The following is a 56,796-nucleotide window of genomic DNA, read 5'->3' as shown; positions in this document are numbered from 1 at the left end:
CGGGCCGGCCTCGGCGAACTCGTTGGCCAGGGCCGAGGTGATCGAGTTGGCGGGCTCGAACAGGCTGAGCGACTGGAGCTGGTTCATATTGCCGATGACGAAGGTGACGGCCATGGTCTCGCCCAGCGCGCGGCCCAGGCCGAGCATGATGCCGCCGATGACGCCGGCCCGGGTGTAGGGCAGCACCACGCGCCAGACCACCTCCCAGGTGGTGGCGCCCAGGCCGTAGGCCGACTCCTTGAGCAGGGCCGGGGTGACCTCGAACACGTCGCGCATGACCGAGGCGATGAACGGGATGATCATGATGGCCAGGATGATGCCGGCCGAGAGGATGCCGATGCCCACCGGCGGACCGGAGAACAGCGCGCCCAGCAGCGGCACCTCGCCCAGCCAGCGCTGCATCGGCTGCTGCACCCAGGCCGACAGGATCGGCGCGAACACCAGCAGCCCCCACATGCCGTAGACGATGGACGGGATGGCGGCCAGCAGCTCGATCGCCGTGCCCAGCGGGCGCTTGAGCCAGGCCGGCGACAGCTCGGTCAGGAACAGGGCGATACCGAAGCTCACCGGCACCGCGATCAGCAGCGCGACGAGCGAGCTCATCAGCGTGCCGTAGATCATGACCAGGCCGCCGAACTGCTGCTGCACCGGGTCCCACACGGCGCTGGTCATGAAGCCCGGGCCGAAGGCGCGGATCGCGGGCCAGGCGCCCACCAGCAGCGAGGCCATGATGGCCACCAGCAGCGACAGCGTCAGCAGCGCGGCGCCGCGCGCGGTCCAGGCGAACAGGCGATCGGCGCCGGCACCGCTGCGCGCCCGGCGCGCGGGCGGGCGTGGGCTCGGGATGGCTTCGGCCTGCCGCGCCGGCACGGCCACGAGGGGGTCCAGGGAAGCGGCAATGGACATGCCTGGCGCCCTGCTTACTGGTCGGCGATGCGCTTGCCTTCGGCGTCCAGGATGGCGCCGAAGGCGCGCTCGCGGACCAGCGTCTTGACTGCCGCCGGCATGGGCACGTAGTCCAGCTCGGCCGCCGCGGTGTCGCCATGGGCATAGGCCCAGTCGAAGAACTTCAGCACCGTGCGCGCGTTCTCGGGCTTGTCCTGCCCGGCGTGCATCAGGATATAGGTGGCGGTGGTGATGGGCCAGGCGTCGGCGCCCGGCTTGTTGTTGAGCACCTGGTAGAACGATTTCGCCCAATCGGCACCGGCCGCGGCGGCCTTGAAGCTCACGTCGCCGGGGCTCACGAACCTGCCATCGGCGTTCTGCAGCTGCACGTAGCTCATCTTGTTCTGCTTGACGTAGGCGTACTCGACGTAGCCCACCGAGTTGGGCAGGCGACCCACGAAAGCGGCCACGCCCTCGTTGCCCTTGCCGCCGGCGCCGGTGGGCCAGTTCACGGCCGTGCCCTCGCCCACCTGGGCCTTCCACTCGGGATTCACCTGGCTCAGGTAGTTGGTGAAGGCATTGGTGGTGCCCGAGCCATCGGCGCGGCGCACCGGGGCGATGGCGGCGTCGGGCAGCTTCAGGTCGGGGTTGAGCGCGGTGATGGCCGGGTCGTTCCAGCGCGTCACCTTGCCCAGGTAGATGTCACCCAGCACGGGGCCCGAGAGCTTGAGCGCGCCCGGTGCGACGCCGGCGATGTTGACCACCGGGATCACGCCGCCCACCACGGTGGGGAACTGCACCAGGCCCTTGGCGGCCAGCTCGTCGTCGGTCAGCGGGGCGTCCGAGGCGCCGAAGTCGACCGTCCGGGCCTCGATCTGGCGCAGGCCGGCGCTCGAGCCGACCGACTGGTAGTTGATCTTGACGCCGGTGGCCCGGTGGTAGTCGGCCGCCCATTTGGCATACAGCGGCGCCGGGAAGCTGGCGCCGGCGCCGGTAGCCTGCTGCTGGGCCGAGGCCGGGGACAGGGCCGCCACCGACAGCAGGCCGGGCAGCAGTGCGCGCATCACGAACGATTTCATTGGAGTGAACCCGGATCGGGTCGGAGTGGAACAATGCCACCGACTCTAGAAATTGTTTGTGACACTGGCGTGACAGCCTGGGCCGGCGTGGCGGGCGATCCACGCCGGTCGTGCGCACGCGACGGAGGGCTGCCGGCGGGGCAGCGCTGGCCTGTGCCGGACGCCGCTCATACGAACTTGCGTTCGAAATGACAAATGACAAATGACCTCGCTGCGCTTCAATGACTGCAGCGTCGTGGTCCATGCCGGCATCGTCCGGCATCGTTTGTCATTTTTTGAATGCGAATCGGTATCAGATCAGCTTGGAGTAGGTCGCCGTGCGCGGCCGGCCCAGGTAGTCGTCGAACACCATGCCGACGGCGCGCACGAAGAAGCGCCCCTTGGGCAGCACGCGCAGGCCGGCATCATCCAGCGCGATCAGGCCGGCCTCGGCATACGAGTCGAGCTGCGCCAGCTCCTTGCCGAAGTGGGCCGCAAAGTCGATGCCGTGGCGCGCGCCGAAGGCGGCAAAATCGATCGGCACGCCGCACATGATGGCCATGATGAGCTCGCGCCGCATCACGTCGTCGTGGCTCAGATCGAACCCCTTGGAGATGGCGAACTGCCCGTCCATGATGGCCTCGGCCCAGGGCTTGCGCATGTGCTGGTTCTGCACGTAGCTGCCTGCGATCTTGCCGATGGCCGAAATGCCCAGGCCCACCAGGTCGGTGTCGGCGCAGGTGGTGTAGCCCTGGAAGTTGCGGTGCAGCGTGTGGTCCAGGCGCGCGCGGTTCAGCGCGTCGTCGGGCTTGGCGAAGTGGTCGAGGCCGATGTAGACGTAGCCCGCCTCCAGCAGGCGGCGCAGCGACATCAGGAAGATCTGCAGCTTGGTCTCGGCGCTGGGCAGGTCGGCGGCGCGAATCAGGCGCTGGCCCTTGAAGCGCTCGGGCAGGTGGGCGTAGTTGTAGAGCGCGATGCGGTCCGGCGCCAGCTCGATGATCTGGTCCAGCGTGTGGCTGAAGCTGTCTACCGTCTGCTTCGGCAGGCCGTAGATCAGGTCGGCGTTGATCGACTCGAAGCCGTTGTCGCGGCTGGCCTGCAACGCCGTGCGCACCATCTCGTAGGGCTGGATGCGGTTGACCGCCTGCTGCACCTCGGGGTTGAAGTCCTGCACGCCGAAGCTGGTGCGGTTGAAGCCCAGGCCGGCCAGCATGCGCAGCATGTCGGGCGTGACGGTGCGCGGATCGATCTCGATGCCCAGCTCGGCATCGGCCGTGAAGTGGAACTGCGCACGCAGGTGCTGCATCAGTTCGGTGAGCTCGGCCTCGCTCAGGAAGGTCGGCGTGCCCCCGCCCAGGTGCAGTTGCCGCGTCTCGCGGTGCGCGCCCAGTTCGGCGCCGACCAGGCCGATCTCGGTGTGCAGCACCTCCAGGTAGCTGGCGGCCGCGCCGTGGTCGCGCGTGATGATCTTGTTGCAGGCGCAGAAATAGCACAGCGATTCGCAGAACGGCAGGTGCACGTAGACCGAAAGCGGCAGCGGCGCCGGGTTGGCGGCGCGCTGGCGCAGCAGTTCCTGGTAGCGCGCGGCCGGAAAACCGGCCTGCAGGCGGTCCGCCGTGGGATACGAGGTGTAGCGCGGCCCGGTCTTGTCGAAGCGGCGAATCAGCGCCTCGGAGATTTCCAGCTCGGAATACAGATCCAGGTCGGAAGCACGCCCGGCGGCGGCTGTGGCAGCAGTCATGGGAATCGTCTGGTGTGGCTGTGGGGTGCCGGCGGCCCGGCATCGACCGGCGCAGCGTGTACCGGACTCTAGCCGGTTCGGATAACCGGTGCGAGGATGCAGTCTCGCTGCGTGGTCGGGTCGGCTTCAGGGCAGCAGCACGAATACCGTGATGAGGGCGAGCTGCGCCAGCGGGTACAGGCTGGCGCGATCGAACAGCCGCGCCGCGCGCCGCCCCTCGTGCGAGCGGAACAGGGCGAACCCCGGCACCAGCAGCAGGAAGAAGCCGATCAGGAAGGTGGCGACCGAGTAAGACAGGCCCAGCGCCAGCGGCGACATCACGGGCAGCGCCAGGCTCAGCGCCACGGTGGCGATCAGCGCCAGCAGCACCAGGGTGCCGGCGATGCGCGGGCCGAACACCAGCGGAATGGTGCGCGCGCCGACGCGCCGGTCTTCCTCGACGTCGTTCCAGTCGGCCGGGATGTTCTGCCCGCCCACTTCCCAGGCAAACACCCAGGCCACCATCAGCGCCAGCCAGGCCGGGTCCGGCCGCGGCACCACGGCCAGCACGGCGGCGATCGGGCCCAGCGACTTCACCAGGCCGCTCACCAGCACGCGCCAGTAGGTCACCTTGAACAGCAGGCAGTAGATGGTTTCGAGCACCGGCGCCGCCAGCACGACGACGACCAGGAAGGGATTGAGCCACCAGGCGCCGACCAGGGCGACGATGAACCAGCCGCTGAACCAAGCGATGCCCGCGGCCAGGCTGAGCTGGCCCTGGGCGATCGGGTAGCGCAAATCCGAGCCCTCGACCGAATAGCCCGGATTGGGGCCGGCGCCGGCAAACTTCTCGCGATCGACCTTCACGCCGATGAGGTCGTTGAGCGCATAGATCGCGGTGTAGCCGGCCAGTGCCGTGACGAGTGCCACGGCCAGCACATCCCAGCCTGGGAAGTGGCCCAGCCAGAGCAGCGCGGCAAAGCCGGCCATGGCGATGTCGAGCACGCCGTGGGTGGAACGCGAGAGGGCAAGAAACTTCTGCAGCATGATCACGCACGCTTGACGAAGCTGGCCATGTAGTTGACGTCCTCGCGCCCCGGCGCGACGCGGAAATTGCGCGTCAGCGGGTTGTACATGAGGCTGGCGCTCCGGATGAAGTCCAGGCCGGCGGCCTGGGCCCAGCCGCGCAGCTCGTCGGGGCGGATCAGCTTGGCGTATTCGTGCGTGCCGCGCGGCAGGATGCGCAGGATGTATTCGCCGCCGACGATGGCGAACAGCCAGGCCTTGAAGTTGCGGTTGATGGTCGAGAAGAAGGCGTGGCCGCCGGGCTTCAGCAGGCGCGTGCAGGCGGCGATCACCGCGGACGGGTCGGGCACGTGCTCGAGCATTTCCAGGCAGGTGACGACGTCGTAGCTGCCGGCCTCGAGCTCGGCCATCTGCTCCACCGTCTGCAGCCGGTAGTCGATGGCGAGGCCGCCCTGCTCGGCGTGCTGGCGCGCCACCTTGAGCGTCAGCTCCGACTGGTCGATGCCCACGGCCTGCGCGCCGGCCCGCGCCAGGGTCTCGGTCAGGATGCCGCCGCCGCAGCCGACGTCGACGGCACGCGCACCGCGGATGTCGACGTGGTCGAACACGAACCGGCTGCGCAGCGGGTTGATGACGTGCAGCATGCCCATCTTGCCGGTGGGGTTCCACCAGAGCTGGGCGACACGATCGAACTTGTCGATCTCCTGGCGGTCAACGTTCGAGGGCTGGTTCATGGCTGGACTGGATTCGGGCGCACAGCGCCGGCAGCGCGGCGTCGAGCTCGGCGCGCGTGATGTCGTTGAGAAAGACGCAGCGCCCCAGCCCGGCGGGCATGGGCACGCGCTGCAGGCCGTCGCGGTGCAGGGTGCGGTCGAGCAGCGACTCCCACATCAGCCCGGCGTCGAGCAGCGCGCAGTCGAGGCCGATCTCGAGCTGCTGCACCAGGGCGAAGATGCGCGCCGCGTCGGCCGCCGGCAGCAGGCCGCGGCGCTCGGCGATGAGGCAGGAGACCAGGATGTCGAGCAGCACCGCCTCGCCGTGCAGCAGGCGGTCGGCATGGCGGGCCTCCAGCCCATAGCTGAAGGTGTGCCCGAAGTCGACCTTGCGCTCCAGCTCGTCCTCGTGCAGGTTGGGCGCGAGCTCGTCCAGCATGCCGCCGATGGCGGCGTCGAGGATGGCCTCGCTGGCCACGTCCTGGAAGCGCGCGGCAACGCAGGCAGCACCATCGCGCTCCAGCGCCTCGAACAGGGCGCGGTCGCGGACGATGGCGAGCTTGATGATCTCGCACACGCCGTTCATCAGGTGGCGGCGCGGCAGCGTCGCCAGCAGCGTCGGGTCCAGCAGCACCGCCAGCGGCGGCTCGAAGCTGCCGAGCCGGTTCTTGTGCGCGTTGAAGTTGATGCCGGCCTTGATGCCGAGCGCCGCGTCGACGTAGCCCATCAGCGTGGTCGGCACCTTCAGGTGCGGCACGCCGCGCCGGTAGCTGGCGGCGACAAAGGCGACGACGTCGGTCAGCACCCCGCCGCCGATGACGATGATGGGTTCGTCGCGGCGGTGGATGGGGAAGGCGTCGAGCGCGCGCAGCAGGCCCTGCCAGACCTCGATGGTCTTGTTCTCCTCGCCGCCCGGCACGACCTGGATGCGCGCCTGCACGCCGCGCGCGTCAAACCAGGCGCGGATGGCCGCGCCGTGGTGGCGCGCGACCTCGGCGTCGACGACGACGAAGCGCCGGCCCTGCGGCCGGCCATGCGCCAGCAGCGCGTCGCAGGCCGGGTCGAACAGGCCCGGCGTCTTGATGACGTCGTAGGCAATGGGGCGCTGGGCGCGCACCTGCCAGCGCGTCGGCACACCGCTCATGCCGCTGCGTCCAGCCAGTCGGCGCGCCGCGCCAGGATCTCGCGCGCCACGCGCTGGGCGTCGGCCAGATTGTGGTTGCGCCAGTTGCCGCACTGCTCGATGCTGGCGTAGGGCACGGCCTCGGCCTGCTGCATCTCCTGCAGGATGCGCTCGAGCACGGGCAGCAGCACCTCGGTGTGGCCCTCGCCGCGGAACACCAGATAAAAGCCGGTCTGGCAGCCCATCAGGCCGACCGAGACGAAGTGCTCGGGCAGCAGGCGGCTGAAGCCTTCCAGCAGGAAGTGCTCGACCGAGTGCAGTTCGGTCGCCGTCAGGTATTCGTCCGCATTGGGTCGGCGCACGCGCAGGTCGACGCAGTAGATGGCGCAGTCGCCGCCGGCGTCCGTGCGCGCCGAGCGCAGCTTGACGCTGGGCGTCCTGAGCCGCCGGTGGTCGAGTTCGCCCACCAGGTGCGCGGGCCAGCCGAGGCGTTCCGGATCCGTCATCGCCCCCCCCTTCAGACCGCGGTCGCGAACGGCGCCAGGTGGCGGTAGCTATCCTGGAGCGCCTGCTGCCACGACGCCACGTGGTGATAGAGCTCGACCGAGCCGTAGCCCGAGAAGCCGCCACCCGCCAGGGCCTTGAAGCTGGCGGCGAAGTCCAGCGTGCCCTCGCCCGGAATCTCGTGGAAGTGCACGATGCCGGTGCGCGTGTTCGCGACCATGCCCTCCATCAGCGGCTTGCCGCGCACGCCGCGCAGGTGGGCCACGATGGGCCGTGCGCGCTCGAGCACGTCGAAGTCGACGCCCGGCACCGAGATCATCCAGGTGAAGATCTCGTCGTCCAGCGGCGAGGCCCCGGCATAGAGGCTGCGGTAGTCGACGCGCACCGGCTCCTGCGCGACACCGGCCTGCGCCAGCAGCGCCTCGATGCGGCGCGTGCGCGCGGCGGACGGCGGCGCCTCGCAGAAGTGCATCGGGTGCGCGCGATCGAGCAGCAGGAACTCGCTGGTGTCGCCGAAGTGCACCAGCAGGCTGGTGCGGTCGAGATTGGGCACCAGGGTCTCGCTGTCCTCCACCACCTTCAGGTTGCAGCCGGCGCGCGCGTCCGAGATGTGCAGGTAGCGCGCCTGCGACGCGGCCTGGCCCAGGGCGCCGATGTAGTCGGTCTCGGAGCAGTAGGCGTGGCAGATGTCGATGTGCAGCTTGAACCTGGGCGAGCCGACCTGGTCGACCAGCGCCAGGCCCTGCTCCAGCGTCTCGATGTACATGCCCGGCTCGGGCTCGACCAGCAGCGTGATGTCCTCGTCGTCGCGGATCTCGCGCAGGCATTCGTGGATGGAGTCGGCCAGCAGTTCGCCCGGATCGACGCCGGGGTTGGCGACGTGCTCGGCGCGCACGAAGCCGCTGCCGAAGGTCACCAGCGACACGCCCAGGCTGCGCGCCACTTCGATGCCGCGCCGCACCAGGTCGATGCGGCGCTGGCGGCCGGCGCGCGACAGGGTCATGAGCGAGGGCTCGTGCGGGCGCTGCGGGTCGAAGAAGTGCGAGGCCGTGGCCACGCAGGCGGCCTTGACGCGACGCGCATCCAGGCGCTTGCGCACCGCCGCCAGGTCGTCCTCGCTCAGGTCGAAGGGGTTGAACTGGTCGCGGTGGAAGGAGATCTCGATGCCGTCGTAGCCTGCGCGGTCCACCGCGTCGATGGCGTCGAGGAAGCCGAGCTGGGTGAGGCCGAAGGTGCTGTAGCTGAGCTGGATCGCGCCCATGGATGCCGGGGGGACAAAAATCGAATTTATAGCCGTCCGCCAGCAACCACGTCCTGATGCAGGTCAGGAGATGGCCAGATCGCGCGGCACGCTGGCCGCGCCTCGGGGTCGCTCAGAGTCCGTAGAACTGCCGGATCACGCCCCAGGCCTCCTCGGGCTCGTCGACCAGGTGGTAGAGCTGCAGGTCTTCCAGCGCGATCGCGCCCTCCTCGACCAGCAGTTCCAGGTTCAGCAGCCGGCTCCAGTAGTCGCGCCCGAACAGCACGATCGGCACGCGCCGCACCTTGCGCGTCTGCACCAGGGTCAGCACCTCGAACAGCTCGTCCAGCGTGCCGAAGCCGCCCGGAAACGCCACCAGCGCCTTGGCGCGCATCATGAAGTGCATCTTGCGCAGCGCGAAGTAGTGGAACTTGAAGGCCAGGTACGGCGTGACGTAGGGATTGGTTGCCTGCTCGTGCGGCAGCGTGATGTTGAGCCCGACCGAGGGGATGCCGACGTCGTGCGCACCGCGGTTGGCCGCCTCCATCACGCCGGGGCCGCCGCCGGTGCAGATGAAGAGCCGGTCCTCCGGGCGCTGCTGCTGGCTGTGGCTGGCCACCAGGCGCGCGAATTCGCGCGCCTTGGCGTAGTGGTGCGAGGTGCGCATGGCGCGCTCGGCGTCCGCCAGGGCCTGGGCGTCGCCATTCGCGCGGGCGGCCGCGAGCTGCTGCTCGGCCACGTCCGGCGCGACAAAGCGCGCGCCGCCATACACCACCACCGTGCTGTGGATGCCGGCGGCGGCCAGTTCGATGTCGGGCTTGAGCAGCTCGAGCTGGAAGCGGATGCCGCGCGTCTCCGGGCGCAGCAGGAACTCGGGATCGGCAAAGGCGAGCCGATAGGCGTCGGGCGTCAGCAGGCCGCCGTTGTCGGCGTGCGCCTGCAGCGTGGCCCAGGCGCGGATGACGGCGTCGCGCGACGATTCCTTGAGGTCTTCGGTAGTTTCCATCGCCGCCATCTTAGGGAACACTGTAACCATTCGTGTGCGATTGCGGTCCAATAAAAAAGCCCCGATCGGGGCTTTTTTCAGCTCGGGGCGCCGAATTTCCTCAGACGCGCTTGCGGTATTCGCCGGTACGGGTGTCGATCTCGATCTTGTCGCCCTGGTTGACGAACAGCGGCACCGCGACCTCGAAACCGGTGGCGATCTTGGCGGGCTTGAGCACCTTGCCCGAGGTGTCGCCCTTGACGCCCGGCTCGGTCCAGGTGATCTCGCGCACGACGCTGGTGGGCAGTTCGACCGAGATCGCCTTGCCGTCGTAGAACACCACCTCGCAGGCCATGCCGTCCTCGAGGTAGCTGAGCGCGTCGCCCATGTTCTCGGCCTCGACCTCGTACTGGTTGTACTCGCCGTCCATGAAGACGTACATCGGGTCGGCGAAGTAGGAGTAGGTGCACTCCTTGTGGTCGAGAATGATCTGGTCGAGCTTGTCGTCGGCCTTGAAGACGACTTCGGTGCCGGTGTTGGTGAGCAGGCCCTTGAGCTTCATGCGCACCGTGGCGGCGCCGCGGCCACCGCGGGCGTATTCGGTGCGCAGCACGATCATCGGGTCCTTGCCGTTCATGATGACGTTGCCGGCGCGGATTTCCTGGGCGAGTTTCATGGCTAGGGGTTCCAGTGAGTGGAGGAGCGCTGGACGCCGCGCGTGCCCGCGCGAGCGGGCCGGCCGTGCGCGAGCGGACCAGCCATGCGGCCGGACGGCCCGCGCGCCGGGCAACGGCGTGCGCTTGCAGCCGGACTGTTGCACTCGTCCAACCAGGCCGGCCGTTTCTGCAAAGCCTTTTATTTTACTATTTTTTCGTGCACGAAGCCAAGCAGTTGCGTGACCAGATCGGGCTCCGCGCACAGGCGCTCGCGTGCGGCCCGCGCCACCGCGCGCCAGGCGGACGGGTCGAGCGACGGGAGCGGCGCGGCCTCCAGGCCGGACCAGACCGCGTGCATGGCCCGCAGTGCTGGCGGCGCCGCCAGCCAGTCGAGGAAGGCCGCCAGCTTGGCCCGATGCGCTCCGTCGTGCTGGGGATAGGGCTGCCACACGAACCCCTGCCCGGCCCACAGCGCGCGCACCAGGGAATCCTCGCCGCGCACGAAGTTCAGGTCGCAGGCCCACAGCAGCTCGTCGTAGGCGGGTTGCGGCAGCAGCGGCAACCGGGTCAGCCTGAGCTGCCCGTGCCGCGCCTGCCCGGGCAGCTCGCCGCCGCCGAGGGCGGCCTGCACCGCCTGCGCCGCGCGTCCGGCGGTGACCAGCAGATGGCTGGGCGCGGGCGCCGACTGCAGCTGCTGCAGCAGGGCAGCCAGCGGCGGCGGCTCGTAGCAGAACAGCGAGAGCAGCATTTCGCCGTGCCAGGCCACACCCTGCACGGCCAGCCAGGCGGCGCGGTCGAAGGCGGCCTGGCGCGCGGGCAGCTCGGGCTCGCGCAGCAGGCCGCCGGTGCCGGCGCCGAAGCCGGGGTAGAAGAACCACTTGGTCCAGCCCGCAGCCGGACCGCGCTGCACGGGCGACGGCAGGCCGTGCATGCGCAAGGTCCAGGGCTCGGCGCTGAGGTATTCCAGGTTGAGCCAGACCGGTGGCGGCGCCGCCTGGCGCGCGCCCCAGGCAACGAAGGCGGGCGGCAGCTCGCAGCCAAAGGCCTCGATCCAGACATCGGCGCGCGCCAGCGTCGCCAGCCGGCGCGCATCCTGCGCCTGCTCCCAGGCCAGCACCTCGATGCCGGGCACGCCGCCCTCCAATGCGCCCGGCGCCATCCAGGCCAGCGCGCTGGCGTCGTCCACCCACAGGCGCACCTGCTGGCCGCGCGCCGCCAGGCCGCGCGCCAGGCGCCAGCTCACGCCCAGGTCGCCGTGGTTGTCGATGACGCGGCAGAACAGGTCCCAGGTGAGTGCCGGCGCGGGCATCGGCCGATTGTGCCTGCCCGGCCCGGGGGATGCCGCCGGCTCGTAAACTGGCCGTCATGAGCGACCCCGCCGCGCCGCCGCCCGCCGATCCGCCGGCACCGACCCCGCCCGCGCACGCGCCCGAGCTGCTGGCGCAGGTGGCGGCGCTGCCGGGCCTGCCGGGCGTCTACCGCTATTTCGACGCGGCGGGCCAGCTGCTCTACGTCGGCAAGGCACGCAACCTGAAGAAGCGCGTCGCCAGCTACTTCCAGAAGAACCACGGCGGCACGCGCATCGGTCACATGGTGAACCGCATCGCGCGCCTGGAGACCACGGTGGTGCGCTCCGAGGCCGAGGCGCTGATCCTGGAAAACAACCTGATCAAGCAGCTCGCGCCCAAGTACAACATCCTCTTTCGCGACGACAAGAGCTACCCCTACCTCAAGCTCAGCGGCACCGGCGCCGACCCCGTGGACACCGGCGAGGGCCACCCGCCTGCTGCGGGCTACGCGCGCATCGCCTACTACCGCGGCGCCACCGACAAGCACAACCGCTACTTCGGCCCCTACCCGAGCGCCTGGGCGGTGAAGGAGACCATCGAGCTGCTGCAGAAGGTGTTTCGCCTGCGCACCTGCGAGGACACGGTGTTCGCGCACCGCACGCGGCCCTGCCTGCTCTACCAGATCAAGCGCTGCACGGCGCCCTGCGTGCGCTACATCAGCCAGGCCGACTACGCCGCCGACGTGGCGCACGCCGAGCAGTTCCTGCGCGGCGAGACCCAGGACCTGCTGCAGGAGCTGGAGCGCCGCATGATGGCGCATTCCGACGCGCTGGAGTACGAGCAGGCCGCGGCGCTGCGCAACCAGATCCAGTCGCTCTCGCGCGTGCTGCACCAGCAGGCGGTGGACGTGGGCGGCGACGCCGATGTCGACATCGTCGCCGTCAAGGTGCAGGGCGGGCGCGCCTGCGTGAACCTGGCCATGGTGCGCGGCGGCCGCCACCTCGGCGACCACGCCCACTTCCCGAGCCAGATCGAGGACGCGCAGGCGCTGGCCGCGCACGATGAGGAGACCGCGCCGCGCAGCATCGAGACGCAGGTGCTGGACGCCTTCGTCGCCCAGCACTACCTGGGGCAGCCCGTGCCGGCGCAGCTCATCACCAGCGCGCCGGTATCGCCCGCGCTGCTGCAGGCGCTCGCGGACAAGGAAGAGCGGCGCATCAACGCCACCGACGCCCCGCGCGGCCAGCGCCGCGTCTGGCTCGAGATGGCCGAGCAGAACGCCGGCCTGCAACTCGCCCGGCTGCTCGCCGAGGAGGGCTCGCAGCAGGCGCGCACGCGCGCGCTGGCCGAGGCGCTGGACCTGCCGACCGAACGCCTGGACGAGCTGCGCATCGAGTGCTTCGACATCAGCCACACGGCGGGCGAGGCGACGCAGGCAAGCTGCGTCGTGTTCCAGCACCACCGCATGGCCAGCAGCGAGTACCGCCGCTACAAGATCGAGGGCATCACCCCGGGCGACGACTACGCCGCCATGCGCCAGGTGCTGCTGCGCCGCTACGGCAAGATCGCCGAGGCGCTGGCCGAGCAGGGCAACGCCGCCACCGTGCGCATGCCGGACCTGGTGCTGATCGACGGCGGCAAGGGCCAGGTCGGCGTGGCGCGCGAGGTGTTCGAGCAGCTCGCGCTCGACGTCGCGCTGATCGTCGGCGTCGAGAAGGGCGAAGGCCGCAAGGTCGGGCTGGAGGAACTGGTGTTTGCCGACGGCCGCCCCAAGGCGACCCTGGGCAAGGACTCGGCGGCGCTGATGCTGGTGGCGCAGATCCGCGACGAGGCGCACCGTTTTGCCATCACCGGCATGCGCGCGCAGCGCGCCCGCGTGCGCGTGGGCGGCAGCCGCATCGAGGAGATCCCGGGCGTCGGCCCGAAGAAGCGCGCGCGCCTGCTGCAGCGCTTCGGCGGCGTGCGCGGCGTCGAAGCCGCCAGCGTGGAAGACCTCGCCACCGTTGACGGCATCTCGCGCGCGCTGGCCGAGGCCATCTACCGCGCGCTGCACTGAGCGCGCGGAAGACTCGAACAGCCGAATGCGGGGGCGCCGGGAGCGCGCGGAAATCGCTGACGGGAATTCCAGGAGATTCGTCTTGCGTCCCGTGCGCCACCTCGGCGTTCTCCGCGCTCGGACGCCCGACTGGGGGCACCGGCAAGCCCTCGATTCCCGGGCCGCGGGCCGATCCCGGGTGCGGCGGCACCGATCCGGAGCGCCATGCCACAATGACTCCCCATGTTCTGGACGCTGCCCACGATCCTGACCTGGACGCGCATCGTCGCCATCCCGCTGATCGTCGGCGTGTTCTACCTGCCGCTCGCGACCGAGGTGCGCAATCTGGCGGCGACCCTGATGTTCATGGTGTTTGCCGCCACCGACTGGCTAGACGGCTTCCTGGCGCGCCGCCTGAACCAGACCTCGGCCTTCGGCGCCTTCCTCGATCCGGTGGCCGACAAGTTCCTGGTGTGCGCCGCGCTGCTGGTGCTGGTGCACCTGCAGCGCGTCGACGTGTTCGTGGCGCTGATCATCATCGGCCGCGAAATCGCGATCTCGGCGCTGCGCGAATGGATGGCCAAGATCGGAGCCAGCAAGAGCGTGGCCGTGCACATGCTGGGCAAGGTGAAGACGGCGGTGCAGATGGTGGCGATCCCGTTCCTGCTCTACGACGACACCCTGCTCGGCCTGAACACGCGGCTGTGGGGCCAGTGGCTGATCTGGCTGGCCGCGGTGCTGACGGTGTGGTCGATGGGCTACTACCTGCAGAAGGCGCTGCCCGAAATCCGCGCCCGGGTGCGCTGAACCACCCCGCTGCCGGCCGCGCCGCCCGATGAACGAAACCGACCGCCGGCGCCTGCTGCTGCGCTGGATGCCAGCGGTGTTCGTGCTGATCTGGGCCACCGGCTTCATCGTGGCGCGCTACGGCATGCCGCATGCGCCGCCGTTCACCTTCCTGCTGCTGCGCTACCTGCTGTCGATTGCCTGCTTCGGCCTGTGGATCGCCTGGGCGCGCGTGCGCTGGCCCCGCAGTGCGCGCCAGTGGCTGCACCTCGGCGTCACCGGCGTGCTGATGCACGGCGGCTACCTGGGCGGGGTCTGGGCCGCCGTCAAGGCCGGCATGGGCTCCGGGCTGTCGGCCCTGATCGTCAGCCTGCAGCCGGTGCTGACGGCGATCTGGCTGTCGGCCTTCGGCAGCCGCGCGCATCGGGTCGGCGGCCGGCAGTGGAGCGGGCTGCTGCTCGGCTTCGCCGGCCTGGTGCTGGTGGTCTGGCGCAAGCTGGGCGCGGGCAGCGCGGGCGACCAGGTGAGCGCGTCCAACATGGCCTGGGCCGTCCTGGCCCTGCTTTCGATCACTGCGGGCACGCTCTACCAGAAGCGCCACCTCGAACCCTGCGACGTGCGCAGCGCCAACACCGTGCAGTTGCTGGCGGCCGCGCTGGTGACCGCGCCCCTGGCCTGGCTGGAGCCGCAGCCTTTCGTCTGGAACGTGGAATCGGCTGGTGCCATGGCCTGGTCGGTGCTGGGCCTGACGCTGGGCGGCAGCTCGCTGCTGTTCCTGCTGATCCAGCGCGGTGCCGCCACCTCGGTGGCGAGCCTGATGTACCTGGTGCCCCCGGCCACGGCCCTGATGGCCTGGCTGCTGTTTGGCGAGGCGCTCACGCCGACCATCCTCGGCGGCATCGCCCTGACCGCCGCGGGGGTCGCCCTGGTGCTGCGCGGCAACGGTCCGGACACGAAAGCGTGAATGTTTCACCGGGCCGGCGATTCTTCGCGCGTGGGCCTTGCGCCGGCGCGACAACCCGGGGAAAACCGGGGGTGCGCGACCCGGGAAAGGGTCTAGAATGCGGCGCTCGCTGACCTGCTTTGCCCGCGCCGCGCCAACCCGCGTCGGCTGCGCAACACCGGTCGGCGCCCACGGGGCCGACGGTTGGCGCCAGGGAGGGGCGAACGCGGCGCGACTGGCAGCCGGTGCACCGCCCATGCCCGGCACGCGAGCCGCGGATTCCTGGATCATTCTTGCAAGAGGGGCACCTTCGTGAACAAAACCGAGCTGATTGAACACATCGCCAAGAACGCCGACATTTCCAAGGCCGCGGCCACGCGCGCGCTGGAAGCCACGATCGGCGCCGTCAAGACGACGCTGCGCAAGGGTGGCACGGTGTCGCTGGTGGGCTTTGGCACCTTTGCCGTCGGCAAGCGCGCAGCGCGCACCGGCCGCAATCCGCGCACCGGCGCAACGATTAAAATCAAGTCCGCCAAGGTACCGAAGTTCCGTCCGGGCAAGGCGCTGAAGGACGCCGTGAACTGACTGCACGTCGGTTCGGCGGGTGCTTAGCTCAGTTGGTAGAGCGGCGCCCTTACAAGGCGTAGGTCGGCGGTTCGACCCCGTCAGCACCCACCAATTGACGACAAGGCGAGCCACCGGTTCGCCTTTTTTCTTGTTCCACCGGCCACACCGGCCTGCCAAGAGTCTTCCGCATGTTCGACGCCATCCGCCAGCACAACAAGATCATGATGTGGATCCTGTTCCTGCTGGTCTTTCCCTCTTTCGTGTTCTTCGGCATCGAAGGCTACGGGCGCTTCAACGAAGGGGCCAGCAAGGTCGCCGAGGTGGGGGGCAGCGCCATCACCCAGACCGACTGGGACAACGCGCACCGCCAGGACGTCGACCAGGCGCGCACCGCCAACCCGAACGTCGACCTGAACCTGCTGGACTCGCCGGCCATGAAGTACGCATCGCTGGAGCGCCTGGTGCGCGACCGCGTGCTGGCGCTGGCAGCGCAGCAGGAGCACCTGCTGGTGAGCGACGCGCGCCTGGCCGGCGCGCTGCAGGCCGACCCCAGCATCGCCGCGCTGCGCGACGCCGAGGGCCGGCTCGACATGGAAGGCTACAAGCGCCTGCTGGCCACGCAGGGCCTGACGCCCGAGGGCTTCGAGGAACGCCTGCGCGCCAACCTGTCGGTGCAGCAGGTGCTGGGCGGCATTGCCGACTCCGACATCGTGGCCCAGGCCCAGGTCGACGCGACCATGGGCGCCTTCCTGGAGCGCCGCGAGGTACAGGTCGTGCCGTTCACGCCGGCCGCCCATGTGGCGGACCTGAAGCCGAGCGCGCAGGAACTGCAGGCCTACTACCAGGCCCACCTGGCGCAATACGAGGAGCCCGAGTCGGCGCGCGTCGAGTACATCGTGCTCGACCTGGACAGCGTGAAGAACAGCATCACGGTGAGCGACGCCGAGCTGAAGACCTACTACGAACAGAACGCCGCCACCCTGGGCACGCCCGAGGAGCGCCGCGCCAGCCACATCCTGATCGTGGCGCCCCGGGACGAGCCCCCGGCCGAACGCGAGAAGGCACGCGCCACCGCCGAGCAGTTGCTGCAGCAGGTGCGCGCCGACCCGGCCCGCTTTGCCGAGGTCGCGCGCAAGTCGTCGCAGGACGAGATCAGCGCGGCGAGCGGCGGCGACCTGGGCTTCTTCCAGCTCGCCCGCGGCACCGACCCCGCGATTGCCCAGGCCACCTTCAAGCTGGCCAAGGTGGGTGACATCAGCGACCTGGTGGAAAGCGACTTCGGCTACCACATCATCGAGCTCACCGCGATCAAGCCGGCCCAGGTGCCACCCTTCGACGAGCTGCGCGCCAGGCTGTCCGACCAGCTGCGCACGCAACAGGCACAGGCGCGCTTCAGCGAGATGGCCGAGGCCTTCACCAACGGCGTCTACGAGCAGTCGGACAGCCTCAAGCCGGTGGCCGAGCAGCTGCACCTGACGATCCACACGGCCGAGGTCACGCGCACGCCAGCGCCCGGCGCCAGCGGCGCGCTGGCCAGCGCCAAGTTCCTGAACGCGCTGTTCAGCGGTGACGTGGTCAACAACAAGATGAACACCGAGGCCACCGAAGTCGGCGCCAACCAGCTCGCCGCCGGCCGCGTGCTCGAACACACGGCGGCGCACGCGCGGCCATTCGAGCAGGTCGAGGACGAGGTGCGCGACGCCTGGTTGCAGGAACGCGGAGCCCAGGCCGCGCGCGCGGCGGGCGAGGCCCGGCTCAAGGCCTGGCAGGCCGATCCCGCCAGCGCCACCGACCTGCCGGCGACCATCACGATTTCGCGCGACGACCCGCGCCAGCAGCCGCAGGCGGTGGTCGAGGCCGTGCTGCGCGTGGATCCGGACAAGCTGCCGGCCTTCGTCGGCGTCGACCTGGGCGCGCAGGGCTACGCGATCGCACGCGTGGACAAGGTGCTGCCGCCGGCCCTGCGGGCCCCGGCCGAATCGGCCCAGCTGCGCGCCAGCTACGCCCAGCTGTGGAACAGCACCGAGGTGCGCAGCTACTACGACCTGCTGAAGGCCCGCTACAAGGCGAAGATCCTGGTGCCCCGCCCGGCGCCCGGCGAGCTGGCGCCAGCCACCGAATAAGTCCTGGCCACTGCCGGCGCGGGAACGCGAAAGCCGCCCTGCGGTGGCGTTTTCACGCGCTGCCGGGTGCCGAAGCCCGGTGCTCGGCGGTGGCCATCGCGGCCGCAAGCCGCGCCTGCTAACATGCTGCGCTGCAGCAAATCATGGACCTCGACGACCCTTACCGAGAACTTGGCCTGGCACCGGGCTGCAGCGATGCCGAGGTGAAGGCGGCCTGGCGCCGCCTGTCCGCGCGCTGGCACCCGGACCGCAACAAGAGCCCGCACGCCCTGCGCAAGATCCAGCGCATCAATCGGGCGCTGGAGGTGATCCGCCAGGCCCGGCGCGAACAGGGAGCTGGAACCGAAGACCCCACGTCAGGTGCGGAGGAGCCCATCGTCGAGCACTCCGTCAGCCTCTCGCTGGAGGAAGTGGTGACCGGCTGCGTCCGGGAGCTACGAGGCGAAGTGATCGAAGACTGCGCCGATTGCGAAGGCAGCGGCCTGCAACGGCAGCCGACCCCGTGCCGCGCCTGCCATGGCACCGGCCGCATCCGCCAGTACCTCTGGTTCGCCTGGGTTTCGCCCACGGTCGAATGCACGGCCTGCCATGGACACGGGCAGACGCACCGGGGCTGTACCACCTGCGCGGGCAGCGGCAAGGCGCCGCCAAGCAAATACCGCTGCCGGTTGCAGATCGCGCCGGGCGCGCGCGCCGGCGACCTGCTCGATGTCACCGCCCGCGTGCAAGGCAGGCCCCCGCACGAGCTGGCGCTGCGCGTGCGCGTGGCGCTGAAGCCGCACGAGTTCTTCACGGCCGAAGCCGACGGCACCTTGAAGTGCGAGGTGCCCGTCGACGGCTTTGCCTGGATGGCCAACCGCTGGATCGAAGTCCCGACCCCGCGCGGGCTGCAGCAGATGAGGCTAAGGCGCGGCCACCTGAACTACCGCATCCGGAACGCCGGCCTGCCGTGGGCCGACAATGCCCAGGCAGCCGACTGCATCGTCACCGTCGTGCCCCTGTTCCCGGACGAGTTGAACCCCGAGCAGGAGGCCGCGATCGATCGGCTGGTGGCGAGCAACTCCGGGACGGCCGGCACGCCAGCCGGCGATCGGATGGCGGCATGGGGTCGGTTGGTGGACAGCTGGCAGGGTCGGTCTGGGTGAGGCTCCGAGGACCATCAGCAGGGTGGACTGATGGTGGGTTGCTTTGGCCGAGATCGTCCGTGCTGAGCGGTTGTCGGTCGCGGGATGGTGGCCAGCCTGTTCAGGCAGGTCTCAGCCACGCGCAACCAGCAACCCGTCCAGGCGCTCCCGCGGCGCTTCGGGACCGGCGGCTTACATGTGGTCGATCATCACCTGCCCAAACCCCGAGCAGCTGACCTGGGTCGCGCCTTCCATCAGGCGCGCGAAGTCGTAGGTGACGCGCTTGCTCTGGATCGCCGCTTCCATCGAGCTGATGATCTTGTCGGCGGCCTCGGTCCAGCCCATGTGGCGCAGCATCATCTCGGCGCTGAGGATCTCGGAGCCGGGGTTGACGTAGTCCTTGCCGGCGTACTTGGGCGCGGTGCCGTGCGTGGCCTCGAAGCAGGCGACGGAGTCGCTCATGTTGGCGCCGGGGGCGATGCCGATGCCGCCGACCTGGGCCGCCAGCGCGTCGCTGATGTAGTCGCCGTTCAGGTTCAGCGTGGCGATGACCGAGTATTCGGCCGGACGCAGCAGGATCTGCTGCAGGAAGGCGTCGGCGATCGCATCCTTGATGATGATCTCGCCGCCGGTCTTCGGGTTGGTGAGCCGGCACCACGGGCCGCCGTCGATGGGCTCGGCGCCGAATTCGCGCTGGGCCAGCGCGTAGCCCCAGTCGCGAAAGCCCCCTTCGGTGTACTTCATGATGTTGCCCTTGTGCACCAGGGTGACGCTGGGCTTGTCGTTGTCGATGGCGTACTGGATCGCCTTGCGCACCAGGCGCTCGGTGCCTTCGATCGACACCGGCTTGATGCCGATGCCCGAACTCTCGGGGAAGCGGATCTTGCTGACGCCCATCTCCTCGACCAGGAACTTGATGAGCTTGCGCGCGTTGGCGCTCTTGGCCTCCCATTCGACGCCGGCGTAGATGTCCTCGCTGTTCTCGCGGAAGATCACCATGTTGACCTTCTCGGGCTCCTTCACCGGACTCGGCACGCCGCGGAAATACTGCACCGGGCGCAGGCAGACGTAGAGGTCGAGCTCCTGGCGCAGCGCCACGTTGAGCGAGCGGATGCCGCCGCCCACGGGCGTCGTGAGCGGCCCCTTGATCGAGATCACGTACTCGCGCAGCAGGTCCAGCGTCTCCTGCGGCAGCCAGACGTCGGGACCGTAGACGCGGGTGGATTTCTCGCCGGCGTAGACCTCCATCCAGTGGATGCGGCGCTTGCCGCCATAGCATTTCTCGACGGCGGCGTCGACCACCTTGATCATCACCGGCGTGATGTCGACGCCGGTGCCGTCGCCCTCGATGAACGGGATGATCGGCTGGTCGGGCACGTTCAGCGAGTAGTCGGGGTTGACGGTGATCTTCTGGCCGGCGGCGGGAACCTTGACGTGCTGATTCATGGCAATGCTGCTCCGATGACTGTGCGGAGTGATTCTAGTGTGGCGTCGCGGGCGAAACGCAGGGCCCCGTGGCGCGCCAGGTCGCGCACGGCACCGGCCCGATGAAACCGCGCGCGGCACGTCAACCGCGCCGCCCCGGCAGCCGTTGAGACGCCGCCACCCGGCCCGTCCGGGGGCTTTCATCACTTCATGCAAAGGATCATCCAGATGTCCAAGCTCATCGGCGCCCTGGTGGCCGGCCTGATCGCCACCACGGCCTACGCGCAAGCGCCGGCCGGTTCCGCCGCACCGGCAGCGCCTGCCGTGGCCGCAGCGCCCGCCGCGGCGCCAGCCCCAGCCGCGGCGCCGGCCAGCGCTGCGCCGACGCAGGCCGCGCCCCAGGTGCAGGCGAAGAAGCACAACAAGGCCCGCAAGACCGCCAGGCACACCCGGAAGGCGCGCAAGCACAAAGCCTGAAACCTGCGACCAGGTACGCGAAAATGCCCGCCTCGGCGGGCATTTCCCGTCCTGCGCCCGGCGTGATCGAATGGCTGCGCCACATCGGGCCCTTCTGGAGCGAGTCCCCATGCTGCTGCGCCTTGTCCTGCCCCTCGTCCTGCTTGCCACGACCGCGCTGAGCGCCCCTGCGAGCGCGGCGGCGCCAGCCGGCACGCCCCAGCTCGACCTGCCGCGCACCACGCTCGCCATCGGCATGTACCGCATCGATGCCCAGGTGGCGGCGAGCTTCGAGCAACGCCAGATCGGGCTGATGCATCGGCGCGAGATGCCGCAGCACGAGGGCATGCTGTTCGTGTTCGAGCAGGCCGGCGTCCAGTGCTTCTGGATGAAGAACACGCTGATCCCGCTCACCGCGGCCTTCGTCGCCGACGACGGCCGCATCGTCAACCTGGCCGACATGCAGCCGCTTGACGAGGCCAGCCATTGCTCGGCGGAGCCGGTGCGCTACGTGCTGGAGATGAACCAGGGCTGGTTTGCCAGCCGCCGCATCGCGCCTGGCCACCGGTTGCGTGGGCCGATGTTCAAGGCGCCCTGACAGGGCGATCGCCGACGATCATGAAAAAAGCCGCCTGAAGGCGGCTTTTTTGCTGCGGATCGATCGCGATCAGGCGAAATTGCTGGCGGCAAAGTCCCAGTTCACCAGGTTGTCGAAGAAGGACTCGACGAACTTGGGTCGCGCGTTGCGGTAGTCGATGTAGTAGGCGTGCTCCCACACGTCCACCGTCAGGATGGGCTTGTCGCCGGCCGTCAGCGGGGTGCCGGCATTGCTGGTGTTGACGATGTCGAGGCTGCCGTCAGCCTTCTTCACCAGCCAGGTCCAGCCGCTGCCGAAGTTGCCGCCGGCGCTGGCGACGAAGGCCTTGCGGAAGTCGGCGTAGCTGCCCCACTTCTTGTTGATGGCGTCGGCCAGCGCGCCGCTGGGTGCGCCGCCGCCGGCGGGCTTCATGCAGTTCCAGAAGAAGGTGTGGTTCCACACCTGGGCGGCCTGGTTGAAGATGCCGCCGCTGGCCTTCTTGATGATCGCCTCGAGCTCCATGTTCTCGAATTCGGTGCCCTTCTGCAGCTCGTTGAGCTTGTCGACGTAGGCCTTGTGGTGCTTGCCGTGGTGGTATTCCAGCGTCTCCTGGCTGTAGTGCGGCGCCAGTGCGTCGATGGCGTAGGGCAGTGGCGGCAGGGTGTGTTCCATGGCGTGTTCTCCTTGTCTCGTGAATCGGGAAGCGGCCCGCCTCGCAACAGGGCGGGCCAGCGACCGTCCATTGTAGGAACTCAGCGCAAATGCCGCCCACGCACGCTCAGATCAACCTTGCCATCGGCCAAGGTGGCCGTCAGCGCCGCGCCGACCCGGGCCTGCGCGGCCCGCGTCAGCGGCTGGCCCTGGGCGTCCTCCAGCCAGGCGTAGCCACGCTCCAGCACCAGGCGCGGATCAAGCAGGTCCAGCCGCAGGGCGGCGCGCTCGACGCGTTCGCGCGCGCTCTCGAGCCGGCCCCGCGCGGCGGCTGGCAGGCGCTCGGCCAGCCGCTGCAGACCCAGGCGCGCGGCCTGCAGTTGCGGCGCCGGTGCGCGTGGCAGCCGCTCGGCCAGCCGGTCCAGCCGGGCCTGCTCTTGCTGCAGGCGCCAGCGCGCGGCATGCTGCACGCGCTCGGCGGCGCGTGCCAGCCGCACCTGTTCGGCCGCCAGCACCCCGGACGGACGGCCCAGGCGCGCGGCCAGGCGGTCGACGCGCTGCGCCTCGTCATCGAGGCGTCGGCGCAGGGCACGCTGCAGGCGTTGCTCCCGCTCGGCCAGGATGTCCAGCCACTGCGCACGCGGCGCGCTGGCGAGTTCGGCCGCGGCAGTGGGCGTGGGGGCGCGCAGGTCGGCGACGAAGTCGGCGATCGTGAAGTCGGTCTCGTGGCCGACCCCCGAGATCACCGGCACCGGACTGGCAGCCAGGGTGCGCGCGAGCTGCTCGTCGTTGAAGGCCCAAAGATCCTCGATCGAGCCGCCGCCGCGCACCAGCAGGATCAGGTCGAGTGGCGCCAGGCCGACGGCCGGGGTGCGGGCAAGCGGATAGAGGCGCTCGAGCGCGGCCACCAGCTCGGCCGGCGCGTCGGCACCCTGCACCGCCGCCGGCGCCACCAGCAGCGGGATGTGCGGCACGCGCCGCACCAGGGTCGTCAGCACGTCGTGCAGCGCCGCCGCGCCGAGCGAGGTGACGATGCCGATGCCGCGCGGCATGGCGGGCAGCGCGCGCTTGCGCGCCGGGTCGAACAGGCCTTCGGCCTCGAGCCGGGCCTTGAGCCGCAGGAACTGCTCGAACAGCTCGCCCTGCCCGGCGCGCCGCATCGACTCGACCACCAGTTGCAGGTCGCCACGCGCCTCGTAGACCGACAGGCGCCCGCGCAATTCGACCTGGTCGCCTTCGCGCGGCACGAAGTCCAGCAAGCTGGCGGCGCGGCGGAACATGGCACAGCGCAACTGCCCGGCGGAGTCCTTCAGGGTGAAATAGCAGTGCCCGCTGGTGGCCCGCGCAAAGCCCGAAACCTCGCCACGCACCGCCACCGGGTTGAAGCGCGCCTCGAGCGCATCCGCCACCGCGCGGGTCAGCGCGCCAACCTCCCAGACACGTGGCGCAGAGCTTGGCTCCAGCGTGGAAAAGTGAGCATTCATGCGGCTTGGCGAGGTGTTTCGTGCGCTGCGCGGGGCGCAATCTTCCACAGCGCGTAACGAATCGTGAACTCCTTCACACAGGGCACGCGCAGGCCCCATGTTTGCGTGTAACTTATTGATTTACAATAGATTTTTATTGCACAACAATTCAGCAAAAGGCCACAACCCGCATGAATCCTGGGCTGCCGGCGCCTGCACCGGCGGTTGCCCACAAAGTTATCCACAGAAAGCGTGCATCACCCCGGCACGCGGTGGGCGGAGCGGCGCAGCGGCTGGTGGATAATCGCCCCTCTGCATCCGACCGCTTCGGCACGCCCCTGCGCGTGGCCCGAGAATCTCCCTGGAGACCCGCTTTTGCTGTCGATCATACAAGCCGCCGGCTGGCCGATCTGGCCCCTGATCCTGTGTTCCGTCCTGGCGCTGGCCTTCGTGGTCGAACGCTTCGTCTCGCTCAAGACCTCGCGCGTGCTGACACCCGGCCTGCTGGACGAAGCCATCGAAGTCTCGCGCACCGCCGTGCCCGGACCGGACGTGGTGGCGCAGCTCGAGCAGCACTCCACGCTCGGCCAGGTGCTGGCGGCCGGCTGGCGCGCCATCAATGCCACGCCGGGCTGCACCGCGGCCGACATGCGCGCTGCCCTGGAGGCGGCGGGACGCACCGCCGCGCACCAGCTCGAACGCTACCTGCCGGCGCTCGGCACCATTGCCTCGGGCGCGCCGCTGCTCGGCCTGTTCGGCACCGTGATCGGCATGATCGAGATCTTCGGCTCGCAGGCGCCCACCGGCGCGCTCTCGGGCGGCAATCCGGCGCAGCTCGCGCATGGCATCTCGGTGGCGCTCTACAACACCGCGTTCGGCCTGATCATCGCGATCCCGGCGCTATTCTTCTGGCAGTACTTTCGCGCGCGCGTGAATGGCTACGTGATGGAACTGGAACTGGCAGCCGAACGCTTTGCCCGCCACCTGGAGCCGCTGTGCCCCGGCGAGCGGGCCGCATGACGTGAAGGCAACGCTGGGCAAGCCCCCGTGTCGCTGCGTGCCAGCCCCCCTGGAATGGAGATGCACGGGGCCCCATCGAGGCGGCGGGCGCGGCGGCATGGACCATGGAACCCGAATCCGGCAATTGACTGCTCGCGAACTTGTTGAAAGCCGCATGAACAATGGGCTTGACCGCTTCGATCAGGCGCACCGGCTGGGCGAGCGCGCCATGCACCCGCCCGCAGTGCCCTCGCCGCGCCATGCGGCGTTGCGCGTCGCGCGGCATGCCCGGGCGCGGTGCGGCCAGGGGCCGCACCCGTTCGCGCTGCCTCCAGGCGCGCAGGGGCCCTTGGAGCCGCAGCACGCACCCTTGCCTGGCACGCCGATAACAGCACTGGCGGGCGCATCGAACGGCCGGATCGGGGTTGAAGCGACACCCCCCTGTCGCGCCACGCGCTTCGGGATCCCGCGCCTCCCCCCTCAAGGGAACGCAGGCGTGGCCCGCGAAACCCGGGGCCCTGCATGGCCGACCGGCTGCGCTGCCCTTGGGGCCGTGCCACCCGGTGCTTCGCGAACCGCACACCGCCGGATGGAGCCCCGGAAGCGATGAACTTCCACGCGCGCAAGCCCGAAGAGCCCCGCATCGACCTGGTGCCGTTCATCGACGTGCTGCTGGTGATCCTGATCTTCCTGATGCTGACCACCACCTACAGCCGCTTCACGGAGCTGCAGCTGACCCTGCCGGTGGCCAACGCCGATGCACAAAAGGAGCGGCCGAAGGAAGTCGTCATCGCGGTCGCCGCCGACGGACGCTATGCGGTGGACCACCAGCCGCTGGCCGACCGCAGCGCCGAGGCCATCGCCGACGCCCTGCGCGCCGCCGAGGCGCAGCCCGACGGCGTGCTCATCATCAGCGCCGACGCCGCCGCAACGCACCAGGCGGTGGTGACGGCGATGGAAGCGGCACGCCGGCTGGGTTTGACGCACATCACCTTCGCCGCCCAGACCGGCTCCTGACCAGGGCGCCGCGTGGCGCGATGACAGAATGGTGGCGCCCGGCCGCGCCGGGCCTTCGCCCTGCCGACCCGCCATGCCCGCCCCCGCACCCGAACACCGCCTGCGCCGCGCCTGGACCCGGCGCGGGCCGCTGGCGTGCCTGCTGTGGCCGCTGTCGCTGGCCTACGGCGCGCTGGCGGCGCTGCACCGCGGCCTGTATCGCCTCGGCTGGCGGCGCGCCACGCGCCTGCCGGTGCCGGTGATCGTGGTCGGCAACGTGGTCGCCGGCGGCGCCGGCAAGACCCCGACCACGCTGGCGCTGGCCGCGCAGCTGCGTGCGCGCGGCTGGCACCCGGGCATCGTCTCGCGCGGCCACGGCCGGCGCAGCACCGACACGCGCGCGGTCGAGTCTGGCGCCGACCCGCGCGACGTGGGCGACGAGCCGCTGCTGCTGCGCCGCCGCGCCGACGTTCCGGTATTCGTCGCGCGGCGCCGCGCCGATGCCGGCCGCGCCCTGCTGGCACGGCATCCCGAGGTCGACCTCCTGCTGTGTGACGACGGCCTGCAGCACCTGGCGCTGGCGCGCGACGTCGAGCTCTGCGTGTTCGACGCGCGCGGTGTCGGCAACGGCTGGTTGCTGCCGGCGGGTCCGCTGCGCGAGCCCTGGCCGCGCGCGGTGGACCTGGTGTTGTGGACCGAACCCGCCCCGGCCGCGCAGCTTGTTCGCACGCAGGCCGCGCCCGACGACCGCCGCGTCTTTGCCAGCGTGCGCCGCCTGGCCACGCACGCGCTGCGCGCCGACGGCACGCGCGTGGCGCTCGCCAGCCTGCGCGGGCAGCGCGTCACCGCGCTGGCTGCGATCGCCCGGCCGGAGGCCTTCTTCGACATGCTGCGCGACGCCGGCCTGGTGCTGGCGGCGAAGCTCGCGCTGCCCGACCACGATCCGCTCGACGCAATCACGCCCGCGCCCGACCCCCTGCTGCCCCTGGTCTGCACCGAGAAGGACGCCGCCAAGCTCTGGCGCCGCCACCCCGAGGCATGGGCGGTCCCGCTCGAGCTGGACCTGCCGGCGGGCCTGGTCGAGGCGCTGGTCGCCCGGCTGCAGTCACGGCAAGATCCGGCCACGACGCTAAACTGCGACCGAACATGACCGTCCCGTCCAGCCCCCCAACGGCCCGCGCCCGGCGCCGGCCCGCATCGCCGTGAATCCCTGGCTGCTGCTGACCGGCGCCATCGTCTGCGAAGTCGTCGCCACCAGCGCGCTCAAGGCCAGCGACGGCTTCACGCGCCTGGCCCCCTCGCTGCTGGTCGCCAGCGGCTACAGCCTGGCATTCTGGCTGCTGGCCCTGACCCTGCGCAGCATCCCGGTCGGAGTCGCCTATGCGATCTGGTCGGGCCTGGGCACGGTGCTGATTGCGCTGGCCGGCTGGTGGCTCTACGGCCAGCGACTGGACGCGGCGGCCGTGGCCGGCATGGCCCTGATCGTTGCCGGCGTGCTGGTGCTGAACCTGCTGTCGAAATCATCCACCCACTGAACACGTGAAGCCCATGGACCCGAAGCTGCTCGAACTGCTGGTCTGTCCGGTCACCAAGGGACCGCTGGACTACGATCGCGCGAAGCAGGAGCTGGTCTCGCGCTCGGCGCGCCTGGCCTACCCGATCCGCGACGGCATCCCGATCATGCTGGAAGACGAGGCACGCACCCTCGGCGACGAGGAACTGGAGGCGCTGCCGCCGCGCACGCCGCTGGTGGAATGACAACCGCCCGCGATGGGGTGGCGCGGGCAGCCCGCCCCGCGACGCCCCGCCAGCCCCAAGCCAGGGCATCGACCACACCATGAACCCCTTGCTCAGGAACACCCGGTACGGCCAGATCGAAGGCGCGGACGATCGCGCGCGTTCGGGCACCTGGTCCTGGAAGGGCATCCCGTTTGCCAAGGCTCCCGAAGGCGCGTTGCGCTGGAAGGCCCCCCGTCCGCCCGACCCCTGGAGCGGCATCCTGCCGACCACGCAGTTCGGTGCCTCCTGCATCCAGAACCCGCGCCTGTACAGCCCCGGCAACGCCAACACCTTCGACGCCACGGTGGGCGACAACCTGGCGAGCGGCCACACGCCCGGCAGCGAGGACTGCCTGTCGCTCAACATCTGGCGCCCGGCCAGCGCCGACACCGGCCTGCCGGTGATCGTGTTCATCCATGGCGGCAGCAACATCACCGGCTACAGCGGCGACCCGATGTACGACGGCGCGGCGCTGGCGCACGGCGCCAACGCGGTGGTGGTATCGGCCAACTACCGGCTCGGGCAGCTCGGCTTCTTCCGCCACCCGGCATTGCGCGACACCGCGGTCGACCCCACGCTCACCGAAGACGACCAGTCGGGCAACTACGCCGTGCTCGACATCCTCGCCGCGCTGCGCTTCGTGCAGGACAACATCGAGGCCTTCGGCGGCGACCGGAACAACGTGACGCTGTCGGGCCAGTCCGCCGGCGCCATCAACATCCTGGCGGTGGCAACGGCGCCGGGCCGGCGCAGCGCCGGCCTGTTCCACAAGCTGGTGCCGTTGTCGGGCGGCATCTCGGTGGCCACCAGCCCGGGCTTTCCGCAGCCCGCGAACGATCTCAAGGGCAATCACGGCTACATCCCGGCGCTGAACCCGCCGGCCTTCTACGAACAGATGTCCGGCCTGCTGCTGGCCAAGTTGCTGATCGACGACGGCTCCGTCGCCGACGCCGAGGCCGCCCTGGCCTGGGCGCAGGCGCATTCGAACGCCGAGATCGCCGCCTACCTGCGCGCCAAGCCGGCACGCACCATCCTGCAGGTCGGGCTGAAAAGCGTGGCCGGCATCGGCAACACCACGGCCTCGGGACCGATCCCCGAAGGCACCGTGGTGGCCCAGGACCCGATTGCCGCCATCCTGGCCGACGAGGGACCCGAGGTGCCGGTGCTGGCCGGCATGACCGCCAGCGAATCCAGGCTGCTTTCGTCCTACCTGCCCCTGGTCGGTCATGCACCGGGCATCCGGCTGACGGACGCGCAGCTGTTTCCGATCCTGTTCGACCCGGCGCGGGCCCGGGCCGCGCGCTTCGGCGACATCATCGATCCGGCCTACCCGGACGGCGCGGCCTACGACTCCGCGATCGCGGCCCTGGACGCCCGGTTCTTCACCGCCCTGCGCGACAACCTGCTGGACGCGCTGGTCACGCGCCAGCCGGGCCAGGTGTGGAGCTATCGCTTCGACTGGCGCCAGGAAGCCGCCCCCTGGAACGAGATCTACGGTGCCGCGCACGCCTTCGACCTGGCCTTCGTGCTGGGCAATTTCGGCCCTTCGCTGTATGCCAACGTGATTGCAAGCGACGCCAACCGGGCCGGCCGCCTGGCACTCTCCGAAGCCATGATGGCGTGCCTGGCCCGCTTCGCGCGCACGGGCGACCCCAACCATGCCGCCCTCGGCACGTCCTGGCCCAACTGGCCGCGGGTGCTGGTGTTCGACGCCGACGACACGCAGGCGCGGATCGCGGTCGAATGAGCGACTTCACCGTCCTGATCCCGGCGCGGCTGGCCTCCACCCGGCTGCCGGACAAGCCGCTGGCCGACATCGCGGGCAAGCCGATGGTGGTGCGCGTGGCCGAACGCGCCGCGCGCTCGGGCGCGGCGCGCGTGGTGGTGGCCGCCGACGCGCCCCGGATCCTGGACGCCTGCGCCGCGCACGGCGTGCAGGCCATCGCCACGCGCGCCGACCACGCCAGCGGCAGCGACCGCCTGGCCGAGGCCTGCGAGACACTGGGCCTGGACGGCGACGCGGTGGTGGTCAACGTGCAGGGCGACGAGCCGCTGATCGAGCCAGCGCTGATCGACGCCGTGGCCGGCCTGCTGGCGGGGCACGCTCAGGCCGAGATGGGCACGGCGGCGCACCCGATCGAGCGTGTCGAGGACTTCGTCAACCCCAACGTGGTGAAGGTGGTCACCGACGCGCAGGGCCTGGCACTGACCTTCTCGCGCGCGCCCCTGCCTTGGTGGCGCGACGGCTTCGCCGGCGGCATCCAGGCCCTGCCCAGCGCCCCGGCGCCGCTGCGCCACATCGGCCTCTACAGCTACCGCGCGCGCTTCCTGCGCGCCTTTGCCCGGCTGGCGCCGGCGCCGCTGGAGCAGTGCGAGGCGCTGGAGCAGCTGCGCGCGCTCTGGCACGGCCACCGCATCGCGGTGCACGTGACGCACGCGGCGCCCAGCCCGGGCGTCGACACGCCCGAGGACCTGGCGCGCGTGCGCGCGCTCTGGCCGGCCTGAGCCCCGCGCCGCGCATGCTATTCTTGGTTGCCGACCCATCCCAAGCACGCCGGCAGCCCATCTGGCGCGAGCCGCTGCCGCGGGACCGCATCTCTGGAGGAGCACGATGAAACTGATACTTCTGGGCCCGCCGGGGGCCGGCAAGGGCACGCAGGCCGCCTTCATCTGCCAGCACTACGGCATTCCGCAGATTTCCACCGGCGACATGCTGCGTGCCGCAGTCAAGGCCGGCACGCCGCTGGGCCTGCAGGCCAAGAGCGTGATGGACGCGGGCGGCCTGGTGAGCGACGAGCTCATCATCAACCTGGTCAAGGAGCGCATCGCCCAGCCCGACTGCGCGCAGGGCTTCCTGTTCGACGGCTTTCCGCGCACCATCCCGCAGGCCGAGGCGATGAAGGAGGCCGGCGTCAAGCTCGACTACGTGCTGGAGATCGACGTGCCCTTCGACGCCATCATCGAGCGCATGAGCGGCCGGCGCAGCCACCCGGCCTCGGGCCGCACCTACCACGTCAAGTTCAACCCGCCCAAGGTGGCCGGCCAGGACGACGTCACCGGCGAGCCGCTGGTGCAGCGCGACGACGACAAGGAAGAAACCGTGCGCAAGCGCCTGGAGGTCTACAGCCAGCAGACGCGCCCGTTGGTCGACTACTACAGCAACTGGGCCCAGGCCGACGCGGCGGCGGCGCCGAAATACCGTGCCATCGACGGCACCGGGGCGGTGGAAGAAATCACCGCGCGCGCGCTGGCGGCGCTGGCGAGCTGAGCCGCGGCTGCAAGCCGGCGCCGCGCGCTGGTCGCGCGGCCTGAGTCTCGATTCGCCGGCCGTCAGCGCGTTGAACGCCCGAAGTCCGTGGTCCAGTAGCTGCCGTAGGTCGTCGCGCTTCGATAGACGCAGCTGGCGCCGAAGTCGGCGTAATTGGCCAACATGATGTTCTTGCAGTGGCCGGGGCTGGCGAGCCAGCCTGCCACTACCTTGTCGACCGTTCCGTAGCCAGCCGCGATATTCTCGCCCCAGGCCGTCGCGCTGTAGCCGGCGTCCCGGATGCGCTCGTCCACCGTGCTGCCATCGGAGCCGGTGTGGTCAAAACGGTTGTTCAGCGCCATGTCGATCGAATGGCGCTGGGCCGCCGTGGCCAGCGCCGGGCTCCAGTTCAGTGCCGCCATGTCGCCGCAAGCCTGTATTCCGGCGGGCAGCGATGGATCCGGCGGAGATGGGTCCGGCGGAGGCGGGTTCGGCAGCGTCGGCCCGGGCAAGGGATCGCCAGGTGACGGAGCGTCGCCGTCGCCGCCACCCCCGCAGGCCGCGATCAGGGCGCACAGGAGGGCACACAGCAGGGCGCCGGAGCTGCGGTGCTGGTCATCGGGAATCATCTGGCCTGGGTCCGTCTGGGCGGATGGAACCGTGCGCGCGAGGGAGAATCCCGGCACTCCCTTCTACAACGCGAAGGAATCGTGACGTTGGCGCGTCAACCTTCATTAGGAGGGGGAGTGTCGTCCTGGGGCGGCGTCACGGATGTGGTCGTCGACTTGCGCCGGGTGTTCGCGTAGCCGGCACCGATGAAGAACTTGTCCTGCAGGAAGTCATAGCCGGCGAGTCCGGCCACGTGGTTGCCCTGATAGCCGATGCCGACCGGGATGCCGACTTTCAGGTCCGTCGAGGTCGGGTAGAAGGCCACGCCCACAGCGCCGATCGCCCGGTTCCTGCGCCTGGAGGTGGTGGCCATCAGGTTGATGGCAGGGCCGCTGTTGCCCCCCGCGCCGAACGCGTAGCTGACGCCGACAAACACGCCAACCCCGGCGTGTTACGGGCTGCTGATTCCAGCCAGCGCCAAGGCAATGGCAATCATGGATTTTCGCATTGCAGGTCTCCTCGATGAAGATCGTCCCGGACCAACCACATGTCGAGCCGGCACCCAGGCTCAGGTCCGCCAGCATTGCACGCCCGCAAGCTCGGCGTGCGCCGCCCCTTCCCCTCGCCCGGCGGTCGACGCAGTGATTCTGGAGCAAACGCCCTGGCGGCACAAGGCATCCGCCAGGCTTCAATCCGGGATCGCGCGCAGGCTCAGGATGCCGACGCAAGCCGAACCGGGGCACGAAATCGCCGAGCGGGGAACACAAAACCAAATGGATATCAGGGTTAACCCTGATATCCATTTGGTTGCACCTCGGTGATACTTCGTGCTTCCAGGATTGCGCCTGCAATCCGGATCCACCCCCCCCCCCCCCCCCCCCCCCCCCCCCCACTTCGGCTCCACCCCATGTCCACCACCATCGGCATCAAGGTCGACCAGGCCCTGCGCGAGCGCATCCGCGGCGCCGCAGAGGAAATCGGCCGTACCCCCCACTGGCTCGTCAAGCAGGCGGCCCTGCTCTATGTCGACGCGATCGAGCGCGGCCACAGCATCATCCACCTCGCCCGGCCGGGCGCCGACGACGGCAGCCCGACCGAAGAGGTGCAACCTGAGGCCGGACATGAGGTACAACCATTCCTTGCCTTCGCCCAGTCCGTGCTGCCCCAGACCCCGCTGCGCGCCGCCATCACCGCGGCCTGGCATCGGCCGGAGCCGGATTGCCTGCCGGCCCTGCTGCCGCTGGCGCGAGCCGACGACGCGGCCCAGGCGAGCCAGGTGCGCGAGCTCGCGACGCGCCTGGTGCAGGGCCTGCGCGATGCGCCGATCACCAGCGGCGTGGCCGCCCTGGTGCAGGAGTTCTCCCTTTCCAGCCAGGAGGGCGTGGCCCTGATGTGCCTGGCCGAGGCGCTGCTGCGCATCCCCGACAAGGCCACGCGCGACGCGCTGATCCGCGACAAGATCAGCCATGGCGACTGGCGCGCCCACGTCGGCCGCTCGCCGTCCCTGTTCGTCAACGCCGCCGCCTGGGGCCTGGTGCTGACCGGCAAGCTGACGGCGACCAGCAGCGAAAAGACGCTGTCGGCCGCGCTCACGCGCGTCATCGGCAAGGGCGGCGAGCCGCTCATCCGCCAGGGTGTGCACCGCGCCATGAAGCTGATGGGCGAGCAGTTCGTCACCGGCCAGAACATCGCGGAGGCGCTGGCCAACAGTCGCACGCACGAAAAGCAGGGCTTTCGCTATTCCTACGACATGCTGGGCGAGGCCGCCGTCACCGACGCCGACGCGCAGCGCTACCTGCAGGCCTACGAGCAGGCCATCCACGCGATCGGCGCCGCCTCCAACGGGCGCGGCATCTACGACGGGCCGGGCATCTCGGTCAAGCTCTCGGCGCTGCACCCGCGCTACAGCCGCGCCCAGTACGAGCGCGTGATGGGCGAGCTGCTGCCGCGCCTCACGCACCTGGCCGAGCTGGCGCGCCAGTACGACATCGGCATGAACATCGACGCCGAGGAGGCGGATCGGCTGGAGCTGTCGCTCGACTTGCTGGAAGCCCTGTGCGCCGCGCCCTCGCTCAAGGGCTGGAGCGGCATCGGCTTCGTGGTGCAGGCCTACCAGAAGCGCTGCCCGCAGGTCATCGATCACCTCGTGGACCTGGCGCGACGCAGCCGCCGGCGCCTGATGGTGCGCCTGGTCAAGGGCGCCTACTGGGACAGCGAGATCAAGCGCGCCCAGCTGGACGGCCTGCCCGGCTACCCGGTCTACACGCGCAAGGCCTACACCGACGTGAGCTACCTGGCCTGCGCGCGCAAGCTGCTGGAGGCGCCGGATGCCATCTACCCGCAGTTCGCCACGCACAACGCGCAGACGCTGGCCAGCATCGTCCACATGGCGCAGGCGGTGGGCGGCAACTACTACAGCGGCCAGTACGAGTTCCAGTGCCTGCACGGCATGGGCGAGCCGCTCTACGCCCAGGTCACCGGCCCCGCCGCCGAGGGCAAGCTGGGCCGGCCCTGCCGCATCTACGCGCCGGTGGGCAACCACGAGACGCTGCTCGCCTACCTGGTGCGCCGCCTGCTGGAGAACGGCGCCAACACCTCGTTCGTCAACCGCATCGGCGACCCCGACGTGCCGGTGGCCGAACTGGTGGCGGACCCGGTGGAGGAGGTCCTGGAGATCGCGCGCACCGAAGGCCGCCTGGGCGCGCCGCACCCGCGCATCCCGCTGCCGTCCGAACTCTTTGCCGGACTCGGCGCCGAGGCACGCGCCAACTCGCAGGGCCTGAACCTGGCGCACGAGCAGCAGCTCGCCTCGCTCGCCGCGGCGCTGCTGCACAGCACCAGCGAAACGCACCTGGCGGCGCCGGCCGGCGTTGCCGCGCCCGCGCAGCCGGCGCAGGATGCGCGCTGGCAGCCGCTGGCCAACCCGGCCGAGCACGGCGACATCGTGGGCTGGGTGTGCGAGGCCAGCGACGCCGACATCGACGCCGCCGCCGCGCGCGCCACGCAGGTGGCACCGATCTGGGCCGGCACGCCGCCGGCGGCCCGCGCCGACGTGCTGGCGCGCGCGGCCGACCTGCTGGAGCAGCGCAGCCAGCCGCTCATGGGCCTGATCATGCGCGAGGCCGGCAAGACCCTGGCCAACGCCGTGGGCGAGATCCGCGAGGCCGCCGACTTCCTGCGCTATTACGGCGCCCAGGTGGCGGCGCACTTCGACAACGCACGCGAGCGCCCGCTCGGCGTGGCGCTGGCGATCAGCCCCTGGAATTTCCCGCTCGCCATCTTCACCGGCCAGGTGGCCGCCGCGCTGGCCGCCGGCAACACCGTGCTGGCCAAGCCGGCCGAGCAGACGCCGCTCACCGCCGCCGCCATGGTCGCCATCCTGCACGAGGCCGGCGTGCCGCAGGACGCGCTGCAGCTGCTGCCGGGCCAGGGCGAGACCGTGGGCGCGACCCTGGTCGCGCACCCGCAGGTCGCCGGCGTGATGTTCACCGGCTCGACCGAGGTGGCCCGCGCCATCGCGCGCCAGCTGGCGCAGCGCCTGTCGCCCGACGGCCAGGCGATCCCGCTGATCGCCGAGACCGGCGGCCAGAACGCCATGGTGGTGGATTCCTCGGCGCTGGCCGAGCAGGTGGTGGTGGACGTGCTGGCCTCGGCCTTCGACTCGGCCGGCCAGCGCTGCTCGGCGCTGCGCCTGCTGTGCCTGCAGGAGGACGTGGCCGAGCGCCAGCTCGCCATGCTCAAGGACGCGCTGCAGGAGTGGCAGCTCGGCAACCCGGACCGCCTGTCGACCGACGTCGGTCCGGTGATCGACGCCGAGGCGCGCGCCCAGATCGAGGCCCACATCCGCCAGATGGCGGAAGCCGGCCAGAAGGTGACGCGGGTCGAGCGCAAGAGCGGCACGCTCAATGGCCACTTCGTGGCGCCGGCCATCATCGAGATCGACGCCGTCTCGCGCCTGAAGCGCGAGGTGTTCGGCCCCGTGCTGCACGTGATCCGCTACCGGCGCGAGCAGCTGGACGCGCTGATCGAGGCCGTCAACGCCAGCGGCTACGGCCTGACCTTCGGCGTGCACAGCCGCATCGACGAGACCATCGACCACCTGACGCAGCGCGTGCAGGCCGGCAACATCTACGTCAACCGCAACATCATCGGCGCCGTGGTCGGCGTGCAGCCCTTCGGCGGCATGGGCCTGTCGGGCACCGGGCCCAAGGCCGGCGGCCCGCTCTACCTGCACCGGCTGGTGCGCGGCAGCGCGAATCACGCGCTGGCGCTCCTGCCGCAGGGCGACGTGCCGGCGCACCCGGCGCTGGCGCTGCTGCAGCGCCTGACCGCAGCCACGAACACTCTGCCGGCGGAACTGCAGGCGCCCGCAGGCAGCGCCTTCGAGGCCGCGCTGCAGGCCACGCGCCTGGGCACCAGCCTCACCCTGCCCGGCCCCACCGGTGAGTCCAACCGCTACCGCCTGCTGCCGCGCGGGCCGGTGTGGGCACTGCCGGCCACGCCGCTGGGCCTGCTGCACCAGATCGCGGCCGCGCTTGCCAGCGGCAACCCCTGCCACGTCGTGCTGCCGCAGCCGGATGCCGGCTGCGACGCAGCCTGGCAGGCGCTGCAGGCCGCCGCCGGCGCGGACGCGGCGCACTGGCTGCAACGCGCCGAGGCCACCACGCTGGACGACGCCGCCAGTCCCGTCGCCGCCCTGCTGTTCGAAGGCGACGGCGACGCGCTGCTGCAGGTCAATGCCCGCGTGGCCGCCCGTGCGGGCGCCATCGTGCGCGTCGAAAGCCGCGCCAGCGACGCGCTGCAGGCCGGCCAGGGCTACGACCTGGCGGCGCTGCTGCACGAGCAGTCGATCAGCACCAACACGGCGGCCGCCGGCGGCAACGCCCAGCTCATGACCATGGCCTGAGCGCCGCCCGGCGCCGCGGCCTTTCCCCGCAGACCCCGCCTCCGCGCCGCGGAGGCGAACCATTCCTTCGCGACGCAGCCGTTGCCCCGGTGGGGCCCGCGCCGGCAAGAACCCTGAAACAGAGGACTCCATGCAATTCTCCTGGAACGACCCCACGGCGATCATGTTCGCCATCTACCTGGTCGCCATGCTCGGCATCGGTGCCATCGGCTACTTCAGCACCAAGAACCTGTCGGACTACATCCTGGGCGGCCGCAGCCTGGGCAGCTTCGTCACCGCCCTGTCAGCCGGCGCCTCCGACATGAGCGGCTGGCTGCTGATGGGCCTGCCCGGCGCGGTCTATGTCTCGGGCCTGTCCGAGTCCTGGATCGCCATCGGCCTGATCATCGGCGCCTACCTGAACTGGCGCCTGGTGGCGGCACGCCTGCGCCACTACACCGAGCGCGCCGGCAACGCCCTCACCCTGCCCGACTACTTCAGCAACCGCTTCGAGGACCGCTCGCGCGTGCTGCGCGTGGTCACGGCGCTGGTGATCCTGGTGTTCTTCACGCTCTACTGCGCCTCGGGCGTGGTGGCCGGCGCGCGCCTGTTCGAGAACATGTTCGGCATGCCGTATGACGTGGCGCTGTGGGTGGGCGCGGCCTGCACCATTGCCTACGTGCTGATCGGCGGCTTCCTGGCGGTGAGCTGGACCGACACCATCCAGGCCTCGATGATGATCACGGCGCTGCTGCTGGCGCCGGTCATGGCCTGGCTGGCGCTCCAGGGCCAGCTCACGCCGGCGCAGGACCTGCACGCCATCGTCGCGCCGGAGAAGTTCGACCTGCTGCAGGGCGCCAGCTTCATCGGCATCGTCTCGCTGCTGGCCTGGGGCCTGGGCTATTTCGGCCAGCCGCACATCCTGGTGCGCTTCATGGCCGCCTCCTCGGTCGAGGCGATCCCGAGCGCGCGGCGTATCGGCATGGCCTGGATGATCCTGTGCCTGGCCGGCGCGGTGGCGGTCGGCTTCATCGGCATCCCCTACTTCGCGCTCAACAGCGGCGGTGCCGCCGCGGTCAACGCCAACGGCGAGACCGTGTTCATGGAGATCGCCAAGCAGCTGTTCAACCCCTGGATCGCCGGTGCCCTGCTGGCCGCCATCCTGGCCGCCGTCATGAGCACGCTGTCGTGCCAGTTGCTGGTGTGCTCCAGCGCCCTGACCGAGGACCTGTACCGCCCCTTCCTGCGCCCCAATGCGAGCCAGCGCGAGCTGGTCTGGGTCGGCCGCGCCATGGTGCTGCTGGTGGCCCTGATCGCCATCGCCCTGGCCGCCAACCCCGAGTCCAAGGTGCTGGGCATGGTGAGCTACGCCTGGGCCGGCTTTGGCGCCGCCTTCGGCCCGGTCATCATCCTGTCGCTGTTCTGGGAGCGCATGACGCGGGGCGGCGCGCTGGCCGGCATCATCGTCGGCGCCGTCACCGTGCTGGTCTGGAAGCAGTTCGGCTGGCTCGGCCTCTACGAGATCGTGCCCGGCTTCGTCTTTGCCTGGATCGCCGTGGTCGTGGTGAGCCGCCTGGAAGCCGCACCTTCGACCTCCATGCGCGCCGCGCACGCGGGCGTCGTGCGCGAGTTCGCACAGATCGGCGCCCGCTGACGCACGCGCTCCACGCGGGCGCCACCGGGGGCTTGCGCAGATATCGAAACTGTTGAAAAATACAGTCACTGGATATCTGCACAGGTGCCCCATGAGCGACACACCCAAACTCACCGCCCGCCAGCAGCAGATCCTGCAGCTGGTGCAGCACACCATCGCCCACACCGGCGCACCCCCCACGCGCGCCGAGATCGCGGCCGAGCTGGGCTTTCGCTCCGCCAACGCCGCCGAGGAGCACCTGCAGGCGCTCGCGCGCAAGGGCGTCATCGAGCTCGTCAGCGGCACCTCGCGCGGCATCCGCCTGAAGGGCCCGGCGCGCGCCAGCCTGCCGGGCGACGGCTTCTCCCTGCCCCTGCCCGGCATGGCGCAGCTGGCACTGCCCCTGATCGGGCGCGTCGCGGCCGGCTCGCCCATCCTCGCCCAGGAACACGTCGACCAGACCTACCACCTCGAGCCCACCCTGTTCGCACGCCGTCCCGACTACCTGCTGCGTGTGCGCGGCATGTCGATGCAGGGCGCCGGCATCATGGACGGCGACCTGCTGGCGGTGCAAAGCACGCGCGAAGCACGCAACGGCCAGATCGTCGTCGCGCGCCTGGGCGACGAGGTCACCGTCAAGCGCTTTCATCGCCATCAGGGCCAGATCGAGTTGCACGCCGAGAACCCCGACTACCCGACCATCGTCGTGCACCCTGGCGAGCCGTTCGAGATCGAGGGCCTGGCGGTCGGCCTGATCCGCAACAACATGCTGATGTAGCACCCACGCAAATCGCGCCGCCGCAGGTGGCGGGCGTGGAGATGGCCGAGTGCGAAAACGCCGGTCGTCCACACCCTGCAGCGGCGCATGGGGGCCGGCGATCGTGCAACGCGGCAACGCCGGCCCCACCGGTCAATCTCGCCTGTGTCCAACCTCCTCGCTTCCAGAAAGGTTTTACATGGGAACAGTGAAACACCTCTTGCCGACCCTGCGCAACAGCGCCCAGGTCTTGCGGCTGGCTGACTTCCGCACGCCGCGCCGGCGGCCCATCGGCGATGCCCCTGCCCGCCGCGCCGGGCCTGCCGGCACGGTACCCCGGGGCGGCGCGCACGTGGTGCGGATCACCCACTTCCCCGAGCGCGATGCAAACGACGGCCGGATCAGCCGCCTGCGCATCTCCGGCCGCCTGGCCGACGTCTGCGCAGAACTCGATCGCCTGGCCGAAGCCGAGGCCCGCGCGCTGGCCGCCATGCGCCGCGCATGAGGTCAGGCACTCCTTGCGTCGGCGTGCGTCCAGCACTCGCCGACGCCGGCGGCGGCCCTTCGGCCTGTCCAGACCTGCGCGGACCGGTCTGAGGCCGCAGGCCCCAGTCCCCCCAGCCCGCGACACGGCAGGCCCCGACCACGGGAGCCCCCACTGGCGCGCTCCGCGCGCAACGAAGCCCGTCGCTTCATGCGCGGCGCGCGAGGGACTTGTTCAGCGCTGCCTTGACGCGCAGCGCGATGAGCCGGCCCAAGGTGTGGGGGCCGCATCCGACGTCCACGCGCAGCGGCTGTACCCGCGGCTGCCCGGCGCTATCGCCGAGGCCCGGCGCACGGCACAATGCACGCATGAACATCGTCATACTGGATGACTATCAGGACGCGGTGCGCAAGCTGGCCTGCGCTGCCAAGCTCGACGCCTATCCGGCCAAGGTCTACACCAACACGGTCAAGGGCCTGGGCCAGTTGTCCGTACGACTGCGCGACGCCGAGGTGCTGGTGCTGATCCGCGAGCGCACGCAGATCACGCGCCAGCTCATCGAGAAGCTGCCGCGCCTGAAGATGATCTCGCAGACCGGCCGCGCCGGCAGCCACATCGACCTCGCCGCCTGCACCGAGCGCGGCATCGTGGTGGCCGAGGGCGTCGGCTCGCCGATCGCGCCGGCCGAGCTGACCTGGGCGCTGATCATGGCCGCCATGCGGCGCCTGCCGCAGTACATCGGCAACCTGAAGCACGGCGCCTGGCAGCAGTCGGGGCTCAAGGCCGCCTCGATGCCGCCCAATTTCGGTGTCGGCATGGTGTTGCGCGGACGCACGCTCGGCATCTGGGGCTACGGTCGCATCGGCCAGATCGTGGCCGGCTACGGCCGCGCCTTCGGCATGCAGGTGCTGGTCTGGGGTTCGCCCGAATCGATGGCCCGGGCGCGCGCCGACGGCTACCACACGGCGCCCACGCGCGCCGAATTCTTCGCGCTCGCCGACGTGCTGACGCTGCACCTGCGCCTGGTCGACGCCACGCGCGGCCTGGTGCGCCTGGACGATCTGGCGCGCATGAAGCCCACCGCCCTGCTCGTCAACACCTCGCGCGCCGAGCTGATCGAACACGACGCCCTGGTGAGTGCCCTCAACCGCGGGCGCCCCGGCATGGCCGCGGTCGACGTGTTCGAAAGCGAACCCATCCTGCAGGGTCACGCCCTGCTGCGGCTGGAAAACTGCATCTGCACGCCGCACATCGGCTACGTCGAGCAGGACAGCTACGAGCTCTACTTCGGCGCCGCCTTCGACAACATCGTCAACTACCTGCGCGGCACGCCCACCTCGATCGTCAATCCGGGCGCGCTGCAGGTGCGACGGTGAGATGACGCTCCCCCCGGGTCGCTGCGCTCCATCCCCCGCCGGGGGACAACGCCGATGGCCGGCTCGAGCTCGGGCATGGCGTGCACCGGGCCGGCTTGCACGGCAGCCAGCGGAGACTCGCGGTTTCGTGACCCAACAGGTGGCGCCCAGCCCGGATCGCCGTGCGGCCGCGCGGCGCGCGGGGGCGCCAGCCATGGCCCGGTCCTGGCCCATCCGCGGTCCAGGCCAGCGCGCCGCCATCGAGCCATCGGGCAGCATTGCGATCGACGATCCCCTGCGCCCGTCATGCGCCGCCGGCGCATCATCGAAGCGCAGCGCACTCATTCGCCATTCGTCATCGCGCAAGCGCGCCGGCATCGCATGAGCGAGAGCGACTCCAGCCCCACCCTCGCCCTGGTGCTGCGCGGCGCGCGCCAGGCACTGCAGGCCGAGACGCGCCCGCTGCCGGTGCCCGGCGCCGGCGAGGTGCGTCTGCGCGTGCACGCCTGCGCGGTCTGCCGCACCGACCTGCACCTGCAGGACGGCGACCTGCCGCAGGCACGCTGGCCGGTGGTGCCGGGTCACGAGGTGGTCGGCCGCGTCGAGGCCCTGGGGCCCGGCGTTACCGCGCTGCGCCTGGGGCAACGCGTCGGCGTGCCCTGGCTGGGCGGCGCCTGCGGCCACTGTCGCTATTGCCGGGCCGGCCAGGAGAACCTGTGCGACACGCCCGAGTTCACCGGCTGCACGCGCGATGGCGGCTATGCCACGCACGCGGTGGCGCGGGCCGATTTCTGCGTCGATCTGGAGCGCCTGGACCTGGACGACGCCCGCGCGGCGCCGCTGCTGTGCGCCGGCCTGATCGGCTGGCGGTCGCTGCGCATGGCGGGCGACGACGCGCGCGCACTCGGCCTCTACGGCTTCGGCGCCGCCGCGCACCTGATCGCCCAGGTCGCCGTGGCCCAGGGCCGGCGCGTTTACGCCTTCACGCGCGTGGGCGACGTCGGCGCCCAGGCCCAGGCACGCCAGCTCGGCTGCGCCTGGGCCGGAGACTCGGGGCAGGCGCCGCCGGAAGAGCTCGACGCCGCCGTCCTGTTTGCGCCAGTGGGCGAACTGGTGCCGCTGGCGCTGAAGGCGGTGCGCAAGGGCGGCCGCGTGGTGTGCGGCGGCATCCACATGAGCGACATCCCGAGCTTCCCCTACGCCCTGCTGTGGGAAGAGCGGCAGGTGCTGTCGGTCGCCAACCTCACGCGCACCGACGCGCGCGAATTCTTCGCCGCATTGCAAACCCTCCCGCCGCTGCAGGTGCACACCACGCCCTACCCGCTGGCGGCGGCGCAGCAGGCGATGGATGACCTGCGCGCCGGGCGCTTTCAGGGTGCGGCCGTGCTGCTGCCCCCGCAACCGGATCGACCCTGATCGCGGCCGGCAGCGTGGCGCCGCGCCGGCACGCGACGCGCCAGGCCGGCCAGGGCCGTTCGGCCACCGCAGACCATAATCACAGGCCATGAACACGCCTGCGCCCCTGCACCTCATTTCGTCCATGGCCACCCAGCGCCTGCTGGCCGAGCTGATCGCCGCGCCCGAGCGTACGCCCGGCGGCGCCGACGTGCGGCTGGAGGCCGTGGGCGGCGTCGACGCCGCGCGCCGCGTCGCGGCGGGCGAAGCGTTCGACCTCGTGGTGCTGGGCGCCGGGGCGCTCGACAAGCTGATCGCCGGCGGCCACGTGCTGGTCGGCAGCCGGGTCGACCTGGTGCGCTCGGCCACGGCGGTCGCGGTACCGGCCGGCGCGCCGCATCCGGACATCGGCAGCGCCGAGGCCGTGCGCGCCGCCGTCCTGGCAGCGCCCAGCGTGGGCTACTCGACCGGGCCCAGCGGCGTCGCGCTGGCGGCGCTGTTCGCGCGCTGGGGCATTGCCGACGCCGTGCAGGCCAAGCTGGTGACGCCGCCGCCGGGTACGCCGGTGGGCCAGCTCGTGGCCCGCGGCGAAGTGGCGCTGGGCTTCCAGCAGCTGAGCGAACTGATGCACCTGCCGGGCATCGACGTGCTCGGCGTGCTGCCGCCAGCGATCGAGATCACCACCGTCTTCTCCGGCGGCGTGGCGGCCAGCTCGCGCCGGCCCGAGGCCGCGCGCGCCCTGCTGGCCGACCTGGCCGCGCCCTGGACCGCGGCGCTCAAGCGCGCCAACGGCATGAACCCGGCATAGCTGCCCCGCCCGTCAACCTCAGTCTTCGATCATCCTCATGAGCACTCCCCGTTTTCCCATCATCGGCCTCGTCGGCACAGGTGCCATGGGCCGTGGCATCGCACAGATCGCGGCCCAGGCTGGCAGCACCGTGCGCCTGTTCGACAACCAGCCCGAAGCGGTGGCCAGGGCGCAGGCCGCGCTCGGCGAGCAATGGGACAAGCTGGTGGCCAAGGGCCGCATCACGGCCGAAGCGGCCGCGACGCACAAGAGCCGCCTGCAGGCGGCGGCCCGGCTCTCCGACCTCGCCGACTGCGCGCTGGTGGTCGAGGCCATCGTCGAACGCCTCGACGTCAAGCAAGGCCTGTTCGCCGAACTGGAGGGCATCGTGCGGCCGGACGCGGTGCTCGCCACCAACACCTCGTCGCTTTCGGTCACGGCGATTGCCGCGGGCCTGAAGCAGCCGCAGCGGCTTGCCGGCTACCATTTCTTCAACCCGGTGCCGCTGATGAAGGTGGTCGAGGTCATCGCCGGACTGAAGACCGACCCGGCCGTGTGCGAGCAGCTCGCCGAGTACGCGCGCCAGATGGGCCACACCCCGGTGCGCGCGGGTGACACGCCCGGCTTCATCGTCAACCATGCGGGGCGCGGCTATGGCACGGAAGCGCTGCGCATCGCGGGCGAGGGCGTGGCCGACTTCGCCACCATCGACCGCATCCTGAAGGACCAGGTCGGCTTTCGCCTCGGCCCGTTCGAGCTGTTCGACCTCACGGCACTCGACGTCTCGCACCCGGTGATGGAGTCGATCTACCGCCAGTACTACGACGAACCGCGCTACCGCCCGAGCGTGATCACGGCGCAGCGCCTGGCCGGTGGCGTGCTCGGGCGCAAGGCGGGCGAAGGCTTCTACCGCTACGACGGCGGCGCCGCGCAGATGCCCGCCGAGCCGCCCGTGCCCCAGGTCGACGAACTGCCGCCGGTCTGGGTCTCGACGCGCGCCGCGCGGCGCGCCGAGCTGCTGCAACTGCTGAAGGACCTGGGGGCGCGGATCGAGACCGGCCAGTCGCCCTCGCCCAACGCGCTCACCCTGGTCGCGCCGCTCGGTTTCGACGTCACCACGGTGGCCGTGGTCGAGCGGCTCGACCCGGCGCGCACGCTCGGCATCGACCTGCTGGTGGAGGACGCCGCGACCCGGCGCCGCGTGCTCGCGACCAACCCGGCGACGCGCCGCGACATGGCGCAGGCCGCGCACGCCCTGTTCGCGCGCGACGGCAAGGCCGTGAGCGTGATCCGCGATTCGGGCGGCTTCGTCACCCAGCGCGTGGTCGCCACCATCGTCAACATCGCCGCCGACATCTGCCAGCAGCGCGTGTGCACGCCGCGGGACCTGGAGACCGCCGTCACCCTCGGCCTGGGCTACCCGCTCGGGCCCCTGGCCATGGGCGACCACTGGGGCCCGGCCAACGTGCTGGAAGTGCTGTTCAACCTGCAGACCGTCTACGGCGACCCGCGCTACCGTCCCAGTCCCTGGCTGCGTCGCCGCGGCGCCATCGGCCTGTCGCTGCTGCACGAGGAAGCGTGAATAGGGACAGCCGGACGCGAAGGACGCGAGAGAGACGACCCAATGACTCTCTCTGTTTGTATTTTTTCGCGTCCTTCGCGCATTCTTGGCATCCTTCGCGTCCGGCTGTTCCAACCCCCGCACACCGACCACCCCCATGACCGCCGAACTGCGCAGCACCTTTGATGCCAGCACCATGGTGCTGACCATCGCCAACCCCGAGCACCGCAACGCGCTCGGGCCCGAGATCTACGCGGCCGGGGTCGAGGCGCTGAACGCCGCCGACAGCAACCCCGAGGTGCGCTGCGTGGTGTTGACCGGCGAGGGTGGTACCTTTTGCGCCGGCGGCAACCTGCAGCGCCTGCAGGCCAACCGGCAGCAGCCACCCGAGGTGCAGGCGCGCAGCATCGAGGGCCTGCACGACTGGATCGAGGCGATCCGCGCCTTTCCCAAGCCGGTCATTGCCGCCGTCGAAGGCGCTGCCGCCGGGGCCGGTTTCTCGCTCGCGCTGGCCTGCGACCTGATCGTCGCCGCACGCGGCGCCATCTTCGTCATGGCCTACAGCAGCGTGGCGCTGTCGCCCGACGGCGGCGGCAGCTGGAGCCTGGCGCGCGCCCTGCCGCGCCAGCTCGCGGCCGAGCTGCTGCTGGGCGGCGAGCGCATCGGCGCCGAGCGGCTGCAGCAGCTCGGCGTGGTCGGCCGCGTGTGCGAACCCGGCACCGCCCTGGACACGGCCCTGCGCTGGGCGGCGCAACTGGGCGCGCGCGCGCCCAACGCGCTGGCCAGCATCAAGGAGCTGATCGGCGAAGCCGCCGGCAACGACCTGCACCAGCAACTCGCGCTGGAGCGCGACCACTTCGTGCGCAACCTGCACCACGCCAACGCCGGCATCGGCATTGCCGCCTTCCTGCACAAGCAGGTGCCGCGCTATGAATGACGGATGACGGAGCCGCTGCGCGGCTTCCATGGCGAATGCATGGTCGCGCGCGCCATCGGCGCTTCGTCATTGGTCATCCGTCCCGCGCGTGACAATCGAAACCAGCACAGTCACCCAAAAGACAGCCCATGGACGAACCCATTCTTACCATGGAGGAACGCGAGGCGATCAACTCCGGTCGCTGGTTTTCCTCTCTCTCCCCTTCGCTGCGGCACGACATCCTCCGATGCGCCTTCGTCAAACGCTACCAGGACGGCGAGCTGATCTCCGCGCGCGGCGATCCGCCCGACCTCTGGGTGGCCTGCGCCAAGGGTGCCGTGCGGGTCAGCTCGACCACCTTGATGGGCAAGCAGATCACGCTCACCTACGTCGAGCCGGGGATCTGGTTCGGCGACATCGCGATGTTCGACGGCCAGCGGCGCACGCACGACACCTATGCGCATGGCGCCACCACCCTGATGTGCGTGGCCCGTGCCGACTTCCAGAAGATCCTGGCGCAGCACGCCGAGCTGTACGAGGCCCTGCTCAAGCTCCATGCGCGGCGCCTGCGCCTGCTGTTCGACCAGGTCGAGGACCTGAGCACGCTGCCGCTGCGCGGCCGCCTGGCCAAGCAGCTCGCGCACCTGGTGCGCAGCTACGGCGTGCCCGCCCTGTCGGCGGACGACGAGATCCGCATCTCGCTGCAGCTCGCGCAGGAGGAGCTGGCGCAACTGCTGGGCGCCTCGCGCCAGCGCGTCAACCAGGAACTCAAGACGATGGAGCGCGAGGGCGTGCTGCGCGTCGAACCCACCGGACTGGTGATCTGCGACCGGCAGGCACTGCTGCGCATCGGGCAGGGCGAGGAGTGAGGACGCCATGAGCAATACCAGCGAGCAATTCGTGGGCACGCGCCCGGTTTCCGCCGCGCACGCATTCGACGTCGCGGCCCTGACGGCCTGGCTGCAGCAGCACGTGGCGGGCTTTGCCGGCCCGCTCACGGTGGAGCTGTTCAAGGGCGGCCAGTCCAACCCCACCTACAAGCTGATCACGCCGGGGCGCACCTACGTCATGCGCGCCAAGCCCGGGCCGGTCGCCAAGCTGCTGCCCTCGGCGCACGCGATCGAGCGCGAATTCGCCGTCATGACCGGCCTGGCCGGCACCGACGTGCCGGTGGCACGCATGGAGGCGCTGTGCGAGGACGAATCGGTGATCGGCCGCGCCTTCTACATCATGGAGTTCGTGCAGGGCCGCGTGCTGTGGGAGCAGTCGCTGCCCGGCATGAGCCCGGCCGAGCGCGCCGCCATCTACGACGAGATGAACCGCGTCATCGCCGCCCTGCACAAGGTCGACTATGCGGCACGCGGCCTGGCGCACTACGGCAAGCCGGGCAACTACTTCGAGCGCCAGATCGGGCGCTGGAGCAAGCAGTACGTCGCTTCGGTGACGCAGCCCATCGCCGAGATGGACCGTCTGATCGAATGGCTGCCGGCGCACATCCCGGCCAGCGCGCGCAGCGAGCTCACGGCCATCGTGCACGGCGACTACCGGCTCGACAACCTGATGTTCCACCCGACCGAGCCGCGCATCCTCGCCGTGCTCGACTGGGAGCTCTCGACGCTCGGCCACCCGCTGGCCGACTTCAGCTACCACTGCATGTCCTGGCACATCGACGCCGAGCTGTTCCGCGGCATCGGCGGGCTCGATCTGGCCAGCCTGGGCATTCCGAGCGAGCAGGAGTACGTGCGCCGCTACTGCGAGCGCACCGGCTTTGCCACGCCCGAGCAACTGGCGCCCGACTGGAACTTCTACCTCGCCTACAACATGTTCCGCATCGCCGCCATCCTGCAGGGCATCGCCAAGCGGGTGGAGGACGGCACCGCCTCCAGCGACCAGGCGCGCGCCGCCGGCGCGCGCGCGCGCCCCATGGCCGAACTGGGCTGGAAATTCGCGCAACGCGCCGCGTGACTCCACCCGCGCCGGCGACTTTTTCATCGTGACAAGGAGAACTCCATGGACTTCGACTACAGCCCCAAGGTGAAGGACATGCAGGCCAGGCTGCTGGCCTTCATGGACGAGCACATCTATCCCAACGAAGTCGCGGTGGAACGCGAGGTCGCGGAAAACCGCGCCAAGGGCAACCCCTGGGTGCCCGTGAAGATCATCGAGCAGCTCAAGCCCAAGGCCCGCCAGCAGGGCCTGTGGAACCTGTTCCTGCCGCAGTCGCCGCGCGCCCCCGAGGGCCTGTCCAACCTCGAATACGCGCCGCTGTCGGAGATCATGGGCCGCGTCTACTGGGCTTCCGAGGTGTTCAACTGCTCGGCCCCCGACACCGGCAACATGGAGACCATCGAACGCTACGGCTCCGAAGCCAACAAGGACGAGTGGCTCGAGCCGCTGCTGCGCGGCGAGATCCGCTCGGCCTTCCTGATGACCGAGCCGGCCGTGGCCTCGTCGGATGCCACCAACATCGAATGCTCGATGCGCCGCGACGGCGACCACTACGTCATCAACGGCCGCAAGTGGTGGTCCTCGGGTGCCGGTGATCCGCGCTGCGCCGTCTACATCGTGATGGGCAAGACCGATCCCGAGGCGCCACGCCACTCGCAGCAGTCGATGATCCTGGTGCCGGCCAACACGCCGGGCATCAAGGTGATCCGCCACCTGTCCGTGTACGGCTACGACCACGCACCCCACGGCCACATGGAAATCGAGCTCAAGGACGTGCGCGTGCCGGTCGGCAACCTGCTGCTGGGCGAGGGGCGCGGCTTCGAGATCGCACAGGGTCGCCTGGGCCCGGGCCGCATCCACCACTGCATGCGCACCATCGGCGCTGCCGAACGCGCGCTCGAGCTGATGTGCCGGCGCCTGAACAGCCGCGTCGCCTTCGGGCGCCGCATCTCCGAGCAGGGCGTGTGGCGCGAGCGCATCGCCGAGTCGCGCTGCATGATCGACCAGGCACGCCTGCTGACGCTCAAGGCGGCCTACATGATGGACACCGTGGGCAACAAGGTGGCCAAGGCCGAGATCGCCATGATCAAGGTGATCGCCCCGACCATGGCGCTCCAGGTCGTGGACTGGGCGATCCAGGCGCACGGCGGCTGCGGCGTCACCGACGACACGCCGCTGGCCGGCATGTGGGCCGGCCTGCGCACGCTGCGCTTTGCCGACGGCCCGGACGAGGTGCACCGCAACGCCATCGCCAAGCTGGAGCTGGGCAAGTACGCCTGAAAAGGCGGCGCGGCGAACGCCCGGCGGCACGCACTGCCGGGGGCTTGCGGTGGCCAGCCAGACTCATAAAATAGTTAACAAGCAGTCTTTTCGCGTTCAGGAACTGACGCATGACGCCGGCGCGCGCCGGCGCGGCGAGTGACCCGCTGGTCATCGAAGCACAGCGAAGTCATCCTTCATCCGTCATTCGAACGCGAGGTCGCACGAAAGCCCGCCGCGTCTGGCCTCGCAGCCCGTGCGCGGTGGTGGTTACCCCAGCGGCACGGAGGCTGGCATGGCGATTGACGGCAAGACCCTCGGGCTCGCGCTTTCGGGCGGCGGCTACCGCGCCACCCTGTTCGGCCTGGGCTCGCTCTGGCGCCTCAGCGACGCCGGCCTGCTCGGCCGGCTCGACCGCATCACCAGCGTCTCGGGCGGCTCCATCCTCGCCGGCATCCTGGCGCACGGCTGGCCCCGCCTGCAGTTCACGGACGGCCGCGCGAACAACTTCGTCGAAGTCGTGGTCGAGCCGACCCGGCGCTTCTGTGGCCAGACCATCGACATCGGCGCGGGCCTGGCCGGCCTGCTCACGCCGTTCAAGACCGCGGGCGACTTCCTGGCCGACCGCTACGCGAAGGATCTGTTCGGCGACACCACCCTCAAACAGCTGCCCACCGCTGCCAGCGGCGCTCCGTTTTTCACCTACTACGCCACCAATCTGCAGACCGGACGCAGCTTCCGCTTCCGCCAGGACATGGTGGCCGACTACATGCTGGGCGTCTCGTCCACCATCGACGTGCCGCTGGCGTTCGCCGTTGCCGCCTCGAGCGCCTTCCCGCCGCTGTTCTCGCCCATCATCCTGAAGACCGACCCCGCCGCCTGGCGCGAGGGCGACGCACCCGCCAGCCAGATCGACGCCCTGCGCCGGCGCATCGTGCTGGCCGACGGCGGCATCTACGACAACATGGGGCTGGAGTCGCTGCTCAACGGCGTCGACATCGTGCTGGTCAGCGACGCCGGCGCCCCCTTCGAGCTCCAGGAAAGCCCGCACGAGGACAACGTGCTGCAGCTCGGCCGCGTGCGCGACATCCTGATCGACCAGACGCGCGCCCTGCGCAAGCGCTGGCTGGTGGGCGAGTTCGTGGCCGGACGCAAGCGCGGCGCCTACTGGGGCATCGGCACCCGCATCGGCGCCTACGGCAGCGCCGGCATGACGCAGGACACGTCCGTCAGCGACGCCCTGGAGCACGTGCCGACGCGGCTCAAGGCCTTGGACCCCCGGCGCCAGGGCCAGTTGATCAACTGGGGCTACGCCCTGTGCGACATCGCCCTGCGCACGCGCGCCGGCCTGCCGCTGGCGATGGCGACGAGCCGGCCCGTCCCCGAGGCGGCGCTGTGAGGCGCTGACGCAGACCCGCCCAGGCCACGCCCCCCAGGAGGCCCGCCATGAACCGCGATTACCTGATCGAGTGGAGCCTGGAGCTGGACGACGACGCGTACGCCCAGGCGCTGGCGGCGCTGGGGGCCCTGGCGGCACTGGCGCCCGCGCGCCTGGCATCGGCGTGCACGGCGAACACGAAATGGCAGGGTCCCCAACTGGCGCGCCTGCTGGACGAAGCCATCGAAGCCGGCACCCGCATCCTGCCCTGGCAAGTCCCGACCACGATCGCGCGCACCGGGCAGCCGGCGCTGCGGCTGCTCGAGCCCGGGACCAGCCGGCCGGTCCGCCGTGCCGCCCCGCCGGCGGCGCTGCTGGCCAGCCTCTGGCAGGACCGACGACCCAGCCTCAGGCCACGCCTCGCCGTGCGCGCCACACCGTCCAGCGCTGGCGCCGCCATGGCGCTGGCCCGGGTGCTGGCGGCGCCCGCCGTCCGGGCCGAGGGCGTCTTCATCGACCAGCGCCTGCACGGCGAGGGCCAGGTGCAGTGGCGCTGGCCCTTCACGGTCGCCAGCCTGCCCGGCGATCCCCTGGCCGCGGGCCTGCACGCCAGCCTGAACCGGCCGCGCGAGCAAGAACTCTGGCCCTACCGCCACGCGCTCGCCTCGCGCGAGGCCGCGCGCTTCGAGATCCTGCTGCTCGGCACGCCCCTGGCCGATGCGCTGGCGCGGGTGCTCGCCAGCCCGCTGGCGCTGCGCTGCGGGCTGGTGCTCGTGGCCGGTCTCGGCAGCGAGGCGCCCGGGCCGGCCCTACCGCTGGCGCTGGCGCTGGCCGAACGCCTGTCGGCGGGCGGCGTCGCCCTCGTCGATGCACCCCCCGACGCTGCCGACTTCGCCCGCGCCATCGACAACTTCGCCGTGGGATTGACGCACAACCTGTCGCTCGACGTCGCCCTGCTGCGGACCTTCGGCACACGCCAGCTGCTGCTCGCCGACCGGCGCCTGCTGACCCGTGCGCAGGTCGATGCAGCAATCACGCAAGCGACCCAGCGCCTGCGGCGGCTGCCCCCCGATGCCGCGGTGATGCTGTCGCCGGACGCATTCGACAGGCTGGGCGTGCCGCCCGGAGTCATGACGGCCGCCAAGCCACCGCCGGCGACCGGGGCCGCGCCGCCCGAGGCCGCGATGGCCGCCCGGCCGGCGGAACTGGCCGAAGCCGTCGCGGCGGCACGGCCGGACTACCCCTATGAGCACGAAAAGGCGCAGGCCTCGGCCGTGGCGGAGCTCGAGTCGCAGCTCCGCACGCACGAGCGCGCGGCCCGCGGCCAGGCCGGCGCGCCGCGCTACGTGCAGCAGCGCAGCTTCTGCAAGCAGGATGGGCGCTTTCGCGAGGAGCGCCAGCGCTACGTGGTCGGCCGGCCGGTGCTGCTGGACCTCTTCATCGGGCCGCTGCGCGCCGACAGCGTGGCGGCACCCGAGGCTTTCCCCGAACACAAGCTGCCGCGGAGCCGGGACCCGCATCGCTTGCAGCTCGTCCTGCACGAGCCGCGCCAGTTCGACCAGCCGCAGTTGCGCGAGATCAGCCTGCCCCGCCAGGGCGACAGCAGCACGGCGCGCTTCGTCTTCACGCCGCGCGCGCCCGGCCCCTTCAACGCGCGCGTCACCGTGCTGCACCGCGGCCGCGTGCTGCAGACCGTGCTGCTGCGCACCCTGGTCACTGCCGCCGTCGCCGCGCCCACGGGCGCCGAGCCCGGCATCACGCTGGCGGTCGAGGCCCAGGTGCACCGCGACTGGTCCGACCTGGGCAGCCGCCGCCAGTTCGACCTGGCGATGGTGCTCAACCACACGCCCGCGGGCGAGCCCATGGCCACCGGCGTCGCCGGCGGCCAGGCCTGGGCGGTCAGCCTGGGCGACGTGAAGGCGCTGGTCGCCGAGCTCAACGACCAGATCTCCAAGGTGGGCAAGACCGCGGCCGACTACGGCGACGGGCTCGACCAGGGCAAGACCCCGGAGCTGCTGCATCGCCTGGCGCGCATCGGCCGCGCGCTCTACAACCGGCTCTATGGCGACCAGCGCGGCCGCAACACCAGCGAGTGGCTGCGCGCGGGCGATGCCGTGCAATACCTGCAGCTGGTCAGCGTCCACGCCGACGCGCTGGTGCCGCTGGAGTTCATCTACGACTTCGAGGTGCCGCCCAGCACCGCCCCCAGCGTGGTGTGCCCGCAGCATCGCGAGGCGCTGCGCGACGGCTGCTGCCCCGCCGGCTGCGCGCGCGCCGCGGCGCCCACCGACTACGTGTGTCCGATGGGCTTCTGGGGCCTGAAGAAGGTGATCGAACGCCAGCACCATGGCACCCACGTCGCGGCACCGGCAGGCGCCCAGGCGATGGTGCAGACCGAGGCGGTGCACGGTCGCGACCAGCTCGACCTGTCCAGCGGCGCCCTCGTCGGCCACTCCACCAAGGTCGCGGCCGGCGACATGAAGAAGCTGATGGCCCTGCTCAAGCAGCGCTTCGGCCCGGCCGTGGCGCTGGCCGACGACTGGAAGCAGTGGAGCACCGAGATCAGCGCGCGCCGGCCGGCACTGCTGGTGGCGTTCGCGCACAACGAGGGTCAGGGCATCGATGCCATGCTCGAGATGGGCGGCCAGATGCTCGACACGCTCAACGTCGGCCCGCTCTCCGGCTACGTCCGGCCGGCCGACGACAGCCCGGCGCCCGTGCTGCTGCTGATCGGCTGCGATGTCGTGGGCACCGCGCAGGACTATTCCAGCCACGTCCCCTACTTCCGCGAGGGCGGCGCTGCCGTCGTGGTCACGACCATCGCCGAAGTGCTGAACCGCCACGCGGTCGCGGTCGGCGAAGTGATGGTGCGCACCCTGCTGGACCAGCAGCCCGGCGCCCCCGACCGCATCGGCGAACGCGTGCGCAACGCCAAGCGCGCCGCCCTGCTGAAGAAGATGCCGATGGCGCTGTGCGTCGTGGCCTTTGGCGACGCGGACTGGAAGTTGTGACCCACCCCCGTGCCTCCACTCGCTGCGCGATGTTGCGGCTCCCCCTCAAGGGGGTGCAGCCTGTGGCCAGGGAGACCCCGGCCACGGCTGCTGCCGGCATGGCCTGCTCCGCGGCCCTTCGAGTCGGTGCGTCGCGGACGCTGGGATAAGCGAGGGTGGAATGACGAGGCTTCCCTTTGAGCACCGCCCCGCCGCCCGAAGGTGCGAAGGCCGGCACCCCATGACAGACTGACAGGGGAGGACCCCCCAATGGCCAAGCCCTTCCTGCGCGTCGAGATGCTGCCCGCCCTGCATGGCGACTGCCTGCTGGTCGAGTGGGGCGACGGCCGGCGCACCCGGCGCATGCTGATCGACGGCGGCCCCATCGGCGCCTTCAAGAACCTGCAGGCGCGCCTGGCCGCCCTGCCGGATGGCGACCGGGGCTTCGAGCTCATGGTCCTGACCCACGTGGACACCGACCACATCGACGGCCTGGTGCGCCTGTTCGCCCAGCCCAAGCCCTGGCCCTTCGTGGTCGACGACGTCTGGTTCAACGGCTGGCACCACCTGCAGGAGGCCCACGGCATGCTGGGCGGCAAGCAGGGCGAATACTTCAGCGCGCTGCTGGACCGGCGCCTGGGGCCGGGCGGCTGGAATCGCGCCTTCGGCGGCAAGGTGGTGGTGGTGCCCCAGACCGGCGAGCTGCCGACCGTTCGGCTCGCGGGCGGCATGACCCTCACCCTGCTGTCGCCCACGCCGCAGAAGCTCAGCGACATGCGCGCCGCCTGGGAAAAGCAGCTCGGCGACAGCATGAAACCCGGCGAGCTCGACGCCGCCTGGGAACTCCTTGCCGGCCAGAAGCGCTACCTGCCCACCGAAGGCCTGCTCGGCACCACGCCGGAACTCGAGGCCCTGCTGGAGCAGCAGTCCCGCCCGGACAACGCCAAGGCCAACGGCTCCAGCATCGCCTTCCTCGCCGAATGCGCCGGCAAGAGCTGCCTGTTCCTGGCCGACGCCCACCCCGACGCCGTCTGCGCCTCGCTCCAGCGCCTGCTCGCCGCGCGCGGTCTCGAGCGCCTGGCCGTGGATGCCGTCAAGGTCGCGCACCACGGCAGCAAGAGCAACACCACCGACGCGCTGATGGCGCTGATCGAGAGCCCGCGCTTCCTGTTCAGCAGCAACGGCGCCCAGTTCCAGCACCCCGACCGCGAGGCCGTGCAGCGCGTCATCGCGCGCTCGGTGCACCCCCGGCCCCGGCTCTACTTCAACTACGCCAGCGACTTCAACCGCGAATGGCGCTCCAGCAAGCTGCAGCGCGAGCTCGACTACCGCGCCACCTACGCCCGCGGCGACGACGCGCCGCTGGTGGTCCGGTTGTAGCAGCAAGGGGCGGCCCCGCACGGTAGAATGCGACCCTCGTCGGAGCGTAGCGCAGCCTGGTAGCGCATCTGCTTTGGGAGCAGGAGGTCGCGAGTTCGAATCCCGCCGCTCCGACCATTTCCAGCACCATCGAGAGGCCCGCGCGCAACGCCGGGCCTCGCCTGTTTCGGCTGCCCGTAGCTCAACTGGATAGAGCAGCTGCCTTCTAAGCAGCAGGTCGGGGGTTCGAGTCCCTCCGGGCAGGCCAGATCAGCATCTCACACGATACCGCGTCATCTCAAGACCCGCGTGTTTCCTGGCATCGCCGATTTTCTTTTGCCCCCATTCCATTCGCGCGACTGGGGGCAAGGCGCAGTCATCGCGCAACCGCGGCTGCTGGCCGTCCTTCCAGGTGTTGCGTGATGGCCGGTGGCAAGTTCCATCCTGTAACCTTCACGCTTTCGGGGCACGATGACGCCCTATTGGCCGATTCACCCATGTTTGAACAGACCTTCAAGAACATCGACGACATCCTGCGCAAGGATGCCGGCTGCTCCAGCGAGCTGGACTACACCGAGCAGTCGTCCTGGCTGCTGTTCCTCAAATACCTCGACGCGCTGGAGGCCGACAAGGCCACCGAGGCGGCGCTCGAGGGCCGGCGCTACGACCACATCCTCGATGCCCGCTACCGCTGGCAGGCCTGGGCCGCGCCGAAGACCGCCGACGGCAGACTGGACTACCACGCCGCCATGACAGGCGACGACCTGATCGAGTTCGTCAACCGCCAGCTGTTTCCCTACCTCGCCGGCTTCAAGCAGCGCGCCAGCAGCCCGCACAGCATCGAATACAAGATCGGCGAAGTCTTCGGCGAGATCAAGAACAAGCTGCAGAGCGGCTACAACCTGCGCGACGTGATCGACCTGGTGGACGTGCTGCGCTTTGGCTCGCAGACCGAAAAGCACGAGCTCTCGCACCTGTACGAGGCCAAGATCAGGAACATGGGCAACGCCGGGCGCAACGGCGGCGAGTACTACACCCCGCGCCCGCTGATCCGCGCCATGATCCAGGTGACCAGGCCACGCATCGGCGAGCGCATCTACGACGGCGCGGCCGGCTCTGCGGGCTTCCTGTGCGAGGCCTACAGCCACCTGAGCACCCTGCCGGGGCTTTCCACCAGTGACCTGCACACGCTGCAGACCCGCACCTTCTACGGCAAGGAGAAGAAGCCGCTGGCCTACGTGATCGGCATCATGAACATGATCCTGCACGGCATCGAGGCGCCCAACATCGTCCACACCAACACCCTGGGCGAGAACATCAACGACATCCAGGAAAAGGACCGCTACGACGTCATCCTGGCCAACCCACCCTTCGGCGGCAAGGAACGCGCCGAGGTGCAGCAGAACTTCCCGATCAAGACGGGCGAGACGGCCTTTCTGTTCCTGCAGCACTTCATCAAGAGCCTGAAGGCCGGCGGGCGCGCGGCCATCGTCATCAAGAACACCTTCCTGTCCAACACCGACAACGCCAGCACCAGCCTGCGCAAGCTCCTGCTGGAGAGCTGCAATCTGCACACCGTGCTGGACTGCCCCGGCGGCACTTTCCAGGGCGCGGGCGTGAAGACCGTGGTGCTGTTCTTCGAGAAAGGCGCGCCCACGCGCAAGGTTTGGTACTACCAGCTCGACCCCGGCCGCAATCTGGGCAAGACCAATCCGCTCAGCGACGACGACCTGGCCGAGTTCGTGAAACTGCAGGCCAGCTTTGCCGACTCGCCCAGGAGTTGGACGCTGGATGCGGCCAGCATCGACACCGGGAGCTACGACCTATCCGTCACGAACCCCAACGGCGGCGATGCCGTGGCGCTGCGCAGCCCGCAGGAAATCCTGGACGAGATTGCGGCGCTGGATGCGGAGAGTGCGGAGGTGCTGGGTCGGATACGGGAGTTGGTGGCGTGATGAAAGGGTGGGAGGTACAGCCTCTGGGGGTAGTTTGCCGCATCGACAAGAACCAAGGCCATTACGCGGCCCTGCCTTACGTTGGACTGGAGCACATTGAATCCGGGACAGGGAGGCTTCTCGGTACCGCTGCAGGTGACAGTGTCAAAAGTACGACCTTCAGCTTTTCAGCAGAGCATGTTCTGTACGGTCGTTTACGCCCATATTTGAATAAGGTTCTATTGCCTGATTTTGCAGGGCATTGCTCCACAGAAATATTTCCATTAATGCCTTCCGAGCAATTGGATCGGCGGTTTTTGTTCTACTGGCTGACCTCGGAATCAGTGGTCAAAGCAATTGATGCTACGTCCACCGGCGCGAGAATGCCTCGTGCAAACATGGATAAGGTGCTGAAGCTTGCGGTACCTCTTCCTTCCCTTGCTGAACAACGCCGCATCGTCGCCATCCTTGATGAAGCCTTCGATGCCATCGCTACAGTCAAGGTCAATACCGAGAAAAACCTGAACAATGTCCGCGCTGTGTTTGAAACCTATTTGCAGGAGGTCTTTTCGCAGCGAGGTGAAGGCTGGGTGGAGAAGCGCCTTGACCAACTTTATCATATTGGCTCCAGTAAAAGAGTATTGAAATCGCAATGGAGAACGCAGGGCGTTCCGTTTTATCGTGGACGAGAAATAACAAAATTGTCGACTCGCGGTTTTGTTGATAATGATTTGTTTATATCTGACGAGTTATTTATGGAACTTTCAAAACAATCTGGCGTTCCGCGTGCAAACGATATAATGATTACTGCAATTGGAACAATAGGGAATTCATACATTGTTCAGGAAGGCGACAGATTTTATTTTAAGGATGCAAGCGTCCTATGGATGAAACGGACCACCAATGTGGATAGTCTATTCGTAGACCTCTGGCTCAAATCGCCGAAATTTTTCGAGCAATTGGATCGTGGAAATGGCGCCACCGTCGATACGTTGACAATACAAAAACTTCAAAGCGTCAGACTTTATCTTCCGTCGAAAGAGATGCAACAGCGCATTGCTTCCAATCTCATTGGCATGCGCGAAAAAACCAAGCACCTTGAATCTCTCTACCAAGAGAAGCTAACTGCCCTCGACGAACTCAAAAAATCCCTCCTGCACCAGGCCTTCACCGGCC

General features: G+C 69.9%; 49 protein-coding genes and 3 tRNA genes (1 of these 52 only partly in view). 36 read left to right on the top strand and 16 right to left on the bottom strand.

Annotated elements, in window-relative coordinates:
* From pstC to earP, 11 genes are all read right to left on the bottom strand, one after another.
* Nucleotides 1-906, bottom strand: the 5' portion of a protein-coding gene (gene pstC, locus PKA16_RS06750) for a phosphate ABC transporter permease PstC (RefSeq protein WP_324401673.1). Its footprint begins 123 nt before the window's first position; the window shows 906 of its 1,029 coding nt (coding positions 1-906); the start codon lies at nt 904-906; its stop codon lies beyond the left edge, outside the window.
* A 14-nt stretch (nt 907-920) separates the two neighbouring features.
* Nucleotides 921-1,964 (bottom strand): phosphate ABC transporter substrate-binding protein PstS, encoded by a 1,044-nt coding sequence (pstS, locus tag PKA16_RS06745; protein WP_324401671.1) that lies wholly within the window; start codon nt 1,962-1,964, stop codon nt 921-923.
* Between the two features lie 292 nt (nt 1,965-2,256).
* Entirely contained in the window at nt 2,257-3,684 is a 1,428-nt protein-coding gene (gene hemN / locus PKA16_RS06740; protein WP_324401669.1) for an oxygen-independent coproporphyrinogen III oxidase, read from the bottom strand.
* Nucleotides 3,685-3,810: 126 nt separating this feature from the next.
* Nucleotides 3,811-4,710: a UbiA family prenyltransferase gene (locus PKA16_RS06735; RefSeq protein WP_324401667.1), complete on the bottom strand. Its 900-nt coding sequence runs from the start codon at nt 4,708-4,710 to the stop codon at nt 3,811-3,813.
* A 2-nt stretch (nt 4,711-4,712) separates the two neighbouring features.
* Nucleotides 4,713-5,423: a bifunctional 2-polyprenyl-6-hydroxyphenol methylase/3-demethylubiquinol 3-O-methyltransferase UbiG gene (gene ubiG / locus PKA16_RS06730; protein WP_324401665.1), complete on the bottom strand. Its 711-nt coding sequence runs from the start codon at nt 5,421-5,423 to the stop codon at nt 4,713-4,715.
* On the bottom strand, nt 5,401-6,546 hold the full coding sequence (locus tag PKA16_RS06725; RefSeq protein ID WP_324401663.1) for a sedoheptulose 7-phosphate cyclase: 1,146 nt from the start codon (nt 6,544-6,546) through the stop codon (nt 5,401-5,403). The genes ubiG and PKA16_RS06725 overlap by 23 nt, the downstream gene beginning before the upstream one ends.
* Nucleotides 6,543-7,031, bottom strand: coding sequence for an S-ribosylhomocysteine lyase (locus PKA16_RS06720; protein WP_324401661.1), 489 nt, complete (start codon nt 7,029-7,031; stop codon nt 6,543-6,545). The genes PKA16_RS06725 and PKA16_RS06720 overlap by 4 nt, the downstream gene beginning before the upstream one ends.
* Before the next feature lie 11 nt (nt 7,032-7,042).
* Nucleotides 7,043-8,290 (bottom strand): sugar phosphate isomerase/epimerase family protein, encoded by a 1,248-nt coding sequence (locus PKA16_RS06715; protein ID WP_324401659.1) that lies wholly within the window; start codon nt 8,288-8,290, stop codon nt 7,043-7,045.
* A gap of 112 nt (nt 8,291-8,402) precedes the next feature.
* Complete coding sequence (locus PKA16_RS06710; RefSeq protein ID WP_324401657.1) at nt 8,403-9,275, bottom strand: TIGR00730 family Rossman fold protein; 873 nt, start codon at nt 9,273-9,275, stop codon at nt 8,403-8,405.
* Between the two features lie 100 nt (nt 9,276-9,375).
* Nucleotides 9,376-9,930, bottom strand: coding sequence for an elongation factor P (efp, locus tag PKA16_RS06705; RefSeq protein WP_324401656.1), 555 nt, complete (start codon nt 9,928-9,930; stop codon nt 9,376-9,378).
* A gap of 179 nt (nt 9,931-10,109) precedes the next feature.
* Nucleotides 10,110-11,219, bottom strand: a complete 1,110-nt coding sequence (earP, locus tag PKA16_RS06700; protein ID WP_324401654.1) for an elongation factor P maturation arginine rhamnosyltransferase EarP — start codon at nt 11,217-11,219, stop codon at nt 10,110-10,112.
* A gap of 56 nt (nt 11,220-11,275) precedes the next feature.
* Here earP and uvrC point away from each other — a divergent pair, with 56 nt between their 5' ends.
* From uvrC to PKA16_RS06665, 7 genes are all read left to right on the top strand, one after another.
* Nucleotides 11,276-13,255: an excinuclease ABC subunit UvrC gene (gene uvrC, locus PKA16_RS06695; protein WP_324401652.1), complete on the top strand. Its 1,980-nt coding sequence runs from the start codon at nt 11,276-11,278 to the stop codon at nt 13,253-13,255.
* Nucleotides 13,256-13,477: 222 nt separating this feature from the next.
* Nucleotides 13,478-14,041, top strand: coding sequence for a CDP-diacylglycerol--glycerol-3-phosphate 3-phosphatidyltransferase (gene pgsA / locus PKA16_RS06690; RefSeq protein ID WP_324401651.1), 564 nt, complete (start codon nt 13,478-13,480; stop codon nt 14,039-14,041).
* Nucleotides 14,042-14,069: 28 nt separating this feature from the next.
* Nucleotides 14,070-14,984 carry a DMT family transporter gene (locus PKA16_RS06685; protein WP_324401649.1) on the top strand — a complete coding sequence of 305 codons (915 nt, stop codon included), beginning with the start codon at nt 14,070-14,072 and terminating at the stop codon, nt 14,982-14,984.
* Nucleotides 14,985-15,275: 291 nt separating this feature from the next.
* The gene (locus tag PKA16_RS06680) at nt 15,276-15,548 is read left to right on the top strand and encodes an HU family DNA-binding protein (protein WP_324401647.1); all 273 of its coding nucleotides are present in this window, start codon (nt 15,276-15,278) and stop codon (nt 15,546-15,548) included.
* A gap of 17 nt (nt 15,549-15,565) precedes the next feature.
* Nucleotides 15,566-15,641: transfer RNA gene (locus PKA16_RS06675), tRNA-Val, on the top strand.
* A 77-nt stretch (nt 15,642-15,718) separates the two neighbouring features.
* Nucleotides 15,719-17,653, top strand: a complete 1,935-nt coding sequence (locus PKA16_RS06670) for a SurA N-terminal domain-containing protein (protein WP_324401644.1) — start codon at nt 15,719-15,721, stop codon at nt 17,651-17,653.
* Nucleotides 17,654-17,796: 143 nt separating this feature from the next.
* Nucleotides 17,797-18,798: a DnaJ domain-containing protein gene (locus tag PKA16_RS06665; protein ID WP_324401642.1), complete on the top strand. Its 1,002-nt coding sequence runs from the start codon at nt 17,797-17,799 to the stop codon at nt 18,796-18,798.
* A gap of 171 nt (nt 18,799-18,969) precedes the next feature.
* Here PKA16_RS06665 and icd read toward each other — a convergent pair whose 3' ends face one another.
* Nucleotides 18,970-20,223: an NADP-dependent isocitrate dehydrogenase gene (gene icd, locus PKA16_RS06660; protein WP_324401640.1), complete on the bottom strand. Its 1,254-nt coding sequence runs from the start codon at nt 20,221-20,223 to the stop codon at nt 18,970-18,972.
* 207 nt (nt 20,224-20,430) lie between these two features.
* On the opposite strand from icd, the gene PKA16_RS06655 reads away from it, so the two are divergent.
* Together PKA16_RS06655 and PKA16_RS06650 are read left to right on the top strand one after the other, a co-directional pair.
* Nucleotides 20,431-20,679, top strand: a complete 249-nt coding sequence (locus PKA16_RS06655; RefSeq protein ID WP_324401638.1) for a hypothetical protein — start codon at nt 20,431-20,433, stop codon at nt 20,677-20,679.
* 109 nt (nt 20,680-20,788) lie between these two features.
* Nucleotides 20,789-21,256: a DUF192 domain-containing protein gene (locus PKA16_RS06650; RefSeq protein ID WP_324401636.1), complete on the top strand. Its 468-nt coding sequence runs from the start codon at nt 20,789-20,791 to the stop codon at nt 21,254-21,256.
* A gap of 69 nt (nt 21,257-21,325) precedes the next feature.
* On the opposite strand, the gene PKA16_RS06645 is transcribed toward PKA16_RS06650, so the two are convergent.
* Both PKA16_RS06645 and xseA read right to left on the bottom strand, forming a co-directional pair.
* Nucleotides 21,326-21,907 (bottom strand): Fe-Mn family superoxide dismutase, encoded by a 582-nt coding sequence (locus tag PKA16_RS06645; RefSeq protein WP_324401634.1) that lies wholly within the window; start codon nt 21,905-21,907, stop codon nt 21,326-21,328.
* A gap of 80 nt (nt 21,908-21,987) precedes the next feature.
* Complete coding sequence (gene xseA, locus PKA16_RS06640) at nt 21,988-23,370, bottom strand: exodeoxyribonuclease VII large subunit (protein WP_324401632.1); 1,383 nt, start codon at nt 23,368-23,370, stop codon at nt 21,988-21,990.
* Between the two features lie 354 nt (nt 23,371-23,724).
* Here xseA and PKA16_RS06635 point away from each other — a divergent pair, with 354 nt between their 5' ends.
* The 8 genes from PKA16_RS06635 to adk all read left to right on the top strand — a co-directional run bounded on the left by PKA16_RS06635 (nt 23,725) and on the right by adk (nt 30,391).
* Entirely contained in the window at nt 23,725-24,369 is a 645-nt protein-coding gene (locus tag PKA16_RS06635) for a MotA/TolQ/ExbB proton channel family protein (RefSeq protein WP_324401630.1), read from the top strand.
* A gap of 585 nt (nt 24,370-24,954) precedes the next feature.
* Nucleotides 24,955-25,365, top strand: a complete 411-nt coding sequence (locus PKA16_RS06630; protein ID WP_324401628.1) for a biopolymer transporter ExbD — start codon at nt 24,955-24,957, stop codon at nt 25,363-25,365.
* 73 nt (nt 25,366-25,438) lie between these two features.
* Nucleotides 25,439-26,494 (top strand): tetraacyldisaccharide 4'-kinase, encoded by a 1,056-nt coding sequence (lpxK, locus tag PKA16_RS06625; protein WP_324401626.1) that lies wholly within the window; start codon nt 25,439-25,441, stop codon nt 26,492-26,494.
* A gap of 52 nt (nt 26,495-26,546) precedes the next feature.
* Nucleotides 26,547-26,879: an SMR family transporter gene (locus PKA16_RS06620; protein WP_324401624.1), complete on the top strand. Its 333-nt coding sequence runs from the start codon at nt 26,547-26,549 to the stop codon at nt 26,877-26,879.
* A 13-nt stretch (nt 26,880-26,892) separates the two neighbouring features.
* The gene (locus tag PKA16_RS06615; RefSeq protein ID WP_324401622.1) at nt 26,893-27,102 is read left to right on the top strand and encodes a Trm112 family protein; all 210 of its coding nucleotides are present in this window, start codon (nt 26,893-26,895) and stop codon (nt 27,100-27,102) included.
* Nucleotides 27,103-27,181: 79 nt separating this feature from the next.
* Nucleotides 27,182-28,870, top strand: coding sequence for a carboxylesterase family protein (locus PKA16_RS06610; protein WP_324401620.1), 1,689 nt, complete (start codon nt 27,182-27,184; stop codon nt 28,868-28,870).
* A complete protein-coding gene (gene kdsB / locus PKA16_RS06605) occupies nt 28,867-29,628 on the top strand; it encodes a 3-deoxy-manno-octulosonate cytidylyltransferase (RefSeq protein ID WP_324401618.1) in 762 nt (253 codons plus the stop codon). Before PKA16_RS06610 ends, kdsB begins: the two co-directional genes overlap by 4 nt.
* A gap of 106 nt (nt 29,629-29,734) precedes the next feature.
* Nucleotides 29,735-30,391 carry an adenylate kinase gene (adk, locus tag PKA16_RS06600; RefSeq protein WP_324401616.1) on the top strand — a complete coding sequence of 219 codons (657 nt, stop codon included), beginning with the start codon at nt 29,735-29,737 and terminating at the stop codon, nt 30,389-30,391.
* A 62-nt stretch (nt 30,392-30,453) separates the two neighbouring features.
* Here the strand turns inward: adk and PKA16_RS06595 are convergent, their stop codons facing one another.
* Entirely contained in the window at nt 30,454-30,792 is a 339-nt protein-coding gene (locus tag PKA16_RS06595; RefSeq protein WP_324401614.1) for a CAP domain-containing protein, read from the bottom strand.
* A gap of 302 nt (nt 30,793-31,094) precedes the next feature.
* Nucleotides 31,095-31,415: a hypothetical protein gene (locus PKA16_RS06590; RefSeq protein WP_324401612.1), complete on the bottom strand. Its 321-nt coding sequence runs from the start codon at nt 31,413-31,415 to the stop codon at nt 31,095-31,097.
* Nucleotides 31,416-31,886: 471 nt separating this feature from the next.
* On the opposite strand from PKA16_RS06590, the gene putA reads away from it, so the two are divergent.
* The 19 genes from putA to PKA16_RS06495 all read left to right on the top strand — a co-directional run.
* The gene (putA, locus tag PKA16_RS06585) at nt 31,887-35,885 is read left to right on the top strand and encodes a trifunctional transcriptional regulator/proline dehydrogenase/L-glutamate gamma-semialdehyde dehydrogenase (RefSeq protein ID WP_324401610.1); all 3,999 of its coding nucleotides are present in this window, start codon (nt 31,887-31,889) and stop codon (nt 35,883-35,885) included.
* Between the two features lie 130 nt (nt 35,886-36,015).
* On the top strand, nt 36,016-37,518 hold the full coding sequence (putP, locus tag PKA16_RS06580) for a sodium/proline symporter PutP (RefSeq protein ID WP_324401608.1): 1,503 nt from the start codon (nt 36,016-36,018) through the stop codon (nt 37,516-37,518).
* A gap of 91 nt (nt 37,519-37,609) precedes the next feature.
* Nucleotides 37,610-38,275 (top strand): transcriptional repressor LexA, encoded by a 666-nt coding sequence (lexA, locus tag PKA16_RS06575; protein WP_324401606.1) that lies wholly within the window; start codon nt 37,610-37,612, stop codon nt 38,273-38,275.
* A 199-nt stretch (nt 38,276-38,474) separates the two neighbouring features.
* The gene (locus tag PKA16_RS06570) at nt 38,475-38,759 is read left to right on the top strand and encodes a hypothetical protein (protein ID WP_324401604.1); all 285 of its coding nucleotides are present in this window, start codon (nt 38,475-38,477) and stop codon (nt 38,757-38,759) included.
* Between the two features lie 347 nt (nt 38,760-39,106).
* The gene (locus tag PKA16_RS06565; RefSeq protein ID WP_324401602.1) at nt 39,107-40,114 is read left to right on the top strand and encodes a D-2-hydroxyacid dehydrogenase family protein; all 1,008 of its coding nucleotides are present in this window, start codon (nt 39,107-39,109) and stop codon (nt 40,112-40,114) included.
* 360 nt (nt 40,115-40,474) lie between these two features.
* Nucleotides 40,475-41,509, top strand: coding sequence for a zinc-dependent alcohol dehydrogenase family protein (locus tag PKA16_RS06560; RefSeq protein ID WP_324401599.1), 1,035 nt, complete (start codon nt 40,475-40,477; stop codon nt 41,507-41,509).
* A gap of 88 nt (nt 41,510-41,597) precedes the next feature.
* Complete coding sequence (locus PKA16_RS06555; RefSeq protein WP_324401598.1) at nt 41,598-42,296, top strand: substrate-binding domain-containing protein; 699 nt, start codon at nt 41,598-41,600, stop codon at nt 42,294-42,296.
* A 37-nt stretch (nt 42,297-42,333) separates the two neighbouring features.
* Complete coding sequence (locus tag PKA16_RS06550) at nt 42,334-43,857, top strand: 3-hydroxyacyl-CoA dehydrogenase (RefSeq protein WP_324401596.1); 1,524 nt, start codon at nt 42,334-42,336, stop codon at nt 43,855-43,857.
* A gap of 136 nt (nt 43,858-43,993) precedes the next feature.
* Nucleotides 43,994-44,773 (top strand): enoyl-CoA hydratase, encoded by a 780-nt coding sequence (locus PKA16_RS06545; protein WP_324401594.1) that lies wholly within the window; start codon nt 43,994-43,996, stop codon nt 44,771-44,773.
* A 128-nt stretch (nt 44,774-44,901) separates the two neighbouring features.
* Entirely contained in the window at nt 44,902-45,621 is a 720-nt protein-coding gene (locus PKA16_RS06540) for a Crp/Fnr family transcriptional regulator (RefSeq protein WP_324401592.1), read from the top strand.
* Between the two features lie 7 nt (nt 45,622-45,628).
* A complete protein-coding gene (locus tag PKA16_RS06535) occupies nt 45,629-46,717 on the top strand; it encodes a phosphotransferase (RefSeq protein ID WP_324401590.1) in 1,089 nt (362 codons plus the stop codon).
* Nucleotides 46,718-46,762: 45 nt separating this feature from the next.
* A complete protein-coding gene (locus tag PKA16_RS06530) occupies nt 46,763-47,980 on the top strand; it encodes an acyl-CoA dehydrogenase family protein (RefSeq protein ID WP_324401588.1) in 1,218 nt (405 codons plus the stop codon).
* Nucleotides 47,981-48,254: 274 nt separating this feature from the next.
* Entirely contained in the window at nt 48,255-49,358 is a 1,104-nt protein-coding gene (locus tag PKA16_RS06525; protein ID WP_324401586.1) for a patatin-like phospholipase family protein, read from the top strand.
* 47 nt (nt 49,359-49,405) lie between these two features.
* On the top strand, nt 49,406-52,348 hold the full coding sequence (locus PKA16_RS06520; protein WP_324401584.1) for a hypothetical protein: 2,943 nt from the start codon (nt 49,406-49,408) through the stop codon (nt 52,346-52,348).
* Between the two features lie 249 nt (nt 52,349-52,597).
* Nucleotides 52,598-53,707, top strand: coding sequence for a hypothetical protein (locus PKA16_RS06515; RefSeq protein ID WP_324401582.1), 1,110 nt, complete (start codon nt 52,598-52,600; stop codon nt 53,705-53,707).
* Nucleotides 53,708-53,747: 40 nt separating this feature from the next.
* Nucleotides 53,748-53,824, top strand: a tRNA-Pro gene (locus tag PKA16_RS06510).
* Nucleotides 53,825-53,877: 53 nt separating this feature from the next.
* A tRNA-Arg gene (locus PKA16_RS06505) sits at nt 53,878-53,954 on the top strand.
* 229 nt (nt 53,955-54,183) lie between these two features.
* Nucleotides 54,184-55,641, top strand: a complete 1,458-nt coding sequence (locus tag PKA16_RS06500) for an N-6 DNA methylase (RefSeq protein WP_324401580.1) — start codon at nt 54,184-54,186, stop codon at nt 55,639-55,641.
* Nucleotides 55,641-56,796 (top strand): restriction endonuclease subunit S (locus tag PKA16_RS06495; protein WP_324401579.1); only part of this gene is annotated, 1,156 nt, incomplete at its 3' end. The genes PKA16_RS06500 and PKA16_RS06495, both read left to right, overlap by 1 nt.

The sequence above is a fragment of the Ottowia sp. genome (assembly GCF_035325765.1).
Lineage (GTDB): Bacteria > Pseudomonadota > Gammaproteobacteria > Burkholderiales > Burkholderiaceae_C > Ottowia.
Note: the sequence above shows the minus strand (reverse complement) of the source record. Positions and strands in the feature narration are given on the sequence as shown.

What these genes read in the sequence shown, in the direction of transcription:
- pstS (WP_324401671.1), bottom strand. Translation starts at nt 1,964, where the DNA reads ATGAAATCGTTCGTGATGCGCGCACTGCTGCCCGGCCTGCTGTCGGTG.
- hemN (WP_324401669.1), bottom strand. Translation starts at nt 3,684, where the DNA reads ATGACTGCTGCCACAGCCGCCGCCGGGCGTGCTTCCGACCTGGATCTG.
- PKA16_RS06735 (WP_324401667.1), bottom strand. Translation starts at nt 4,710, where the DNA reads ATGCTGCAGAAGTTTCTTGCCCTCTCGCGTTCCACCCACGGCGTGCTC.
- ubiG (WP_324401665.1), bottom strand. Translation starts at nt 5,423, where the DNA reads ATGAACCAGCCCTCGAACGTTGACCGCCAGGAGATCGACAAGTTCGAT.
- PKA16_RS06725 (WP_324401663.1), bottom strand. Translation starts at nt 6,546, where the DNA reads ATGAGCGGTGTGCCGACGCGCTGGCAGGTGCGCGCCCAGCGCCCCATT.
- PKA16_RS06720 (WP_324401661.1), bottom strand. Translation starts at nt 7,031, where the DNA reads ATGACGGATCCGGAACGCCTCGGCTGGCCCGCGCACCTGGTGGGCGAA.
- PKA16_RS06715 (WP_324401659.1), bottom strand. Translation starts at nt 8,290, where the DNA reads ATGGGCGCGATCCAGCTCAGCTACAGCACCTTCGGCCTCACCCAGCTC.
- PKA16_RS06710 (WP_324401657.1), bottom strand. Translation starts at nt 9,275, where the DNA reads ATGGAAACTACCGAAGACCTCAAGGAATCGTCGCGCGACGCCGTCATC.
- efp (WP_324401656.1), bottom strand. Translation starts at nt 9,930, where the DNA reads ATGAAACTCGCCCAGGAAATCCGCGCCGGCAACGTCATCATGAACGGC.
- earP (WP_324401654.1), bottom strand. Translation starts at nt 11,219, where the DNA reads ATGCCCGCGCCGGCACTCACCTGGGACCTGTTCTGCCGCGTCATCGAC.
- uvrC (WP_324401652.1), top strand. Translation starts at nt 11,276, where the DNA reads ATGAGCGACCCCGCCGCGCCGCCGCCCGCCGATCCGCCGGCACCGACC.
- pgsA (WP_324401651.1), top strand. Translation starts at nt 13,478, where the DNA reads ATGTTCTGGACGCTGCCCACGATCCTGACCTGGACGCGCATCGTCGCC.
- PKA16_RS06685 (WP_324401649.1), top strand. Translation starts at nt 14,070, where the DNA reads ATGAACGAAACCGACCGCCGGCGCCTGCTGCTGCGCTGGATGCCAGCG.
- PKA16_RS06670 (WP_324401644.1), top strand. Translation starts at nt 15,719, where the DNA reads ATGTTCGACGCCATCCGCCAGCACAACAAGATCATGATGTGGATCCTG.
- PKA16_RS06665 (WP_324401642.1), top strand. Translation starts at nt 17,797, where the DNA reads ATGGACCTCGACGACCCTTACCGAGAACTTGGCCTGGCACCGGGCTGC.
- icd (WP_324401640.1), bottom strand. Translation starts at nt 20,223, where the DNA reads ATGAATCAGCACGTCAAGGTTCCCGCCGCCGGCCAGAAGATCACCGTC.
- PKA16_RS06655 (WP_324401638.1), top strand. Translation starts at nt 20,431, where the DNA reads ATGTCCAAGCTCATCGGCGCCCTGGTGGCCGGCCTGATCGCCACCACG.
- PKA16_RS06650 (WP_324401636.1), top strand. Translation starts at nt 20,789, where the DNA reads ATGCTGCTGCGCCTTGTCCTGCCCCTCGTCCTGCTTGCCACGACCGCG.
- PKA16_RS06645 (WP_324401634.1), bottom strand. Translation starts at nt 21,907, where the DNA reads ATGGAACACACCCTGCCGCCACTGCCCTACGCCATCGACGCACTGGCG.
- xseA (WP_324401632.1), bottom strand. Translation starts at nt 23,370, where the DNA reads ATGAATGCTCACTTTTCCACGCTGGAGCCAAGCTCTGCGCCACGTGTC.
- PKA16_RS06630 (WP_324401628.1), top strand. Translation starts at nt 24,955, where the DNA reads ATGAACTTCCACGCGCGCAAGCCCGAAGAGCCCCGCATCGACCTGGTG.
- lpxK (WP_324401626.1), top strand. Translation starts at nt 25,439, where the DNA reads ATGCCCGCCCCCGCACCCGAACACCGCCTGCGCCGCGCCTGGACCCGG.
- PKA16_RS06615 (WP_324401622.1), top strand. Translation starts at nt 26,893, where the DNA reads ATGGACCCGAAGCTGCTCGAACTGCTGGTCTGTCCGGTCACCAAGGGA.
- PKA16_RS06610 (WP_324401620.1), top strand. Translation starts at nt 27,182, where the DNA reads ATGAACCCCTTGCTCAGGAACACCCGGTACGGCCAGATCGAAGGCGCG.
- kdsB (WP_324401618.1), top strand. Translation starts at nt 28,867, where the DNA reads ATGAGCGACTTCACCGTCCTGATCCCGGCGCGGCTGGCCTCCACCCGG.
- adk (WP_324401616.1), top strand. Translation starts at nt 29,735, where the DNA reads ATGAAACTGATACTTCTGGGCCCGCCGGGGGCCGGCAAGGGCACGCAG.
- PKA16_RS06595 (WP_324401614.1), bottom strand. Translation starts at nt 30,792, where the DNA reads ATGGCGGCACTGAACTGGAGCCCGGCGCTGGCCACGGCGGCCCAGCGC.
- putA (WP_324401610.1), top strand. Translation starts at nt 31,887, where the DNA reads ATGTCCACCACCATCGGCATCAAGGTCGACCAGGCCCTGCGCGAGCGC.
- putP (WP_324401608.1), top strand. Translation starts at nt 36,016, where the DNA reads ATGCAATTCTCCTGGAACGACCCCACGGCGATCATGTTCGCCATCTAC.
- lexA (WP_324401606.1), top strand. Translation starts at nt 37,610, where the DNA reads ATGAGCGACACACCCAAACTCACCGCCCGCCAGCAGCAGATCCTGCAG.
- PKA16_RS06565 (WP_324401602.1), top strand. Translation starts at nt 39,107, where the DNA reads ATGAACATCGTCATACTGGATGACTATCAGGACGCGGTGCGCAAGCTG.
- PKA16_RS06560 (WP_324401599.1), top strand. Translation starts at nt 40,475, where the DNA reads ATGAGCGAGAGCGACTCCAGCCCCACCCTCGCCCTGGTGCTGCGCGGC.
- PKA16_RS06555 (WP_324401598.1), top strand. Translation starts at nt 41,598, where the DNA reads ATGAACACGCCTGCGCCCCTGCACCTCATTTCGTCCATGGCCACCCAG.
- PKA16_RS06550 (WP_324401596.1), top strand. Translation starts at nt 42,334, where the DNA reads ATGAGCACTCCCCGTTTTCCCATCATCGGCCTCGTCGGCACAGGTGCC.
- PKA16_RS06545 (WP_324401594.1), top strand. Translation starts at nt 43,994, where the DNA reads ATGACCGCCGAACTGCGCAGCACCTTTGATGCCAGCACCATGGTGCTG.
- PKA16_RS06540 (WP_324401592.1), top strand. Translation starts at nt 44,902, where the DNA reads ATGGACGAACCCATTCTTACCATGGAGGAACGCGAGGCGATCAACTCC.
- PKA16_RS06535 (WP_324401590.1), top strand. Translation starts at nt 45,629, where the DNA reads ATGAGCAATACCAGCGAGCAATTCGTGGGCACGCGCCCGGTTTCCGCC.
- PKA16_RS06530 (WP_324401588.1), top strand. Translation starts at nt 46,763, where the DNA reads ATGGACTTCGACTACAGCCCCAAGGTGAAGGACATGCAGGCCAGGCTG.
- PKA16_RS06525 (WP_324401586.1), top strand. Translation starts at nt 48,255, where the DNA reads ATGGCGATTGACGGCAAGACCCTCGGGCTCGCGCTTTCGGGCGGCGGC.
- PKA16_RS06520 (WP_324401584.1), top strand. Translation starts at nt 49,406, where the DNA reads ATGAACCGCGATTACCTGATCGAGTGGAGCCTGGAGCTGGACGACGAC.
- PKA16_RS06515 (WP_324401582.1), top strand. Translation starts at nt 52,598, where the DNA reads ATGGCCAAGCCCTTCCTGCGCGTCGAGATGCTGCCCGCCCTGCATGGC.
- PKA16_RS06500 (WP_324401580.1), top strand. Translation starts at nt 54,184, where the DNA reads ATGTTTGAACAGACCTTCAAGAACATCGACGACATCCTGCGCAAGGAT.